The following is a 41,433-nucleotide window of genomic DNA, read 5'->3' as shown; positions in this document are numbered from 1 at the left end:
GTCTCTTCTTCCCCCTCGCTTCGCTCGGGAGGAAGAAGAAAGAAAAAGAAAAGAAGAAATGGAAAAGAAAGCGGAGGAGGAAAAAAGAAGATTGGAAAAAGAAGAGGAAGAAGAAAGAAAAAAACAGGAAGAAATAAAAAGAAAAGAAAGGGAAATTGAAGAAAAAAAGAAAGAAAAAGAAGGGTTATCAAAGGGAATAGAAGAAATAAAAGAAGAGAAAGAAAATTCTTTAAAAGCTCTTTTGGAAAAAAGAAAAAGAGCCGGAGAAGAAGAAAAAAAAGAAAGAGAAAAATTAAGACAAGTAAAAACAGAGGGGGTTAAAAAAAGGTTGGCCGAACTTCAAGAAAAAGAAGAAAAAGAAAGAAAAAGTTTTTTAGAAAAAGTGGCTGGTAAAGAAGGAGTTAGCCCCAAAACTCCGCTCGGCTCATCTGAATTTGAAAAGTTGGAAATTCCGCCACCCCAAATTGAAATTTTCCGTCCTTTGCCCCAAAAATCCTCGTTGGGAGAAAAAATCTGGATTAGATTAATAATTTTAATTTTAGTTATAACAATTTTGGTTGTTGTTTTTGCTTTTTCTTTTTGATATTTTTAAAATTTATTTTTAAAATTTACTGTTAATGCCTTCTAAAGTTTTTTCAGGAGCAATTTTGGGCTTGGAATCCCAGGTTGTGGAAATAGAAATCAATACCTCTTTTGGGATGAAGTATTTTGAAATTATTGGCTTGCCTGACAAAGCCATTCAAGAATCAAAAGAAAGGGTCGGAAGCGCCATTGAAAGCTCGGGTTTTCAATCACCCCATCACCAGCCCCTGAAGGTCTTGGTTTCTTTGGCTCCGGCCGATTTAAAAAAAGAGGGTTCTCTTTATGACTTGCCCATTGCCTTGGGTTGTCTTTTATCAACTAAAAAAATAAAATTTCAATCGGAAAATAAAATTTTTTTTGGCGAACTGGCTTTAGACGGTAGAATCAAACCAATAAAAGGAGCTTTGATTTTTGCTAATTTGGCCAAAGAAAAAGGATTTGAAGAAGTCCTTTTACCAAAAGAAAACGTCTTAGAGGCCGGCTTAATTAAAGAAATAAAAATAATCGGAGTAAATAATTTAAAAGAAACCATTGAGTATCTGGAAGGAAAAAGGCAAATTTCTTCTTCAAAAACGAATTATGAGGATTTTCTTTGCCAGCCAAATTATCCGCTTGATTTGGGTTATATCAAGGGTCAGGAATTAAGCAAAAGGGCTTTGGAAATTTCAGCGGCCGGCGGTCATCACCTCTTAATGTTTGGTCCCCCGGGTACCGGCAAAAGCTTATTAGCCAAAGCCATTCCTTCAATTTTACCACCCCTTTCTTTTGAAGAATCCCTGGAAGTAACTAAAATTTACAGCATTGTTGGATTTTTATCAAAAGAAAATCCTTTGATTAATTTCCGGCCATTTCGCTCTCCCCATCATACTTGTTCCGAAGTAGCTTTAATTGGCGGCGGCAATCCTCCCCGGCCAGGTGAAATTACTTTGGCTCATCGGGGGGTTTTATTTTTAGATGAATTTCCCGAATTTCACCGCGATGTTCTGGAAAGTTTAAGACAGCCGATTGAAGAAGGTAAAATTATTGTCTCCCGGTCAAAACATTTTCTGACCTTCCCCAGTCGTTTTATTTTGGTCGCAGCCACCAATCCTTGCCCCTGCGGTTATTTCAACGACCCGGAAAAAAAATGCAACTGCACCAATTCTCAAATCAGAATGTATCAAAGAAAGCTTTCCGGACCCTTAATGGATAGAATTGATATTTTTATTAGTCTTCCTGAATTAAGGTATGAAAAGCTGGTAAGCCCTGACCAAGAAAATTACAGTCAAGAAATCAGAGAAAGGGTGCAAGAATGCAGGAAAATTCAAAGAGAAAGGTTTTTAAAGGAAAAGACCAATTCGGAGATGGAAATTCCGGAAATAAAAAAATATTGCCAATTGGATTTGGCAAGTCAAAATCTTTTGAGAAAATATGTTGAGGCCAGGAAGTTGTCAGCCCGAGGCTATCACCGGGTTTTAAAAACAGCCAGAACTATTGCTGATTTGGACAAGGCTGAAAAAATTTTATCCGACCACTTAAATGAATCCTTAATCTATCGGCTAAAAGAAGGAGTTGATTTTAATTATTAGTTTTATTGGTAAAATTATTGCCTGACAAAAGGATTTCTGGCTTGCCTGACTTCAAAATGAAGATGGCAACCGGTTGAGGTTCCGGCTCCTGGAGCGCCTGGTTGTCCACCCATCAGGGCAATAATTTGGCCCTGGGAAACTCTATCGCCCGGATTGACAAAACTGGTTAAAAGATGACCATACATTGTTATTGTTCCATTGGGGTGTAAAATTGTCAGGTGGTTGCCTGCTCCGCCGAAAACGTCTCTTGAGACAGATTCGGTTAATTTAACCCTCAAAACTGTTCCAGCAGCCGCAGCAAAAATTTGATCTCCGCACCGACCGTCAAAATCAACCGCATTGTACCAGTGTAGACCCTGGCTAATCCGAGTAGAAACAGTCGGGTAAATAAAATAATTGGAGGGTAAAGGAACGGCCAAAGCCGACTGAGAAGCAAGTTTTGTTGAAGAATAAGGTTTTTTCCCGTCGGGAATAATTAAAATATCGCCGATAAAAATATCATCTTCTTTAATAAGATTATTAAAGGTAATAATCTGGCTAATTTTTCCTTGATATTTTTGAGCGATTTCAGAAATCGTATCGCCAGCCCTAACATAATGAATTACTCCGGAAACCGGCAGAATAACCAATTTTTGACCCGGTTGGATTTTTGAATTCTTATTTAAATTATTAGCCCAAAGCAGGGTCTCTAATGTTATATTAAATTTATCGGCAATCAACCAAAGGTTGTCTCCTGGTTCAACAAGATATTCAATAATTCCCCTTGACTCCTGAAAAGAAGAGTCCTGTCCGGCAAGAACCGCCAAAACCTGTGGAGTAATTATTAAGGGTGGAGAAATTCCTTTCAAGCTGTTTTTTTCAATTAAAATCGGGCTGGGAACTTCCAAAGAAGTTTTTCCGGAAAAATTTAAAAATAAAAATTCTACTTGATTGGAGTTTTGATTTTGTAAATTAAAAAAGGGGGGAAGAAAATTTTGAGCTGCGATTTTGAAATTTTTGTTTAAATAAAAAGAGCTAAAATTTAAAATTCCGAATAAAATAAGGGAAATCAGCCAAAAATAGCAAAAAGGGTCTTTTTTTAAACCCCTTAAAAACTTTTTCGCCCTCTTTAAAATTTCTTTCGGTCTTAAAAATATCTTTAAAAGCGAAATTATCATTCTCTTTCTCTTTTTTTAGTTTAATATCCTGGTCTTTAAATGTCAAGGAGTTTATCCACAGCTCAAAGACTGGATAAATTTAACCAAAAGTTTTAAAATTTAATAATGAATAAAAATATTAGCCTTATCTTTGTTTTAACTGTTCTGGCGCCCATTTCTTTATTTTTTCTATTTTTTCTCGGACATTCTTTTGCAGCTACCACACCGCCGCTTGAAAAGCCTGCCTGTCCTGAGCCGCCTCCTGCACCAAGTTGTAATGAATGTCCTTCCTATTCAGATATTGAATACCAATGCATAGGAGAATGTCCTGATGCAAAGATTCAAAAAAGAGAAAGAACATGCCAAAGGGGAAGAACGGGCACTGCGGAAAGAATAAAAGACGATAAAGGCTGCACCACAGGGTGGAGATGTGTAAATTGGATCTCTTGCGATTCTTGCCCTGCTTGGCCGCCTGAAGGTGGCTGGAATAACCACAAAACTTGCTCTGGCTGGCAAAAATGTATTGATGATGCATCTCTAAAAACTAAACCCTCTTGCCAATGCGCCGGCCAATGTCTGGAAACTCCAAAAAATCCAAGATATTACTATAATCCCAACTATCCTACCGATCCAGCTAATCCAGAGCCGAGCCAAGACCCAAATAACATCCTTCTCCCGGTAAAATTGGACTGGGATGATGTTGCTTACTGGAAAGCCTTACCTGATGGCCCCCAATCTTACCGAATAACAATCGGAAATACCCGACCGACTGATCCCCATTCCAATTATTCGCTGATGTCAGAATTTATTCCGCCTTCCTGTACTTTAAAATCAAACACCATCCACCCTTGGCAAGTCCAGGCTTGTTGTACCATAGACGGCCAAAACTGCGGACCGGCAAGCAGTTGGAGTTTTACAACCAGTTCTGCGCCTGAACCCATTCTTCCTTTTGATCCTGATTGGCAGGGCCTAGAAAAAATGGCTGAGAATGAAAAGTTAAATCTCATTCTTAGGTGGTGTCCGTTCTATTTTCAACTCCCAGAAAGAGGTTATCAGAGACCAATGAGTTATAGATTGTTTTTTCATAAAATATCTTATAGAATAGAGAGTGGAAAAATAAAAATAATAAAAGAAGAATGTCATCCTGAATTAAGACCGGTCCTGCCCGGACAAAATTGCCGGTCAAAAATACTAAGGACTTGGCCGGGCCGGCATCCTGAACCTAAATTTTCCAACAAGGACCATGATCATGTTTTTTCACCAAAGAAGATAGAAAAGGAAAACCGCCTTTTGTGGCTTGGGGTTGGCAAGTTAGCGCTTGTCGATATTGGGCTGGTACTGTTTGTTCTGAAAAAAGCCAGAAATGGCTGTTATCAATTGAAGATACTCTTTCAGAACCTGTTTTATTTTCACCGCCAAATGATCCGGCAGGGAAAACTCCAATTGGTCTTCCAGTTTTATTAAAATGGCACAAATTTTTAGGAACAAATTCTTGGAATTATCAAATATATGAAAGGAACCAAACAACTCCGGCCACCGGCACAACCCAAGTCTCTAATTTAAGATTTGATTATTCTGAACTTAAACTTGATACTTTTTATACTTGGAGGGTTCAGCCTTGTTGGGATTATGAGGGGAAAAAATGTGAGGCCTTTTGGTCGGAGGATTCTATTTTTAGAACCACTGGCCGGCCGCCAGAACTTATTTATCCTCTGACTAACGCAAATAATGTTCCTATTCCGGTCAATTTTAAGTGGGAAGATGTGCCTGGGGCCAAATCCTATATTTTTAAATATATTTATATTTCAAAAATTGAGGATCTTAATTTAAGTTTGAAAAAAATATTAGAAGAACCAGAGATTTACCTTGATCCTCCACATCCAGGTTTGGTTTTAGTAGAATTAAAAAAAATATTAGAAAAACCAGGAGTTTCCCTTGATTATCCAGACCTAATTTTAGAAAAAGACTACTTCTGGCGGGTAAAAACCTGCGCCAGAGCAAAAGGAGAACTTTGCGGCCCTTGGAGTCCTTTAAGAACTTTTAAAACTTTTAAGCTTCAGACTCCAATTAATCCTAAGCCAGGAAATAACACGACTGTTTTTACAGGCGACCGTCATTTTTTTTCCTGGGACAAGGTTGATGGCGCTGTTTCTTATCAATTTAAAATAAAATATATTTTCCTTTCTGAAGAAGAAAACAAGCCGGAATGTCGGCCAAAAGTTAACCAGGAAATTATTAAAATAATACCATTGAACTCTCAATTTTATCCCTTAGAATGTAAAGGAGAATACCAATGGCAAGTCAGGGCTTGTTTGGATAAAGATTGTCGGGAAACCGGCAAATGGAGCGATTGGTTTTTTAATCTGACTAGCAGAAAGGCGGCGCCGGGTTGGGGCGGTTTGGTCCCCTGCGGCCGAGATTATGACAATCCAGACACTGACTGGAATGAAACCGACTCCTGCCAATTAAAACATATTTTTATAATGGTAAAAAGTATTATTGATTTCTTTTTGTGGAGAGTGGCTCCCTTGATTTTAGTTGTCTTGGTAGTAATCAGCGCCCTGATTCTTTATTTTTCTCTCGGTAAAGCCGAAGCCCTAATTCAAATAAAATCTTTGTGGAAATCAGCCGGAATAGGTTATCTTGTTATTTTTACTGCCTGGTTTCTTGTTTCTTTTGTTTTGCTTTTATTCGGCTATCAGGTCGGACTTTTTGGCCCCTGGTGGCGGATTAATTTTTAAAATTATGGAGAACAAGAAAAACGATAAAAAATTACTTTTTTTAACCTTATTCTGCATTCTTGTTTTAAGTTTGGTTACTTATTGGCGTTTTAAAAATTTTCAAGAATCTTTGCCTGAAATCCAACTGCCTCAATTTAAACTGCCGAAGGTTGAAATAAAACCGCTTCTGCCGATAAATGAATTTTTAGAAGAAAATTATAAAGAATTTGTCAGTCAAGATAAAAAATTTAAAATGAAATATCCAGCCGGCTGGACAGAGGGAAGAAAAGAGTTATTATTAGGGTTGAATAGAGAAAGAATAAAAACAGATGAGAACGAAGGGGGTAAAATTTTATTTTTCAATCATAAAATGAGGGTGAAAGAACCTTTTCTTTCTTTTTTAATGGTTTGGGAATTCAAAGGAAAACAAAATTTGGAAAATTTTCTGGAAAAAATAAAAAAACAACACCAAGGAGAAAGGGAAGTAATGGAAATTGTTGGTTTGGAAAAAGGGGAAGATTTTATTTTTTTTGAAGCTGTTTACCTAAGAGAAGGTCATCCTTTTTTCTCTTCAAAAGAAAAAATAATTTGGGGGAAAGAAAAAACCTATTTAGTTTCGTTTTATGTTTCGGGAATTGAATGGGGAGAATCAATCAAAGAAGCCGAATTTATCTTTGACTCAATTGTTATTGCTCAATAATTTTTTTTGTTCTAAAATAAAAGAAGATGAAAAATTCTACTAAAAAAATTATTTTTGCCTTAATTGTTTTGGGATTTTTAACCGTCTCTTTTGAAGCCTGGGCTTTGCAACTGGACTGGCCAGACTCACCCCTTGGAACACCATTAGGCGATGATAGTCAACTTACTGACCTGGTTCAATATCTTTACGAATGGGGAATTTTTTTGGGCGGAATGGCAGTTTTTATCGCTCTCTTAATTGCCGGTTTTCAATATCTAACCTCTGTCGGCGATCCGACAAAAATGAAAGAGTCCTGGAACCGAATTCAATCAGCTTTCTTTGGTTTGGTTTTACTTCTAAGTTCCTTTTTAGTTTTACATACTATTAATCCAGAATTAACCGTTCTCAGGCCCCCTGTTTTTAAACCAGGATGGGAGGTTGAGGAGGGAGAAAAAAAACCAGGGCTTGACGAATTACTGGGTATTCCCTGTGATAAACTTGAGGTGGTTGTTGGCAAAACAGAGAAAGAGTTAAAAGACGGCACGGCACACTCCCTTTTCCCACTTGATTGTGTCAGCGTGGGTACGGGTTGGCTCCAGCACCCAATATTACATATACGATCCAAGGCATTTATTGGTGGAGAAAGGGCTCATGCCTGCGCTGGCTTATTAATGCTTTATTCAGGAGCTAATTGCAAAACAGAAATTACCTCTCTCCCGCCCAATACTTCTTATTTTAAATCCGGAACAGAGATAAATAGCATAATGCTTTTTGTGGAAAAAAAAGAAGACCCGACCGCTATTGGTTGCACCCTTAAAGCTAATCCTGCTACTATTTATCGTCCAAGAGAAGTAACTATCACCTGGACAACAAGGAATGCTGATAGTTTTTCCATTGAACCGGCGATTGATGCTGAACCATTAGAATTAAACGGTTCTAGAACCTTTCAAATAGCCAAAACCACTACTTATATACTGGTACCGCCCTTGATTCTGTTACCGGTAAAAAAGAAACATGTAGCATAAAGATAAGGGTATATAGATAGAAGATCCGGTCTTTTAAGAAATAAAAAATATTATGTCTATTAAGCCCAAATACTTATTTGTCTTAATCTTAATACTCTTGCTTTTGCCCGAGATAGGTTTTGCCTTTTGGGGTGGTTTTTTCGATTATTTCAAAAAAATATCTGGCCTGGTAGAAGAAAAGGCCGGCCCGATATCAGCCTTCTTAATTCAGATGATAATTATTTATCTTCTTGCCTTGATATCTCTTTCGTTTACCGCAAGTTTGCTTAATAGGGCAATATTGGGAAGCCAAGAGTTGCTGACTATTCAAGATAATCTTTTGATAGCCAGGGGTTGGGATTTTACAGCCGGCCTGGCTAACCTCTTTATTATTTTGATTCTTTTAGCCATTGCCTATGCTTTTATTTTTAAAATTGAAACTTATGGTTTAAAAAAGGCCTTACCTAGATTAATTATTGTCGCTCTCTTGCTGAATTTCAGTTTGCTTTTTGTGGCAATTTTGGTTGATATTTCCAATATTCTTTTCAATACCTTTTTACCAAGGGGCGGGGTTGGCGCAATAATAAATCCTTTACAAGATAGGATGTTAGCCGGCTTGGGGAGTATGACTGCCAATATTTCTGTTATGGTTGCTAGTTATCTCATACCTTTTGTTGGTCCTTTTACTCAATTTGCCCTTGTTGCTACTTGGCTTGCTGCTTTTCATACAACTCTTCTGGTTTGGGTTTTTCAGGTTGTTATTGCTTTTATTTTAAGCGGCGTTTTTTTAATTTTTGCGATTTTGTTTATTGTTAGGGCTTTTCTTGTTTGGATATTAGCAATACTTGCTCCCTTGGCTTTTATTTGTTTAATTTTACCAGCCACGCAAAAATACTGGACACTCTGGTTCAAAACTCTTCTTGAATGGCTTCTTTTGGGAGTAATACTTTTATTTCTTATGGTTTTGGGAATGGGGGTTGGCGAACAAATAGTGCCTAAAGAAACGCCCGGTGTGGTTGAAACAGTTGTCGGTTGGTTTATTCTTGACCAATATGTTCTTTATTATATATTTTTGGCTATTTATTTTGCAGTAACTGCTTTTATTGTTAAAAAATTTATGCCACAAGGCGCTCAGGCAATGATAGACCAGGGAAAGGCCCTAATCGCTCCTGGCGGGCCTCTAACAAAAATGGGTAGTTTAGCTTTAGGGGCCTTAAAAACACAAGCGGCTCAACAGGCTCAAAAAGGTGAAGAGGCAGAAGAAAGACAAGAAAAACAAGAAGAATCAGGGAAAACACTAACCTTTGGTCAAAAAGTCGGTATTGGGGCGGCAAGAGCAATGGGTTTTGCTTCCAGTTTAGGTTTTCGAGCTGCTGGAACTGATTATAAAGCCCACTTGGAAAAAGAAGAATTGAAAAAAAAGGAGGGGGTAGATGAAGAAATGAAAGGACTTAGTGGCGATGCTAAAGCTGATTCTCTTTTGAGTGAAAGAAGTGATAAAAAACGTCAATTTATAATAGAAAATATGATTGAAAACGAAGATGTGTCAGATATTCAAAAATTAATAGATTTGGGAAAAATAGATAAGGATAAGATGCTTGAGGTAGCTGAAAAAATGGGAAGGACTCGTTTAATAAACGCTGCTTTTCCAATACTTTCTTCTCAAAGATCTGGAGAAACATTAGATGATGCGGTTTCGAAAATTAAAAATCCTAATCTTAAATTTATTTCAAATACCGACATAAAAAATAACCTTTTTATAGAAACATCCTTAAAAACCTTTTCAGCTGAGCGAATGAACTCTTTAATTGCGGCCAAAGGAGAAATAGCAGTAAATAGTATTCGTGATTGTCTTAGCCAACAAGCTGATCCCAGAGATTACATTGAAAACGTACTAAAAAATCCAGGTTTAATCAATTATTTTGAAGAAGGACAGGGCCAAAGACTCTTTGGACACATAGTCCCCACTCCTACTACTCCACCTCCTATCACCACTCCACCTCCTACCACTACTCCACCTCCCGGCTGGAAGCCTGGACCTGGAGGAATGTGGGTCCCACCGCCATAAAATTATTAATTATGATAACTTATGCCAAAAGAATATAGTCAAGAAGAACTTTGGAAAATTTACAATCTGCTTCCCCAAGAATTACAAGAAGCGATTTTTTCAGCAGAAATCACGGAAAATATCAGAAATATCTGCCTTAGAAATGAAGTTAAAGAAGAAAAAATCAGCCAGGTTGCCAGAGGAATCGGCGATGTTTTTTTGGGGCTTTTGCCGCCGGCTGATTTTAAAGAGTTTTTAGAAAAAGAAATAAATCTAAAACCGGAAAAAGCAAAGGAGGTCTATCATGAAATCAACCGCTTTATTTTTTTCCCGGTAAAACACAGTTTGCAAGACCTCTATAAAGCCGAAATTATCCTTTCTTTAAAAAAAGAAAAAGAAAAACCGGCTAAAGAAGATGTTTATCGGGAGCCGGTTGTATAAAGTATGCAATTTACTGTTCCACAATTTATTGAAATGGAGCCCAAAATTGTCGGGCCTCTTACCTTGCGCCAGTTTTTCTTTCTGGCTTTTGCCGGCGGCATTTCCTTTTTTCTTTATTACGCTGTTCCCTTTTTTCTTTTTTTAATTCTTTGCCTATTTTTATTCAGCGCCGGTTTTGCTTTTGCTTTTTTGAAAATCAATAGCCAGCCCCTGCCCACGGTTTTAATCAATTTTTTTAAATTCTCGTATTCCGGAAAAAATTATTTTTGGCAGAAAAAAACCATGCCCCCAAAAATTATTAAAAAAGAAAGGGTCAAAGAAAAAGAAGAAGAAACTGTTCCCTTAAAAATTGTTGAAGGGGGTAAATTAAAAAAACTTTCCACTTTAATTGAAATAAAAACAAGATAAAAATGTGGCTTCCTTGACAACTCAACAATTTTTGGAAATCGGCCAGATTAGAGAAGGGATTATTATTTTAAAAAACAGAGCGTTAAGGGGGGTTTTAATGACCTCTTCTTTGAATTTTGCCTTGAAAGCAGAGAAGGAACAAAATGCCATAATTTATCAATTTCAGAATTTTTTGAATTCCCTTGATTTTTCCTGCCAGATTGTCGTTAACTCGAGGCGATTAAATATCACCGGCTATCTTGACAAATTAAAAAACTTGGAATTAAAACAGGAGGACGAATTATTAAAAATCCAAATAAAGGAATATCACAAATTTATTGAAAACTTGATTCAGTCCGGAACAATAATGTTTAAGACCTTTTTTATCGTCATCCCTTTCACTATTTTGGAAGCCCAGGGGATGCCGCTATCTAAATTATTAAAAGCTCCTGCCCTACCGGCTTTAACCAAAGAAGAGTTTTCGCGGTGTAAAAATCAACTTTGGCAGAGAATGGAATTTGTGGCTATGGGTTTAAGAAGATGCGGCTTGCAAGCCGTTCCTTTGACCACTGAAGAATTAATTGAATTTTTCTGGGCATTACATCACCCCAGAGAAGCTGAGTTTGGTTATTATCCGGAAATCCTACCGGAGTTAACCGTCTAATACAAGAACAATGAAATTGCCATTTTTTAAAAAAAAGGAAAAAGCCGAAGATGAAATTTTTAAAATAGAAGAAATCCGGGAGACCGATATTATTGCCCCCTCTTCAATCATTATTGACTCCACTCATATTAAATTAGGCGAAAGGTTTGCCAAGGCCTTTTTTATTTTTTCTTATCCTCGGTATTTGAGTTCCGGCTGGTTTTCCCCGATTATTAATTCGGACATTCCGATGGATATCTCTTTTTTCTTTCATCCAGTTGATACCGGAGCGACTTTAAGACAATTAAGAAAAAAAGTGACCGAAGTTCAAGCCGAAATTAATGAAAGAGAAGAAAAGGGTCTTATTAGCGAACCCTCTTTAGAAATCGCCTATAAAGACATTGAGACATTAAGAGAAAGACTGCAAACCGCTCAAGAAAGAATGTTTAAGTTTGGCCTTTATCTGACTGTTTATGGAGACAGCGAACAAGAACTGAGAAAAATTGAAACAACATTAAGGTCAATTTTAGAAGCCCGCTTGGTCTATATTAAACCGGCTCTTTACCAGCAAAAACAAGGATTTAACTCCTGCGCTCCTTATGGTTTGGATTTGCTTCAGGTTCACACTCCAATGAACACTGACCCCTTATCAAGCTTATTTCCATTTGTTTCTTTTGATTTGAGTTCAAGCGAGGGAATTTTATATGGAATTAACCGTCATAATAATTCTTTGATTTTATTTGAACGTTTTAGTTTGGAAAATGCCAATTTTGTCATTTTTGCCAAATCAGGTTCGGGTAAATCCTATTTTGTTAAATTGGAAATTCTCCGTTCTTTAATGCTCGGAACAGATATTATTATCATTGATCCGGAAAATGAATATCGGTTCTTGGCCGAAGCTGTTAACGGTTCTTTTATAAATATTTCTTTGGCTTCAGCCAATCACATCAATCCTTTTGATTTACCCATTCCCAGAGAAGATGAAAAAGCAGAGGATGTTTTAAGGTCAAATGTGATTAACTTGGTTGGCTTGTTAAGAGTGATGCTCAAGGGATTAAGTCCGGAAGAAGACGCTATTTTAGACAGGGCTTTAACCGAGACCTATGCTGCCAAAGACATTACTCCGGAAACCGACCCTCTTGTTTGGAAAGAAAATTTGCCTCTTTTTTCTGATTTGGAATCGGTTTTGGAGGGAATGGAGGGAACGGAAAGTTTGGTTGAAAGATTAAGAAAATTCACCAAGGGCACTTTTTCCCAATTCTTCAACCAACCAACAAATATCTCGGTTGACAAGTCCTTGGTCGTTTTTGGAATCAGGGATATGGAAGATGAATTAAGGCCAATGGCAATGTTTATTATTATGAGATATATCTGGAATTTGGTCAGGTCAAAATTAAAAAAAAGGATTTTGGTTATTGATGAGGCCTGGTGGATAATGCAATCAGAAGATGGAGCTTCTTTTTTATTCGGAATGTGCAAAAGAGGAAGAAAATACTGGCTGGGGGTAACGACCATTACCCAGGATGTTAATGATTTTATGAGGTCTAATTACGGTCAAGCGATTATTAGCAATTCTTCTTTGCAGCTTTTATTAAAACAATCGCCAGCCACGATTGATGTTGTTCAAAAAACATTTAATTTAACCGAGCAAGAAAAATATTTATTACTGGAAGCGGCTGTCGGGGAAGGAATATTTTTTGCCGGCCAAAAACATGCGGCTATTAAAGTGGTGGCCTCTTATACCGAAGACCAGATTGTAACTAGTTCGCCCGAACAACTGCTAAAAATAAAAAAAGCCAAGGGCTTAAACATTTAAATTTCCGGCTGGGGCAATAAGGGCCGGACAATTATTCTTCTTTCAGGCTCTTTGCCAATACTTTCGGTGGCAATATCTTTTCTTTCGGATAACTCCAAATGAATGATTCTTCTCTGGTAAGCTGACATTGGCGAGAGAATTTTTTCTTTTTGGGTCAAAGCAACTTCTTCGGCAATTGAGTTAGCCAATTCTTTCAGGTATTGAATTTTTTTCTTTTTGTAGTCATTAATATCCAAATCAAGATAAAAAAACGCTTCTATTTTTCTTTTTAAAATTGCTTTTAATAAGTGTTGAATTTCGGACAGGGTTTGACCCCCTTCCCCGATTAAAAGTTGGGGTTCTTCGGTTTTCAAATTAACAATAAAATTTGAATCCGTGAAAGATAAAAATACGACTTCTGTTTCAAAGGCAATTTTTTCAAAAAATTCTTTTATTGTTTTTTTAATTTCTTCAATATCTTTTGTTGTCATTTTTAATTAAACTTAGCCGGACGTAAAACAAAATACTGCTGAATAATGGAAAATATGGTGGTAGCCAACCAATAAATGGCAAGGGCGGCTGGTAGTCCCCAAAGAATAAAAACAGTAAAAATCGGCAAAAAATAACTCATTTGGCTTTGAATTTTTTCTGAAGTTGAAACCTGATGCCCCTTATTTTTTTTGATTCCCAGGGTTTTTGGATTTAATGCTTTAGTCTGAAAAAATTGAGCAATTCCAGCCAAGATGATTAAAATTATATTGGGTAAAAGAAAGAGGTTTTGTCCATTCAGTTGAGCGGTCGCTGACTTGGAAAGGTCAATTATTCCTAAAAAAAGGGGGTTTACCTGACCGGGATTGGGGACGAAATCATAAAGATGAACCATTGATTCTGCCTGAAAGCCGGCTAAAAAAATTTGAAAAAGAGCAATCAAAACCGGTAATTGAATTAAAACGGGCAAAACCCCGGAAAAAGGATTTATTTTTGCTTTTTTATATAATTCTATTGTCTCTTTTGCCTGTTTTTTTATATCGTTTTTATATTTTTGCTGAATTTCTTTTATTTTGGGCTGGAGTTCTTGAAGAAGTTTTTGGGACTGAATTGCCTTAACTCCCAAGGGGTAAAATAAAAGTCGGAAAAAAAATGTTAAAACTAAAATAGCTATTCCAAAGTCACGGCCGGGAAGATAGGTATAAAGTAAAATTAAAAAATTGAAAAGAGGTTGATATAAAACAATATAAAAAAAATCCATCATATGATTATTTTGGCTTTTCTAAAAATTTTGTTCGTTATTTCTTGCGTTTCTTGAAAATCTTTTTTTGCCAAGCCCGGTTGGGCGATTAATATTCCGTCTATTCCCTTTTTTATTTTATCCAATTTTATTCTGACTAATTCTCTTAACTTTCTTTTCATTTTGTTGCGAAAAACGGCTTTTTTGGAAAAATTTTTACTAACAATAAAACCAAAACGGCTGATGTTTAAATTGTTTTGGGCAATTTTCAGAAATAAAAAATCTTCTTTAAAGCCCTGTCCTTCTTTAAAAATCCGTTCAAAGTCCTTTTTCTTTTTTATCCGATTTTCCTTTGATAGCATATTAGTCAACTATTCAAATTGTCAGGCAGCCAGATTCCATCTTCCCTTTCTTCTTCTTTTAACTAAAACCCTTTTTCCATTTTTGGTTTTTTGTCTTTTTCTAAATCCATGAGTTCTTTTTCTTTTTTTCTTTTTGGGTTGATAAGTAATGCTCATATCTCCCAGCATACCAAAAATTAAAAAACTGGTCAATTTCACCCCGTTAGAAGTCTACCCTCACTGAATAGATATTTTAGAGGTAAAAACATAATATTGATATAATAGTTTGTTTGATGGGTTGCAAAAAATTTTTTATCAAAAAATTTTTTGCCAAAGACCTCTAACCGGGTTTCACACTTTTTCCACTGATTATTAACAAAATCCAAAAATTAAGATAAATTTTATTTTCTCTTTTTTTTATTGTATAATGATTTATTTGAAACTATCCAAAATTGAAGCAGATAAACCTTCTTCAATTGGATTAAAAATATGATGTCTAACGAAGAACTCTGGCAGGCGGTTATTGCCCAAATCCAACTTAATATTTCTTCGGCCAATTTTGCCACTTGGTTTAAAAACACAAACATTCTTTCTTTTAATGAGGGGGGTGTTATTGTTTCCGTTCCCAATTCTTTTACAAAAGAGTGGTTGGAAAATAAATACAATAAAATTATTTTTAAAACTTTGCGGGAGATAGACCCTAAAATCAAAGATATAAAATATACGATCACCAAGGGGGGGTTAAAAATTACTAAAAAAACTTCGGAGATTTTGGAACAAATTAATCAGCTTGAATTGCTCGAAACTGGTTTAAATAAAGAGACCAATCTTAATCCTCGCTATACTTTTGAAAATTTCATTGTCGGGCCTTTTAATGAATTGCCTTATGCGGCCGCGACCGCTCTTTGTCAAAACCCTGGTTCGGTCTACAACCCCTTATTTGTCTACGGAGGGGTTGGGTTGGGAAAAACTCACATTCTTCAAGCAATCGGCAATGAAATTATTAAAAATTTCCCCGATAAAAAAATAAAATACATTCCTTCGGAAAAATTCATTTCAGGAATAATTAATGCAATTAAAAACAGGGAAGCTGAAAATTTTAAATCAAAATTCAAAGCAATTGATGTTTTAATTGTTGATGATGTTCAGTTTTTAGCCGGTAAAGAAAAAACCCAGGAAGAATTTTTCCATATTTTTAATGCCCTTTATCAAAAAAATAATCAAATTGTTATTTCTTCCGACCGTTCGCCAAAAAACATCCCTGCTTTAACAGAAAGATTAAGGTCTCGTTTTGAGGGCGGAATGATAGTTGATATTGGAATCCCTGATTTGGAAACAAGGGTGGTTATCTTAAAAACAAAAGCTCAAGAAAAAAAGGTGGAATTTTCAGAAGAGATTTATCATTATATTGCCAGCCAAATTCAAAAAAATATTCGGGAACTAGAGGGATGTTTAAATCGGTTAATAATTCATCAAAAATTGAATAAAACGCCCCTTGATTTGGAATTAACAAAGGTTATTTTAAAAAATATAACCCTTTCTTCTTCCAAAACTGCCTCTCCAAAAAAAATAATTCAGACGGTGGCTGAATTTTATGATTTAAAAGAAAAAGATTTATTGGTTTCCACCCGAAGAAAAGAAATTGTTTTTCCCCGTCAAATTGCTATGTATTTGCTAAGAACAGAGAACAATTATTCTTATCCTTTTATTGGGAAAAAATTTAGCGGCAAAGACCATACCACGGTAATTTATTCTTTTGAAAAAATTTCCCGGGAGATTGAGAAAAATGAAAAACTGGAAGAAGAAATTAATTTAATAAAACAAAGGATTTATAGCCCTTAATATCTTGTTAATTAATACCGGCAAAAAAGTGAAAAAAATGTCAAAAAAACAAATTAAGAAATTATAAACAGGAAAATATATTGAAAATAACCAAACATTCAACCCCTTTTCCCCAATTAAAACAACTAAAAAACACAAAAAAAACAAATAATTAATAATAATAATAAATAAAAATATGATATTAGAAATATTACAAGAAAAACTAAAACAAGGGTTGTTTGTTGTTGAAAAAATTATTACTAAATCAACCACCTTACCAATTTTAAATTATGTTTTATTTAAAACAGAGGGTAATTTTTTAAATTTGTCAGCCACTGATTTAGAAATGGGAATTAGGTGGTGGGGTTTGTCAAAAATTGAAAAACAAGGAAAAATTGTCATTCCTTCCCGGGTTTTATCAAGTTTTATTGGCTTTCTGCCGAATAAAAAAATAACATTAAAAACTAAAGACTTAAATTTTTTTATTGAAACAGAAAAAAATAAAAGCCAAATTAAAGGAATGTCTTCAGAGGAGTTTCCTCTTTTTCCTAATCTAATCACCGAAGAAACAATGGTTTTTGACAGTTTTCTTTTTTGCCGAGGTCTAAATCAAATTATTGATATTCCGGCTGTTTCTTCCTCCCGGCCGGAAATTTCAGGAATTTTTTTTCAATTTAAAAAAGACCACTTAGTTTTAGCCGCCACCGATAGTTTTCGGTTAGGAGAAAAAAAACTTTTTTACTCCGATTTTTTAAAAGAAAAAAACATTCCTTTGGATAAAGAATATTTATTTATTCTTCCTCAAAAAACGGCTCGGGAAATAATAAATATTTTTGGCGAGAAGAAAAGAGATTTAAAAATTTATTTTTCACCCAACCAAGTAACGTTTGAGATTTTAATGGAAGAAACCCCTTTTCCTCAAATTCAGCTTTTTTCTCGCTTGATAGACGGAGAATACCCTAATTATCAGGAAATTATCCCCCAAAAATTTACCAACCAAATTATTTTGGATAAAAAAGAGTTTCTCAATCAAGTAAAAATCGCTTCCCTTTTTAGCGGGAAAATAAGCGAAATTAAATTTAAAATCAACTCCTCAAAAGAGGAAGTTCAGGTTTTCAGCCAATCGGCCGATTTAGGAGAATATCACGGTTCTTTAAAGGCCAAAATAAAAGGAGAAACATTGTCGGTTTCTTTTAACCACCGTTTTTTGATAAATGGTCTTTTAAATATTGAAGGAAACCAAATTATTTTTGAAATTAACGGCCAAGAGGGACCGGCTATTTTAAAATCGGACCAGGATCAAAGTTATTTTTACGTTATAATGCCGATAAAATCGAGATAAACTATAAACCCCGTTAGAAATTTGGTTAATTTTACAAAACTGCCATTTCTCAATACGATTATTGATTAGAATATCGTATTTTATGTCAGAGAAAAATAATTTTTATGAATAAAATTATTTTTCAGTCAGATTTCTAACGGGGTTTATTAAAGCTTTCAACTGGATATTTTTTTAAAATTTCCGTCATAAATGTTCTCCAAATAGGGCCGGCTAAAACAGTACCCGGCTCTCTTCTCATTGGACTATTATCGTTATTTCCCACCCAGACCCCGGTTACATTCCAGGGAGTATAGCCGATAATCCAACCATCGCGAAAATTATCAGTTGTCCCTGTTTTAACCGCTACTTGGTAATTTTCAAAATACATCAAAGAGCGCCGTCCGAAAACCGGAGATCTGGCTTCATCATCGGATAAAATATCGTTAATTAACCGACAAACTTCTCTTTCTAAAACTCTTTTTGGCGCTCTCTTTGATTCTTCAATAATGTTTCCCTTTTGGTCTTCAATTTTTAAAATAAAAACCGGCTTGACCTTCAATCCTTCGGTGGCAAAAACCCCATATGTTGAAACCATTTCCAATAATTTTGTCTCTCCCCCTCCTAAAACCAGAGGAAGCCCATAAAACAAAGGCGGTTTTGTTAAAGTTGTAATACCCATTTCTTTAGACAGTTCAATACTTTCTTTCAGTCCGGCAAAATCCCTCAAAACTTTTATTGAGGGAATATTTAAAGATTGAGCCAGGGCTTGTCTTAAAGTTACCTCGCCCCGGAAAAGCCCGTCAAAATTTCGGGGAATATAGGGGTTGGCCAGGGTGCCAAAATTGGTTTCTTCATCAATTACAACGTCTGTGTCTGTATAACCCTTTTTAAAAGCAGCAGCATAAACAAATGGCTTAAAAGCAGAGCCCGGTTGCCGTTCTCGGATTGCTACATTAGGATAGGGTTCAAATAAACAATTTTTCCCTGGCTGACAATTAAGAGGATAAGGACTGCCAAACCAATCAGCCGAACCAACCAATGCTAAAACTTGACCATTTTTTGGATTAATTGATACTAAGGCAGCATTATGAGCTAAAAACATTTTATTCCTTTCCACTCCCTTTTGAACCGCGGTTTCAGCTAACTGTTGAAGCTGCCAATCTAAAGTGGTGTAGATTTTTAATCCACCCTTTTTTAAGGTTTCCTCATCATATTTTTGAAACAAATAATTTTTTATTTTCATTACAAAATGCGGAGACCTAATTGGTTGGCCGATTCTTCTAAATGTAATTTCTTTGTTTTTAGCTTTTTCCCTTTCTTCTTTGGTTATCTTATTTTCTTGGACCATTCCATCTAAGATATTATTTTTTCTGGCCAACAACCTTTCTTTGTTCGGCCCGTGAGGCGAGAGATAGCTGGGAGCTTGGATTAAAGCAGCTAAAGTAGCCGCTTCTTCCAAAGAGATTTCTGAAACAGATTTGCCAAAATATTTTTGACTGGCTGCTTCCACTCCATAAGCATTGCCACCCATAGGAATTTGGTTTAAGTACCATTCTAAAATTTGCTCTTTAGAATAACGTCTGTCTATTTCTAAAGCCAAAACAATTTCCCTAATTTTTCTCCCCAATGTTCTTTCTCTGGTTAAAAAAGTATTACGAATGAGTTGCTGGGGGATGGTTGAGCCGCCAAAAACCAGTTGTCCGGCTCTTATGTTAAGTAAAATTGAGCGGGAGATTGCTTGAAAATCAATTCCAAAATGGTCGTAAAAATTTCGGTCTTCGGCTATAAGAACCGCTTTTTTTAAATAATCCGGCATTAGTTCTAAAGAGACATAGTCCCTGCTTTCTGGACCATAAATTTCATATAAAAGAATATTGCCGGTCCGGTCATAAATTCTACTTGATTGAATAATTCTTCTCTCGGCGAATTTTTCGGGCCGGGGCAAATCTTTAGCATAATAAACAAATAAAAAAGAAAAACCAAAAAACAAAAATAAAACAAAAAAAAGTCCAAGCTTCCAAAAAGCCCCCCCGCCTCTTTTTTTGCCAAATATTGAATAAATTTTCCGATAATGTTTCCTCTTAGCCATGGTTTACAATTTTTTAAATTTATTTTACACTAAAAAAACATGAAAGTAAACCCCGTTAGAAAAAGTAAAGGTTTAAGCCCAACCCTTCAAAGAAGGGGATTTTCTAACAGGGTAAATAGCCACTCCCAAAAAATCAAAGAGGTTTTAACCCGAGGAGTGGAAAAAATTTACCCCGATTTTCAATCATTGGAAAAAAGACTATTAAGTGGCGAAAAAATCAAATTATATTGCGGCTACGACCCTTCCTCCCCTGTTTTACATATCGGCCATATGGTTACCTTAAAAAAGTTAGCCCAATTCCAATCATTGGGACATGAGGTTATAATGTTAATCGGCGATTTTACCGGAATGATTGGCGATCCCACAAATAAAACAGCCGCTCGAAAAAAAATGAACAGGCAAGAAGTTTTGGCCAATTCTAAAAACTACAAAAAACAGGCAAGCAAATTTTTAAAATTTACCGGGATTAACCCGGCTAAAATACTATACAACAGTCAATGGTTAAACAAGCTAACATTTAAAGATTTGATTGGACTGGCTTCTAATTTTACGGTTCAGCAAATGATAATTAGGGATATGTTCCGAGAAAGAATGAGAAAGAAAAAACCGATATTTTTACACGAATTTTTATATCCCTTGGCCCAGGCCTATGATGGGTTGGCCATGAACGTTGACTTGGAAATTGGTGGCAAAGACCAGACATTTAATATGCTTTGTGGACGTTCCCTGATGAAATCTTTAAAAAATAAAGAAAAATTCGTTTTAGCGACAAAATTATTAACCGATCCTTTTGGTAAAAAAATGGGGAAAACCGAAGGGAATACGATTAATTTAGACGAGAACCCGAAAGAAATGTTTGGCAAAATTATGGCCTGGCCCGACAACTTAATTATTCCCGGCTTTGAACTTTGCACTAATCTAAAAACAGAGGAGATTAAGAAAGTTTCAGAACATCTTAAAAAAGAAAAAATCAACCCTCGGGACGTTAAAGCCAGATTAGCGCGGGAAATTGTCGGGGTTTGTTGTTCTTTTAAAGCAGCCGAAAAAGCAGAAGAAGAATTTGACAGGGTTTTTAAAGAAAAAAAATTACCCCTTAAAGTCCCGGAAACAAAAATTCAAGAAAAAAACCTGTCAATTCTTGATTTATTGGTTAAAACAAAATTGACCAATTCCAAATCAGAAGCCAAAAGAATAATATTGCAAAAAGGACTGAAAATTGACGGTCAAATTGAAAATAACTGGCAAAAAATTATTCAGATAAAAAAGGGAATGATAATTAAGATTGGAAAGAGAAAATTTGCTAAAATTTCAAAATTTTAGTAGGGATAAATTAAAAACCCTGATGACAGGGTTTTTAATTTTAGTTATTTTTACTTTTCTTCTTATTTCTCTTCCTCTTCTTCTTCCTCTTCCTCTTCTCCGGCAGTTTCTTTCTCTTTATCTGTTTCTTCTTCGTCGTCAACCTGATTAATAAAAGATTTTAAGATTTCATCTTGATAAATCATATTTTTAAATAAAACTTCAATTCTTAATAATAATATTTTTAAATAAAATTTTTAAATCAATCGTCGACCTTTTCTTTTCCCGTAAAAACAAAGATGTGTTTTTGAGGGTTCTGTGGATTTATTATAGGGAGACAAAAAGTTCTGTCAAGCCCTGCCCGGTAGTAAAATTTGACAACCCCGCCCTTTCTAAATCTTTCAAAATAATTCTGTTTCCTGAATTATTTTTAGATTGTAATTAAAAATTAAAATTTGGAAACCTTAGAAAGGGCGGGGACTAAGGGTATTATATTTTGCCAAGAAATCTTGTCAAGGGGCAAGCTCCTAAACTATTTCTGTCTTAAATTTTTTCTTTTTTTTTGACCAAACCCAGATTTCCACCGGTAACTTGACCTTTTCATTTTTAAAAAAATTTAAAATCTTTTTCCTCTGTCTAGCCACATTTGGCAAGGTGGTTAACTGAATATATCTCATTTTTTTCTTTCTCAGAGCCAATAAATCGATAATCCCGAAGATATCGTTTTGTTTATAGCGAACTTTAGCCGGATACCAGATTATCCAACCCTTGCCCGTTAATTCCCGAACCGCTTTTTTTCTTATTTCTATCTCTTTTGCCATATTATAATTTTAGATTACTATAAATTTCTTGAACTGCTTCGTTTTCGTCAAGGGCCTCAAAAAGTTTTTGGCAGGACCCTTTTGCTTTTTCATCAACCTCAATTTCTTGTTTTGGCACCCACTCCAAAGAACCCGGTTCTTTTATTTTTCTCTCAAACATCCATTTAACCGCCCCTTCGCCAACAAGTTTTCCGTTATTCTGATTTAAAATTTGTTTGATTTCTGCTAAGGTTCGATTTTTGTTATCGGTAATTCCTTCAATAATAATGGCAATTCCTCCCGGTCCATAGGCCTCAAATAAAACCTTTTCAAGGTTAGATTCTTCTCCACCGCCGGCTGCTTGTTTGATAGCTCGTTCAATATTCTCTTTTGGGAGGTTGAGCTTTTTGGCTTCTTCAATTACAACCCTTAATTTAGAATTGGTCTCCGGATTTGTTCCTCCCTCTTTTGCGGCAACCGAAATCAATCTGGCTATTTTCGAGAACATTTGTCCTCGTTTTTTGTCCGAGATGGACTTATCTCTTTTTATACTTTTAAAGTGTGAATGGCCTGACATACATTTTATTTTATTCTATTTTTTTCCGAAAATCAAGAAACAAAAAAGTCCACTGCCCCGTTAGAAATTTTTGATTCAAAACTATCTTAGTTACAAACTACAAAAGGCGAGTGAATATGCACGGGTGAAACCCGTGTATTTTACTTATCCACAATACTGCTATTTTTTACAATCTATTTTTTATTTTATTATTAGTTTCAATTTCCTTTTGAGGATTAAAATTATTATTCCAGAAAAAATGGCGAGAACGAAGGCAATTAGAAAAATAGAAAGAGATTTTGGGATTTGCCTGCCTAAATGTCCTTGTTTGAGGGGTTGGGCGACTGCTGCCAAACCCTTATCAAGGGGTTCAGTTTTTTCAATTTTCGGTGGTTCTAATTCCGGATCAACCCAGGCCAGCCCTTGTTTTTTAATATCTTCAAGTCGTTTTGGGCTAATACCTTTTATTCTGGTGAGGTCGTCCAAAGAGTAAAAAGGCCTCAAAGAAATTAACTCCTCTGCTCTTACTTTTCCTATATGAACAATTTTGACCAGATCTTTCAAAAGGGCGGTATTAATATCTATTTTAAAGGGGTCGGCCTCTTTAACTTCAGAAGATTGAGGGGGTGTTTTGGCTTCCATTGTTAGGGGCGCGGCCTGCTCTAAAGCCCTTGACAATTCCTTAGCCGGCTCTTGGGGTTTTGGCTCGGGTTTTAGTTCTGGACCGGGTTCTTCTTTAATAATGGCTTCAGTTTTCAATAAAGATGTTTCAAGAGAGGGATATAAATAAAAATCTTGACTATTGTTATTTGTGTTTTGATAATTTCCGTTGAACCTTTTCCTTTTTAACTGCTGGTTGGCAGTTGGATTTTCCGGAAAAGGCGCTCCTTTGACAAAAGGATTTTGGCTTTCTCCCCAGGCCAAGGCGTCAATAATTTTATTTTCCGGATTTAACAGGGCAATACTATTATTTCTGGCTAAAGTTTGGGTGCTCCAGACATCGGCTTTGACACTAAGACGGAAATCGTCTTTAGAATTAGCCCAAAGAAAACATCCTTTGGCTAAAATTTTACTTCCGCTTGGAAAGACTCGGACTGAAGATTCGCTTCCCGTGGAAACTCTTTTCCTTAATCTATAACCAGAAATATCAAGGTTATTACCACCGAGATTATAAATTTTAATAAAATCATTATTGGCCTTTTCTCCCCTAATTTGGACTTCCACGATTATCAGATGATTTATTTCTTGACCATAAACAAAAACAGGGAAAAAACCCGATAAAAATAAAAATATAATAAAAAAGAGACCAGTCATTGACATATTTTAATGTTTTCTTATTCTCCGGTTGCCCTTTCTATTTCTTCAATAGTTGTAATTCCTTCCAAAACCTTGATTAATCCATCTTGTTTCATTAAAACCATTCCCTTTTTGATTGCCAGCGCTTTTAAATCGGAAATTGAGGGGGAAGTTAAAATAAATTTTTCTATTTCTTCATCAACCAAAAAGGCCTCGTAAATTCCAATTCTTCCCCGATAGCCGGTAAAATTACAATCACTACATCCCTTAACCAGAGGAATTTTTAATTTTGAGTCTAATTTTGGAATTTGAACCAAAGAAGAAATTCCGTTTAATTCTTTTTTAATTTTTTCCAAAAATAAAGAAGAAATTGTTTGAAATTCAAGACACTTTTGACATATTTTCCTGACCAATCTTTGGGCTATAGCCATATTAATTGCCGGAGCAATATTAACAGGTTTTTCGCCCAAGGACTGAAGCCGGGTAATAACCCCGGAGGCATCGTTGGTATGAAGAGTAGTTAGAACCAGATGACCGGTCAGAGCGGATTGAAGAGCGATTTGAGCAGTTTCCAAGTCCCTGATTTCACCGACCAAAATAACATCAGGGTCCTGACGAACAATAGCCCTTAAACCATTGGCAAAATTATAACCCCGGCTTGGATTAACTTGAGTTTGAGAAATCCCTTCCAAGCGATATTCAATTGGGTCTTCAATAGTAATGACTTTAATTTCCGGCTGATGAATTCTTTTTAAAAGGGAGTAAAGGGTGGTTGTTTTTCCCGAACCGGTCGGACCGGTAACAATAATCATTCCATTCGGTTGTTTTGTTTCTTTTTTAAAAATCTCCAATAAATCTTTTCTTAATCCTAATCCTTCAATTTCAATTAAGCTTTTGGGATTCAAAACCCTCATTACTATTGCTTCTCCGTATTCAGCCGGCAGGGTAGAAACCCTAATTTCAACTATTTCTTCTTTAAAATTGTTAGCGGTCGGAAACAAAATAGTGAAACTTCCATCCTGGGGTTGTTTGGCGATATTCAATTTTATTTTTGAGAGAAGTTTTATTCTGGAAAGAAGCCCATTATATATTTTATAATCAAAAAAAACGATATCCTGTAAAATTCCGTCTATTCTGGCTCGGATTTTGACCTCTTTTTCTTGGGGCTCTATATGAATATCCGAGGCGCCCAAAATTGTTGCTCCGGTTAAAATAATTTCCAGCAAATCAGTTATCGGTTTTTCCAAAAATGCTTTAATTTCTTTTTTGAAATCGGAAACATTTTTTATTTTTGACTGAATTTCTTGTTGTCTTTTTGTTGAAATTTTTACTTGGCCGGTTATTTTTTGGGAAATTTCATCCATAATTTTTTATAAGGGCGAGGAAATGGAGCGACCGGTCTCAACATTTAGCCCCTGGTTTAAAGTTAGCCCTATTTTTCTCTCCATTATTATTATGATACCATAAAGAGAGCAATTTATCAACGGAATAAATTCAATGGTTTTCTTACTTTTTAATAGGTTTTTATGGAGATTCAATTTTTAACAGTTAATCCGTTCCAGACAAAAAAATTAGGCAAAATTTTAGCCGAAGAGATTTTAAAAACAAAACCAAAAAAAACAGCCCTTCTTATTGGATTGGAAGGAAGTTTAGGAGGAGGAAAAACCACTTTCCTTCAAGGTTTTGCCAGGGGCTTGAGGATAAAAGAAAAAATATTAAGTCCAACTTTCATTATTATGCGAAAATTCGAAATTCGCCCAGCCCTTCTTAAAGGGCTGTGGCAAAATTCGGAATTCAAAAATTTTTATCATATAGATTGTTATAGAATTGAAAAACCAAAAGAAATTTTAGATTTAGGTTTTAAAGAAATCATTTCTAATCCTCAAAACATTGTTACTATTGAATGGGCCGAAAAAATAAAAAAGGTCTTACCAAGAAACACAATTTGGATTAATTTCGAGTTCATTGATAAAAACACCCGAAAACTTATAATTAAAAAATAAAAAGAAAAAGGAGCTAAGCTCCTTAAGGAGCTTAGCTCCTTTGGAAGGTTAATTTATGAGAAAAACCCAACTTGTTAATGGTGAGTGGTATCATATTTATAACCGAGGTAGCGATGAAAGAGAAATTTTTCTGGACGAAGAGGATTATTTAAAGTTTTTAAGAGGCCTTAAAGATTTTAATAATAGGTCATTTTACGAAGAGCGAGCTAGAATAGTTAATACCTATGGTTTAAAGGAGCTTAGCTCCTTTTTAGAGAAGGTAGAAAAGGTTGTTCATATTGCCTTTTATTCTTTAGTTCCCAACCATCACCATTTTATTTTAAGGCAATTAACTACCAACGGAATTCCATTATTAATGCACAAACTAGGAACAAGCTATACTAATTATTTTAATAAAAAATATGGCCGCTCAGGCTCTTTATTTCAAGGCCCCTACAAAACCATTCATATAGATAACAATGATTATCTCTTATGGCTTTCGGGTTATGTTAATGGAAACATTGAAATCCATAAACTAGGCGAAGCCGAAACTTATCCTTGGTCGAGTTTTGGAGGCATTTTAAAATCGGAAAGGAGCGAGATTTTGAGCGGAACAGAAATTGTCCTTTCACAGTTTAAAGATATAGATGATTATAAAAAATTTGTTAAAATCGTAATCGAAGAAAGTAGAAAACGTAAAGACCTAGAAAAATATTTATTAGAGAAACTAGAAAAAGGAGCTAAGCTCCTTTAAATTATGAATTAAAATGGAGAAGAAAAGATTAATTATTATTGATTCTAATTCCATTATCCATCGGGCATATCATGCCCTGCCCCCATTGACTACCAAAAAAGGAGAATTAGTAAACGCTGTCTACGGGTTTTTACTGGTTTTTTTAAAAGCCATAAAAGATTTCCAGCCGGATTTTATTGCGGCTGCTTTTGATTTTCCAGCCCCGACTTTCAGGCATAAAAAATACAAAGAATACAAAGCCAAAAGACCGCCAACCCCGGAAAAACTTTATCAACAAATTCCCAAAGTCAAAGAGGTTTTAGAAGCGTTAAATGCCTCAGTTTTTGAAAAACAGGGTTTTGAAGCAGATGACATTATTGGCACCATTGCTTTTTTATCCCCAATTGAGACGATTGTTTTAAGCGGCGACACAGATATCCTTCAATTGGTTGATTCTAAAACTAAGGTCTATCTTCTAAAAAAAGGAGTCAAAGATATTGTCTTGTGCGACGAAAACCTGGTTAAGGAAAGATTTCAAGGATTAAACCCCGGCCAAATTTTAGATTTAAAAGCATTAAAAGGAGACGCTTCGGACAACATTCCAGGAGTAACCGGAGTTGGCGAAAAAACAGCCATTTCCCTTGTTTTAAAGTTTAAAAGTTTAGAGAATTTATACGAAGAACTCAAAGAAAACTCGGAAAAAGCAAAAACCCTTAAACCAAAACTGAAAGAAATTCTCTTAAAATACAAAGAACAGGCCTTTTTAAGCAAAGAGTTGGCTGAAATAAAAAAGGACTTGGTTATTGATTTTAATTTAGAAAAATGTTATTGGAAAGAATACGACAAAGAAAAAGCAATCGGTATCCTTAAGAAGTTTGGATTTTACAGTTTATTGAAAAGACTGCCGAATTAAATTTTTTAAAAAATTATGGGTAAAAATAAAAAAATCCTTAAAAAAAGCAAAATTAACGATCTTGGTGAAAAAAAACGAAAAGAGGAGAAAAAGGGGGAATACATTAAATTATTAGTTCACCAATTAAGAACACCGGCCTCGGCAATTAAATGGGCGGTTCAGATGTGTCTTGATGATGACTCTGGTTCTTTATCCGAAGAACAAAAAGATTTTCTTGAAAAAATTTTTTACTCTAATGAAAGGATGATTCTTTTAATCAACAATCTTTTTAAGGTCGCCAAAATTGAAGAGGGAAAAATTCTTGACGATTTGATTCTTACCGACATTGTCTCAATTTTTAATTTTGTCATAAAATCATTTAAGGAAGAAATTGAGAAAAAGAATCTAAAGGTCGTTTTTATTAAACCGAAAAAATTTTTACCCCCCCTTTTAATTGATCCGGAAAAAATAAAATTAGCCATCAGTCATCTTTTAGACAACGCCATTAGGTATAATCAGCCTGGCGGTCAAATAATAATTTCAATAAAAAAGCCATTCAAAAAAGAAGTTGAGTTTTCAATAAAAGATACCGGGATAGGGATTGACAAAAACCAACAAAAAAATGTTTTTAGTAAACTTTTTCGGGGAGCAAATGCCATGAGAATGGAAACCGTGGGAGGCGGCCTCGGTCTTTTTATCGTCAAAAACATCATCAAAGCCCATGGAGGGGAAATTTGGTTTAAATCAAAAGAAAACAAGGGCTCAATTTTTTACTTTACTTTACCCTTTAAATAATTTAAAATTTAGATAATTGGGAACTCTTGGTAATTTTCCTTAATTTCACCAACAAAAGTGACATTAAACCAAATTCAAAGAATTCTCAAACAATATGGAAAAAACAATATTAATTATCGAAGACGATAAATTTCTTAGAGAATTAATTGGCAGAAAATTAATTAAAGAGGAATATAAAGTTATTGAATCTATTGATGGCGAAGAGGGGATAAAAATAGCTAAAGAAAAAAAACCGGATTTAATTTTGCTTGATTTAATTTTACCCGGCATAGGTGGATTTGAAGTTTTAGTTCAAATAAAAAATAATCCCAATTTATCTAAAATACCGGTTATTATTTTATCTAATCTTGGCCAACAAGAAGACGTAGAAAAAGGACTAAAATTAGGAGCAATTGACTATTTAATAAAAGCCAACCTTACCCCCGGGGAAATTATTGAAAAAATAAAGAATGCCTTCATAAAAAATGCCTGAACTCCCGGAAGTGGAAACGATAAGGATACAGTTACATAAAAAAATTATTGGCAAAAAAATAGGCGGCCGGAAAATCGTTGGTCTGCGGAGAAGGGCAAAAATTTTAATAATTGATTTTGACGACGGTTCAAGTTTAATTTTTCACTTAAAACTAACCGGGCAACTAATTTTTAACGGAAAACCTTCGCCATATACCCGCAAGGTTTTTAATTTTGACGATGGTTCGCGATTAATTTTTAATGACGTGCGTAAATTTGGTTGGTGGAAAGAAGTAAAAGAAACAAAAAAAATGGAAGAGGAATTTGGACCCGAGCCGTTAGAAATTAATTTCAAAAATTTCAAAAAACTCTTAAAGAAACGACCGAATTCAAAAATTAAGCCCTTGTTAATGGACCAAAAATTTATTGCCGGAATCGGCAACATTTATTCGGACGAGATTTTGTTTGCCGCAAAAGTAGCGCCGTTACGTTTAACCAAAAGACTAACCGAAAAAGAAACTGGGGACATCTTTAAAAATATTAAGAAAATCCTTAAAGCGGCAATTCAACACCAGGGCTCATCGGTTGAATATTATCTTGATGCTTGTGGTAGACCGGGCAATTATGTTAAATATCATAAAGTTTATCACCGAGAGAAATGTTCTTTGTGCGGCTCAAAAATTAAGAAAATAAAAATCAGCGGTCGTTCAGCTCATTTTTGTCCCGGCTGTCAGAGAATAGAATAACTACTATGTTAATTTTTCTTTACGGTCAAGATACATATCGGAGTAGGCAGAAATTAAACGAGATTATCGGCCAGTATAAAAAAATCCATAAAAGCGGATTAAATTTAAAATACTACGATTTTAAAAAAGACAGTTTTGAAGATTTTCAAGACCAAATTCAACAAATATCAATATTTAAAGAAAAAAAATTGGCAATTTTAAAAAATGTTTTTTCCAACCAAGAGGTCAAGGAAGAGTTTTTAAAAAATTTCAAACATTTCCTTAAATTAAAATCTGCCATTTTGTTTTATGAAGAAAATGAAGTTTCAGGAAAAGATAATTTTTTTAATTTTTTGAAGGTTAAAGCTAAAATTCAAAACTTTCAACCGCTTAGAGGAGAAAAATTGAAAAATTGGGTTAGGCAAGAGTTCTTTAAATTAAAAACGGAAATTAATCCAGAAGCCCTGAACAAGCTCATTGAATTTGTCGGCAATGACCTTTGGTGTTTTTCCAATGAAATAAAAAAATTGGTTAGTTTTAAAAACGGAAAAAAAATTGAGATAAAAGATGTTGAACTTTTGGTAAAACCCAAAATTGAAGCCGATATTTTTAAAACAGTTGACGCCCTTGGCTTAAAAAATAAAAAAATTGCCCTAGGATTGATTCATAAACATTTAGAAAAAGGAGATTCACCCCTATATCTTCTTTCTATGATTAATTTTCAATTTCGGAATTTATTAATCATTAAAGACCTTAGCCAAAAGAATCTGTCTTCCTTTGCCATTTCCAGAATAACCGACATCCACCCTTATATTGTTAAAAAAACCTATTTTCAAGCTCAAAAATTTACACCTGAAGAATTAAAAAAAATTTACCAGAAAATTTTTCAGGTAGAATTGGCAATAAAAACCGGTAGGGTTGAGCCAGAGACCGGTTTAGACATATTAATCTCTGAAATATAGTTTCTCTGTTAAGGGCCGTCGGCTCTTATTAGAGAATTAGAGAAATTAAATCTGTTGTTGCTTTCCTGCTTCTAATGATTTATTGATCAGTTTGGCGATTCTTGATTTCTTTCTATTGGCGGTCTTTTTTTTAATTAATCCAACCTTAGCCGCCTTGTCCAAGTTTTTGTAGACCTGGGGCAGAAGTTTTTTCGCTTCTTCAACCTCTTTTTTTAAAACCAAAACCCTTGTCTTTTTTAAAAGATGTTTGACTCCCTTTTTACGGGCTAAGTTTCTAACCCTTCTTTTTAGTCCTTGTCGTAGGGCTTTTTTTGCCGATTTGCTAATAGGCATATAGTTAGTTTTTACCATTTTTAGTATTTTTTATCAAGTGGAGAAATAATTTTTTCAGACCATTAATTTTTCTTTTTTGCTCAAGGTCGAAGAAAGATTACTTTCTTCTTTCCCCTTCGCTGGCGCTCGGGAGGTCAAAGAAAGATTGCTTTCTGAGAGATGGTCGCAGAAACAAGTTTCTTCTCCCGTCTCGCCTTCGGCTCGACGAACGAAGTTCAGCGAACCCCCCCCTTCACTGCGGTTCGGGTATTTGATAAAATTAAAACATTATGGCTTCCCATCTTTTAATTTTTCTGATTTTGATAATTCTTTTCTTTTTTCTCCTTTTGTCTTTTTGTTTTTTATTAATGGCTCTCTTTGCTTTGTTTGGAGCGTCCTTTATTCCAACCCCATTAAAAGAAATTAAAAGAATGCTTGAAGTTTTACAATTAAAACCAGGAGAAATTTTTTATGATTTAGGGTCGGGCGATGGAAGAATTGTAATCGAAGCGGCTAAAAATTACAAAGTCAAAGCAATAGGAATTGAAATTAATCCCATATTGGTTTTTTTGTCCAGATTAAAAATAAAAAAACTTGGCCTTGAGAAAAATATTCAAATTCATTGGGGTAATTTTTTTCAAAAAGATATTTCGCAAGCCGATGCGATTTCAACTTACCTTTTTCAATCTACCAATAATCTTTTGGAGAAAAAATTTCTTTTGGAATTAAAGCCAAAAACCCGAATCGTATCTTCTGTATTCCATTTTAAAAATCTTCCTTACTTGAAATCTCATCCAGAAAATTCAAGGATAAAATTGTATCAAATTCCTTAATTTTAAAATTATGAAAAAAATTCTTAAAAAATTAATCCCCCCTTTTTTGATTAACCGATATCATTTTCTTTTATCTTTTTTGGGAGCGATTATTTTTGGTTTTCCTTCCAAAAGAATAAAAGTTATTGGCGTGGCCGGCACCGATGGCAAATCAACTACCGTTTTTTTGATTAGTAAAATTTTAGAGGAAGCGGGTTATAAAGTAGCCCTTACTTCTTCCATTTTCTTTAAAATCGGCAAAAAACAATGGCTCAATACCCTGAAAATGACCATGCCCGGACGTTTTGTTTTACAAAAATTTTTAAGGCAGGCCGTAGATAATGAATGTGCCTATGCCATATTGGAAGTAACCGACGAGGGGATAAAACAACACCGCCATAAATTTATTGATTTTAAGATAGCGGTTTTGACCAATATTACTTCCGAACACATTGAAGTTCACGGTTCTTTTGAAAAAATGCGCCAAGCCAACGAAAAACTTTTTCAGATAACAAAAAAAACACATATTCTTAATTTAGACGATGAAAATATTGAACATTTTTTAAAGTTTCCGGCTGATAAAAAATACGGCTATAATCTCAAACCCCAAATCTCTGATTTTAAAACCGCAGCTCAAAATTTAGAATCGGTTGGGGCTGAAAACTGCCAAGTGTTATCAGGAGGATTAAGGTTTTATGTTAACCAAAGGGAGTTCAATTTAAAACTTTTAGGAGAATTTAATATTTATAATTCTTTGGCGGCAATTTGTCTCGGATTATCTCAGGACATTGATTTGGAGACCTCTAAAAAGGCCTTGGAAAAAGTTGAAGGAATTCCCGGAAGAATGGAAGAAGTAATTTTCAAGCCCTTTAGGGTTTTTGTTGATTATGCCGTTACGCCAAATGCTCTTAAACAGGTCTATGAAACAATTAATTTAAAAATTAAAAACCAGGAGTCAAAATTAGTATGTGTTTTTGGCGCTTGCGGCGGAGGAAGAGATAAATGGAAGAGACCGATTTTGGGGGAAATTGCCGCCGAATATTGCGATGAAATAATTTTGACCAATGAAGATCCTTATGATGAAGACCCAAATCGGATTTTATCAATGATAAAATCTGGGATTTCCAAATCCCAATTTCCAACCTCTAATTTTTATGAAATTCTTGATAGGCGAGAGGCAATTAAAAAATCTTTGGAATTAGCAAAGACGGGGGATATTGTTATTATAACCGGCAAGGGTTGTGAACCCTTGATGTGCTTAGCCGGGGGCAAAAAGATTCCCTGGGACGACAGGCAAATCGTTAAGGAGGAATTTGAAAAGAACGGAGAAGAAGATTTATCTTCTTCGACTTCCCGAGCGTTAACGAAGGGGAGAGAAGAAGATTTATCTTCTTCGAACTCCCGAGCCGCAGCGAAGGGGCGAGAAGAAGATTTATCTTCTTCGAACTTTAAAGTAAAATAAAAAGATGGCAGGTAAAAAAGATTTTATAAAAATAAATGATTATTTGTGGGAAATTCCAAAGGGCTTTCGGCCGGATATGAATGTCCCGGCACTTGTGGCTTTGACATCAATTGCGGAATGAAATTATTAAAATCGGAATATTCTGAAGCAGAAATCAGACCCCATTTGGATAAATTAGCCACGGAAATTCAAAAAGAAATTCCTTCCGGCCTGGGCCAAGGGAGGCGGGCTAAATTAAACCCGGAAGATGTTAATAAGATTTTGAAAGGCGGCGTCGAATATCTGACAGAAAAGGGCTACGGAGAAAAAGAAGACGTTGAAAACTGCGAAGCTAATGGCAAATTGGATTGGGCTGATACCGAGACGGTTTCTAATTATGCGAAAAATCGAGGACGGGATCAGGTAGGGACTTTGGGGTCGGGCAACCATTTCATAGAAATTCAAAAAGTGGCGGAAATTTTTGACGAAAAAACAGCGGAAATTTTCGGTTTGTTTGAAAATCAAATTGTTATAATGATTCATTGTGGTTCACGCGGATTGGGCCATCAGGTCTGCACCGATTATCTAAGAGAATTTATTCCCTTAATGGAAAGAAAATATAAAATCAGGGTTCCGGATAGAGAATTTGCCTGCGTTCCCTTTAATTCAGTGGAAGGCCGGAGATATTTTTCGGCCATGGCTTCGGCAGCCAACTACGCTTGGGCAAACCGGCAAATGATCGCTCATTTTATCAGAAAAACCTGGAAAATAATTTTGGGAGAAAAATCCCGGTCTTTGACGGCTTTATATGATGTTGCCCATAATATTATCAAAAAAGAAAAATATGTAATTGAAGGAAAAGAAACTGAAGTGGCGGTTCATAGAAAGGGCGCAACCAGGGCTTTTCCTCCCGACCATCCTGAAATTCCGGAAAAATATCGTTCGGTTGGCCAGCCAGTTTTAATTCCGGGTTCTATGGGCACGGCTTCTTATATATTAAAAGGATTAAAAGAGGGAAAAGATGCTTTTTTTTCCACTTCTCACGGAGCAGGAAGGTCTATGTCCAGACATGCGGCAATTAAATCAATTTCCGGGCAAGAAGTGATAAAAACATTGGAATCAAAAGGAATTATTGTAAAATGCCGGTCATTAAGGGGAATCGCCGAAGAATCGCCGATGGCTTATAAAGACGTGGATGAAGTAGTTGATGTGGTTCACAATGCTGGTCTGTCTAAAAAAGTGGCAAAACTTGTGCCTTTGGCGGTAATAAAAGGAGAATAATAAAAATGCAAAATTCAAATACCGAGCTTACATTATGAAAAAGAAACTTCCGAAAAACCTAAGGAAATATATTCGCCGAGAGAAAGCCCGGATTCGACGGGAAGTTTTGGATTTGGAAGAACAAAAAAAATTAATTCAAGAGTTATATCAAAAAATCCCTTACCCCAGAAACAAAACTTCGGTGCCGGGTTTGAAAAATTAAAAACAAAATAAAAATATGACAATTAAAGAAATTTACAACTTGGCTATTCAAAAAGGAATTGAAGCCGATTTTCGGGGCAAGGAAGAAATTGAAAGAATGCTGAAAAGATTAAAAGAAAAATACGAGAAAATGCCGGAAGAAGAGAAGGTTGAGTTTGATTTGGAAAAATTAGAAAACCCCTTTTCCGATACCCGAATCCTTTTTGCCGACCCTCAAAAAGAAATTAAAAGGGTTTTAGTAGGAATTGATATTGATGGTGAAGAATTGATTTTAGCCGACAAACTTAATAATATTGATTTGGTTATTTCTCATCATCCCAGAGGAAAAGCCTTGGCCGGTTTGGACGATGTCATGCAATTGCAAATAGATATTTTGGTTCAATACGGTGTTTCGGTCAATATTGCGGAAAAACTTTTAAGAAAAAGAATAGAAGAAGTGGCTAGAGAAATTGCTCCGGCAAATATCAACCGGGCAATAGATATGGCTAAACATTTAAATGTTCCTTTAATTTGTATTCATACTCCTTGCGATAATTTGGCGGCTAAATTTGTAAAAGAAAAATTAAAAAAAGACAACCCCCTTTTTTTAGAGGAAATAATAAATTCATTAAAAGAAATACCGGAATATAAAGAAGCGATTAAATTAGGGGCTGGTCCTAAAATTTTTGTCGGTCATAAAGAAAATCGGGCCGGTAAAATTGTCATTACCGAAATGACCGGCGGAACCGAAGGAGCTCCCGAAATCTATGAGAAATTAGCTCAAGCCGGAGCCGGGACAATAATTGGTATGCATATTTCCGAAAAACACCGGGAAGAAGCCGAAAAAGCCAATATCAATGTCGTTATTGCCGGCCATATTTCTTCCGACTCAATTGGCGTAAATTTATTTTTAGATGAATTGGAAAAAAGAGGAATAGAAATCATTCCTTGTTCCGGCTTGATTAGAATTTCAAGGGTTAAAAAATAAGTTTTATGCCCCCATAACTTAACGGATAAAGCGCAGCCCTCCGGAGGCTGAAATCTCCGTTCGATTCGGAGTGGGGGCATATACTTGACAAAGGGTTTTAAATTTTTAATAGTAAAAACATGGGGGTGCGGGTTATAATACCCTAAAGGACAGATCATTAGCGAAGGAGGTTTGTCGGGCCCACTGGCTTTGTCCATTCCAGACTAGAGACACAAACCAATGTCGTTAAGATCACCCCCCTACTAAAAACCGCTGTCAAGCGGTTTTTAGTTGCGATATAATAAAACTAAGGTTTTGATTTTTTAATTTCATTGATGTAATATATAATAAAATAAAGTTCGATGAATTAAAATTCATCTCACCTTTCAATGTTCGATGAATTAAAATTCATCTCTCATCTCGTAAATAATTAATTATTTACTTCGATGTATTATGAAGCAGGAAAAACTTGAAATCGTTGTTTCTGGCGCCGCTCGAACTAATCATTGCTGTAAAGACATTGTCAGATTGTCAAAAGAAGTTGGCAGGGAAATTGCTCGGCAAAAATGTAATTTGGTTACCGGAGTCACCACAGGCGTCTCTTATTTTTCTGCCTTGGGCTGCAATGAGGTCGGAGGATTTAATATCGGTTTCTCTCCTGCTGTCTCGGAAAAAGCCCACCTGGCAACTTACAAACTTCCTTTAAAGCCATTTGATATAATAATTTATACCGGAGCTGATTACACCGGCAGAAACATAATTATGACAAAATCGGCTGACGGCGTGATTATTATTTGCGGCAGAATGGGAACCTTGCATGAATTTGTTACTGCTTTTGAGCTTCAAAAACCAATCGCTGTTTTAGAAGGAACGGGTGGAATGGCAGACAAGATAAGAGAAATTGCCACCGGTCCTCATCGAGGAGTAAAAAAAATTATTTATGAGAAAGAACCAAAAAAATTGGTCAGAAAATTAATTGAATTAATCAAAGAAAACAAAAAGCCCATTCGTAAAGGTCGTCCCCAATAGTAGCCCCGCCCTCTAAACTTTATGTTTTTTTAGATGAGAGAAAAATTTATTATCCCATCAAAAATTATTTTTACCAGATTGCATAAGGCATAGAGGGCGGGGCGCTACAGGGTAAAAAATAATTATTAATTGTTAATAATTTAAAAATTTTATGCCAGAAGATATCAAAGAAGGAAAAATAATCGGAAGGGTTAGCCATTATTTCTCAAAAATCGGAGTGGCTATAATTGAATTATCTGATGTTCTTAAAGTGGGTGAAACCATTCGTATTGTTGGCGGAGAAACCGATTTTAACCAACAAGTTGAATCAATGGAAATTGAACATCAAAAAGTTCAAACAGCCAAAGCCGGCGACCCAATCGGCTTAAAAACAGAGCAAAAAGTAAGAGAGGATTACAAGGTTTATAAAATATAATCCGAATGCTCGCCGGTTTATGGGTCAGAGCGGCTATTGGAATTGCCGCCGGAGCCAAACTTTATTTTCTGGCCATCTTTACTACTTTTTTAGCCCCCTTTATTTTAACTGGATTTGGGTTATTAGAAGAGAAAATTCTTAAGAAATAAATATTCGTAATTCGCAGGAAGTCGATGAAGTTTGCCCCCTTGGAAAATCTTGATAAGTGGGCAAGGGTTAAGGGAATTAAGGTTTTGGGGAGTGCCGACTTTACTCATCCTGAATGGTTTAAAAATTTGAAAGAAAAGTTAGAGCCGGCTGAATCCGGCCTGTTTAAGCTAAAAAAAGAGGATAGCGGAACTCGTTTTATTTTAACTGCCGAGGTTAGTTGCATTTATTCTAAAAAAAATCGGGTTAGAAAAATCCATATTATAATTTTCGCTCCTTCTTTTGAAATAGTTGAAAAAATTAATACTCATTTAGGATGGATTGGCAATTTAAAAGCTGACGGCCGACCAATTTTAGGATTAGACGCTAAAGAATTAGCTAAAATTGTTTTAAATATTTCAGCAGATTGCTTAATTGTCCCGGCCCACGCTTGGACTCCTTATTTTAGTATATTCGGTTCGCGTTCCGGTTTTAATTCAATTGAGGAATGTTTTGAAGAGTATTCAAAATATATCTATACGATTGAAACCGGTTTGAGCAGTTCGCCTGAGATGAATTGGCGGTTATCAACCCTGGATAAAATTACTTTAATCAGTAATTCAGATTCGCACAGCCCGGCCAAATTAGGCCGAGAGGCAAATGTTTTTGAGGGCTCTGAATTAAGTTATAACTCAATTACCAATGCTATAAAAAGCACGGGTGAAACCCGTGCAAATTTGAAATTAGTCTATACTATTGAGTTTTATCCGGAAGAAGGGAAATATCATTATGATGGCCATAGATTGTGTGGAGTTTCTCTCTCGCCTCAGGAGTCAAAAAAATCAGGAAATATCTGCCCGAACTGCGGTAGACCATTAACAATCGGGGTTTTAAATAGGGTTGAGGAATTAGCCGACAGGCCCGAGGGTTTTAAACCGGAGAATGCCATTCCTTTTAAAAGTTTGATTCCTTTAGGAGAAATAATCGCTGATGCTTTAGGGGTAATGACTAGCACAAAACGAGTTGAAAAAGAATATAAAAATCTGATTGACAAATTCGGTTCTGAGTTTAATATTTTACTTGATGCCTCTCGTTCCGAATTAGAAAAGGCAGATTTACCTGAAATTGCCGAAGGAATAATCAGGGTCAGAGAAGGAAAAGCAAATATTGAACCAGGCTATGACGGAGTTTACGGGAAAATTAGAATTTTTTCAAAAAAAGAAGAAAAAAAACAACTTCGACAAAAAACACTATTTTAAATTATGATTGAGGAATATAATTTTGGTTCCATCACCATTGATGGCAAAACTTATAACCACGATGTTGAGGTTCGCTGGACAGGCGAGGTTTTGAAATGGTGGAGAAAAGAAAGTCACATTATTGATTTTTGGGACATAAAAAGAGCCCTTGAACAAAATCCGGAAATAATTATTATCGGCACTGGCAAAGACGGGGTTGCCAAGGTTTCAGAAGAAGTCAAAAAAAGGGTTTTATCAAAAAAAATTGAATTAATAATTAATGAAACCGGCCAAGCAACAGAAATTTTTAATAATTTAAAAAATCAGGCCAAAAAAGTTATTGGTTTTTTTCACCTGACATGCTAAAAAATAATATAATAACATCAGCCAAATAGGCCGTTTATTTTTAATTTGTTTTTTTATTTTTAGAAAGAAAAATAAAAACAGGGTTAAGTATACGGCTTTAGAGGCAAAAAGGTCGCTTTTATTTATTATTCTTTTACGAATTAGAAATCAATACCAATAAAAGAATAAATTATTTTATTCGTAAGCCGAAGCTTTAGCTGAGGCGGGAGAAGAGCGATAGCTCTTTGAATAAGATTCGTAATTCGTAGATTTATAGATTTATATGGCTTTCAAAAAATTTGATCGCCCTCAGAGAGATTTTTCTCCCCGTGAAATGTTCAAAGGAGATTGGGCCTGTGCCGATTGCGGAGCAAAAATAACCGAATTGCCCTTTCAGCCCGATTCCGACAGACCAATTTATTGTCGGGAATGTCACCAAAAGAAAAGAGATCAATTCAGACGCTAAAAATCTTCTGAAAAAAAACCGGCCAAGAGGCCGGTTTTTTCTATGAAAACAAAAGAAGTTGTAAGAAAAACAAAAAGAGTTATCATTAATAAAACATCTTATATGCAAAAAAGTAAAAACAAAAATATTCAAGAAACAGCCGGAGGAAGAATGATTGGCAATGTTCCCCTGGCCTTTCCGGATGAAAGAATTTCGGAGATAAGAAAGAGAATTTTTGAAAAAGCCGGGGAATTCGAAACCTTAAACTATATTTATGTTATTAATGAAGAGAATAAATTGAAGGGCGTACTTTCTATCAAAGAAATTTTTCAAAAAGAAGAAGGAAAAGCAGGGGACTTAATGACTAAAGAAATTATTAAAGTTTATCCCCAGACCGATCAGGAAAAAATAGCTATTTTAGCCATAAAACATAATTTAAAAGCCATTCCGGTGGTAGATAAAGAAGGAAAGTTTTTGGGAGTAGTTTCTTCAAATACTATTTTAAATATTTTACATTCGGAGCATATTGAGGACCTTTTACTTTTTTCCGGTCTTCATAAAAACATTTTATTTAAAGATGTTTCAATGAATTTTTCAGCCGGGATTTTAGCCAAAGAAAGGATACCTTGGTTGTTTTTCGGTCTCTTTGGCGGAATTTTTGCCGCCCAACTTGTTAGTTTTTTTGAAACTCCCCTAAAGGGTCATTTTATTTTAGCTGCTTTTATTCCCTTAATGGTTTATATGGCCGATGCCGTCGGGGCTCAAAGCCAAACACTTTTCATCAGACGACTAATCATTGATTACGAGCTTAATATTAAAAAATATCTTTTTCGGGAAATTAAAGTTAGTTTTTTAATCGCTCTGGTTTTGGGAATTATTCTTTCCCTTATTTCTTTAATTTGGTTTTCAGCTCCCGTTTTAATCGGCTTTATTTTGGGAATTTCCTTATTTTTAACCATCATTTTTGCCAGCTTGATTGCCATTTTAATTCCCTGTTTATTAAATTTTTTAAAAAAAGACCCGGCAGTTGGCGCCGGACCCGTTGCCACCATCATCCGTGATGTTTCAAGTTTGCTGATTTACTTTTTAATTGCTTCTTTATTGTTTAAATTATTTTAGGCGTCCAAGAGATTAAATTATCATCTATCTTAAATTCCCCTTCTAAGAATTTCTCAATTACCCAAGCATTGGTTTTGCAGTGCTCGGTGATTTCAGAAACAATAACTTGACTTTTACCAGAAGCAAGAGCAAGGTAGGGTAAAATTTGATCAGTTAAATGTTTATCAAGACAAGCATTGGATTTTTGCTCTTTTAATAATTCCCAAGCCGCTTCTTTACCAACATTTTCAGCTCTTTTTCCCAATTTACCCAAATTATCAACTCCGATGACCGTATTTTCAAATTCTCCGATTAAACAAACTTGGCTGCCCGGCGACTGAGTTTGATAATATTCAACCCTTTCTTCGGTTGGTAATTTTAACTTTCCCAAAACTTCTCTTATCCCAACAACTTGACGTTCAGCCACTTTTTTAGCTTTTAAAACATTTGAAGCCCCAGAAATTACTAAAATCTTTTTAAGAGAACCTCTTTCAGTTAAATTAAGATTTTTTAATCTGGATGGAAAAACTTTAACTTCAACCTTTGCCCCGCCCTCGGGATAGTAGCCCCGCTTTAAAATATTAACTTCAATTTTCCCTCCCATTTCCTCTAAAATTTTTAAAAATACATATTGAAAATAATCAATCGTTGGCGAAAAAAAAGTATCGGTGGCTCCGCCATCAAAAGAAATTGTTATTGGTTTTGGGGCGAATAGGGCCGGGGCAATTAAGGTTTGTAAAACCAAAATAATACTTCCGGCTGTTTCAATTTTAATGTGGAGATTTTTGGATTCTATTTTTCCGGGATAAAACCGGATTTCCTTTGAACCTATTTCCGCATTTTCAATCCTGCCATTGCAAAGTTCGGTAATTGCCTCTAATCCTTTTAAATGCTGTATTCCTAAACCACCACCCTTCGGCCTGTTCTGTCTTATATTAAAAACACGTATTGATTTGCCGGTTATTGTCGCCAAAGCCGTCGCTACTCTTAATATGGATCCTCCCCCTTCATGTTTTGAACCGTCAATTTCAATAATTTGTTCTGACATAGGGAAAAAATTTCATTGCTTATATTCTTATATTAAGTATAATATGTTATCAAACGCTTTAAAATGCCAGCCCTTGACAGAGCTTCTTTACGGCCTATAATCAAAAAAGAGAAACAAATTTATCATCTTAATAGAGATGTTAGTTAAAAAAACAAAAGAAAATAATTCCCATAAAGTTCGGTTAACTTTAAAGTGGCCCTGTACCCCCATTGTTTTAATTTTTGGAAAAATGACTTATTTTTTTGGGGGGGATTAGTTGAATAAATATAATAAATATAAAAATAATTTTTCTCTAACCCCCCCCTTAACCAAAAGGGGGTTTGTAACTTTGTAGTGAAATTTCGACTCCCGGCGGGAAAATAAGAGGACTTACTTCTGTCGAAATTCTACTATGGGGTAAAAAA

42 protein-coding genes, 1 tRNA gene and 1 pseudogene are annotated in these 41,433 nt (G+C 35.3%); 32 read left to right on the top strand and 12 right to left on the bottom strand.

What is annotated here, in order from left to right; genetic code table 11:
- Both KY055_00635 and KY055_00630 read left to right on the top strand, forming a co-directional pair.
- Window positions 1-583 (top strand): hypothetical protein (locus KY055_00635; GenBank protein MBZ1345143.1); only part of this gene is annotated, 583 nt, incomplete at its 5' end.
- Window positions 584-617: 34 nt separating this feature from the next.
- The gene (locus KY055_00630; protein MBZ1345142.1) at window positions 618-2,150 is read left to right on the top strand and encodes a YifB family Mg chelatase-like AAA ATPase; all 1,533 of its coding nucleotides are present in this window, start codon (window positions 618-620) and stop codon (window positions 2,148-2,150) included.
- Window positions 2,151-2,164: 14 nt separating this feature from the next.
- Here the strand turns inward: KY055_00630 and KY055_00625 are convergent, their stop codons facing one another.
- A complete protein-coding gene (locus KY055_00625; protein MBZ1345141.1) occupies window positions 2,165-3,307 on the bottom strand; it encodes a M23 family metallopeptidase in 1,143 nt (380 codons plus the stop codon).
- A gap of 1,271 nt (window positions 3,308-4,578) precedes the next feature.
- On the opposite strand from KY055_00625, the gene KY055_00620 reads away from it, so the two are divergent.
- From KY055_00620 to KY055_00585, 8 genes are read left to right on the top strand one after another with little or no spacing between them, the layout of a single operon-like run.
- A complete protein-coding gene (locus tag KY055_00620; protein MBZ1345140.1) occupies window positions 4,579-6,027 on the top strand; it encodes a pilin in 1,449 nt (482 codons plus the stop codon).
- Window positions 6,028-6,031: 4 nt separating this feature from the next.
- The gene (locus KY055_00615) at window positions 6,032-6,706 is read left to right on the top strand and encodes a hypothetical protein (GenBank protein MBZ1345139.1); all 675 of its coding nucleotides are present in this window, start codon (window positions 6,032-6,034) and stop codon (window positions 6,704-6,706) included.
- Between the two features lie 26 nt (window positions 6,707-6,732).
- On the top strand, window positions 6,733-7,710 hold the full coding sequence (locus KY055_00610; GenBank protein MBZ1345138.1) for a hypothetical protein: 978 nt from the start codon (window positions 6,733-6,735) through the stop codon (window positions 7,708-7,710).
- A 52-nt stretch (window positions 7,711-7,762) separates the two neighbouring features.
- Window positions 7,763-9,757 (top strand): hypothetical protein, encoded by a 1,995-nt coding sequence (locus tag KY055_00605; protein ID MBZ1345137.1) that lies wholly within the window; start codon window positions 7,763-7,765, stop codon window positions 9,755-9,757.
- A gap of 21 nt (window positions 9,758-9,778) precedes the next feature.
- The gene (locus tag KY055_00600; GenBank protein ID MBZ1345136.1) at window positions 9,779-10,177 is read left to right on the top strand and encodes a hypothetical protein; all 399 of its coding nucleotides are present in this window, start codon (window positions 9,779-9,781) and stop codon (window positions 10,175-10,177) included.
- Between the two features lie 3 nt (window positions 10,178-10,180).
- Window positions 10,181-10,585 carry a PrgI family protein gene (locus KY055_00595; GenBank protein MBZ1345135.1) on the top strand — a complete coding sequence of 135 codons (405 nt, stop codon included), beginning with the start codon at window positions 10,181-10,183 and terminating at the stop codon, window positions 10,583-10,585.
- Window positions 10,586-10,589: 4 nt separating this feature from the next.
- Window positions 10,590-11,228, top strand: coding sequence for a hypothetical protein (locus KY055_00590; protein MBZ1345134.1), 639 nt, complete (start codon window positions 10,590-10,592; stop codon window positions 11,226-11,228).
- 10 nt (window positions 11,229-11,238) lie between these two features.
- Window positions 11,239-13,023, top strand: a complete 1,785-nt coding sequence (locus tag KY055_00585) for an ATP-binding protein (GenBank protein MBZ1345133.1) — start codon at window positions 11,239-11,241, stop codon at window positions 13,021-13,023.
- Here KY055_00585 and KY055_00580 read toward each other — a convergent pair.
- Genes KY055_00580 through rpmH form a run of 4 tightly spaced genes read right to left on the bottom strand, consistent with a single transcriptional unit; the run spans window position 13,020 to window position 14,748 of the window.
- Window positions 13,020-13,493: a KH domain-containing protein gene (locus KY055_00580; GenBank protein MBZ1345132.1), complete on the bottom strand. Its 474-nt coding sequence runs from the start codon at window positions 13,491-13,493 to the stop codon at window positions 13,020-13,022. The two genes, KY055_00585 and KY055_00580, sit on opposite strands and share 4 nt — an antisense overlap.
- 2 nt (window positions 13,494-13,495) lie before the next feature.
- Entirely contained in the window at window positions 13,496-14,254 is a 759-nt protein-coding gene (locus tag KY055_00575; GenBank protein MBZ1345131.1) for a YidC/Oxa1 family membrane protein insertase, read from the bottom strand.
- On the bottom strand, window positions 14,251-14,592 hold the full coding sequence (gene rnpA / locus KY055_00570; GenBank protein ID MBZ1345130.1) for a ribonuclease P protein component: 342 nt from the start codon (window positions 14,590-14,592) through the stop codon (window positions 14,251-14,253). Before rnpA ends, KY055_00575 begins: the two co-directional genes overlap by 4 nt.
- Window positions 14,593-14,613: 21 nt before the next feature.
- Window positions 14,614-14,748, bottom strand: a complete 135-nt coding sequence (gene rpmH / locus KY055_00565; GenBank protein MBZ1345129.1) for a 50S ribosomal protein L34 — start codon at window positions 14,746-14,748, stop codon at window positions 14,614-14,616.
- A gap of 312 nt (window positions 14,749-15,060) precedes the next feature.
- Here rpmH and dnaA point away from each other — a divergent pair, with 312 nt between their 5' ends.
- Together dnaA and dnaN are read left to right on the top strand one after the other, a co-directional pair.
- Entirely contained in the window at window positions 15,061-16,413 is a 1,353-nt protein-coding gene (dnaA, locus tag KY055_00560; protein MBZ1345128.1) for a chromosomal replication initiator protein DnaA, read from the top strand.
- Window positions 16,414-16,588: 175 nt separating this feature from the next.
- Entirely contained in the window at window positions 16,589-17,734 is a 1,146-nt protein-coding gene (dnaN, locus tag KY055_00555; GenBank protein ID MBZ1345127.1) for a DNA polymerase III subunit beta, read from the top strand.
- A gap of 133 nt (window positions 17,735-17,867) precedes the next feature.
- On the opposite strand, the gene KY055_00550 is transcribed toward dnaN, so the two are convergent.
- Complete coding sequence (locus KY055_00550; protein MBZ1345126.1) at window positions 17,868-19,802, bottom strand: PBP1A family penicillin-binding protein; 1,935 nt, start codon at window positions 19,800-19,802, stop codon at window positions 17,868-17,870.
- A 39-nt stretch (window positions 19,803-19,841) separates the two neighbouring features.
- Between KY055_00550 and tyrS the strand changes: the two genes are divergently transcribed.
- A complete protein-coding gene (gene tyrS, locus KY055_00545) occupies window positions 19,842-21,122 on the top strand; it encodes a tyrosine--tRNA ligase (protein MBZ1345125.1) in 1,281 nt (426 codons plus the stop codon).
- Between the two features lie 506 nt (window positions 21,123-21,628).
- On the opposite strand, the gene KY055_00540 is transcribed toward tyrS, so the two are convergent.
- The 4 genes from KY055_00540 to KY055_00525 all read right to left on the bottom strand — a co-directional run bounded on the left by KY055_00540 (window position 21,629) and on the right by KY055_00525 (window position 25,117).
- Window positions 21,629-21,922 (bottom strand): hypothetical protein, encoded by a 294-nt coding sequence (locus KY055_00540; protein ID MBZ1345124.1) that lies wholly within the window; start codon window positions 21,920-21,922, stop codon window positions 21,629-21,631.
- A gap of 1 nt (window position 21,923) precedes the next feature.
- Window positions 21,924-22,478 carry a YebC/PmpR family DNA-binding transcriptional regulator gene (locus tag KY055_00535; GenBank protein MBZ1345123.1) on the bottom strand — a complete coding sequence of 185 codons (555 nt, stop codon included), beginning with the start codon at window positions 22,476-22,478 and terminating at the stop codon, window positions 21,924-21,926.
- 180 nt (window positions 22,479-22,658) lie between these two features.
- Window positions 22,659-23,777 carry a lamin tail domain-containing protein gene (locus KY055_00530; protein ID MBZ1345122.1) on the bottom strand — a complete coding sequence of 373 codons (1,119 nt, stop codon included), beginning with the start codon at window positions 23,775-23,777 and terminating at the stop codon, window positions 22,659-22,661.
- A 14-nt stretch (window positions 23,778-23,791) separates the two neighbouring features.
- The gene (locus tag KY055_00525) at window positions 23,792-25,117 is read right to left on the bottom strand and encodes a GspE/PulE family protein (protein MBZ1345121.1); all 1,326 of its coding nucleotides are present in this window, start codon (window positions 25,115-25,117) and stop codon (window positions 23,792-23,794) included.
- A 162-nt stretch (window positions 25,118-25,279) separates the two neighbouring features.
- On the opposite strand from KY055_00525, the gene tsaE reads away from it, so the two are divergent.
- The 7 genes from tsaE (at window position 25,280) to holA (ending at window position 30,292) form a co-directional block, all read left to right on the top strand.
- Window positions 25,280-25,756, top strand: coding sequence for a tRNA (adenosine(37)-N6)-threonylcarbamoyltransferase complex ATPase subunit type 1 TsaE (gene tsaE, locus KY055_00520; protein MBZ1345120.1), 477 nt, complete (start codon window positions 25,280-25,282; stop codon window positions 25,754-25,756).
- Between the two features lie 55 nt (window positions 25,757-25,811).
- On the top strand, window positions 25,812-26,489 hold the full coding sequence (locus KY055_00515) for a transposase (protein MBZ1345119.1): 678 nt from the start codon (window positions 25,812-25,814) through the stop codon (window positions 26,487-26,489).
- A 13-nt stretch (window positions 26,490-26,502) separates the two neighbouring features.
- Complete coding sequence (locus KY055_00510) at window positions 26,503-27,381, top strand: hypothetical protein (protein MBZ1345118.1); 879 nt, start codon at window positions 26,503-26,505, stop codon at window positions 27,379-27,381.
- Between the two features lie 15 nt (window positions 27,382-27,396).
- The gene (locus KY055_00505) at window positions 27,397-28,155 is read left to right on the top strand and encodes a HAMP domain-containing histidine kinase (GenBank protein MBZ1345117.1); all 759 of its coding nucleotides are present in this window, start codon (window positions 27,397-27,399) and stop codon (window positions 28,153-28,155) included.
- 94 nt (window positions 28,156-28,249) lie between these two features.
- Window positions 28,250-28,627 carry a response regulator gene (locus KY055_00500; protein ID MBZ1345116.1) on the top strand — a complete coding sequence of 126 codons (378 nt, stop codon included), beginning with the start codon at window positions 28,250-28,252 and terminating at the stop codon, window positions 28,625-28,627.
- The gene (gene mutM / locus KY055_00495; GenBank protein ID MBZ1345115.1) at window positions 28,620-29,351 is read left to right on the top strand and encodes a DNA-formamidopyrimidine glycosylase; all 732 of its coding nucleotides are present in this window, start codon (window positions 28,620-28,622) and stop codon (window positions 29,349-29,351) included. The genes KY055_00500 and mutM overlap by 8 nt, the downstream gene beginning before the upstream one ends.
- Window positions 29,352-29,356: 5 nt before the next feature.
- A complete protein-coding gene (gene holA / locus KY055_00490) occupies window positions 29,357-30,292 on the top strand; it encodes a DNA polymerase III subunit delta (protein ID MBZ1345114.1) in 936 nt (311 codons plus the stop codon).
- A gap of 45 nt (window positions 30,293-30,337) precedes the next feature.
- On the opposite strand, the gene rpsT is transcribed toward holA, so the two are convergent.
- Complete coding sequence (gene rpsT / locus KY055_00485; GenBank protein MBZ1345113.1) at window positions 30,338-30,625, bottom strand: 30S ribosomal protein S20; 288 nt, start codon at window positions 30,623-30,625, stop codon at window positions 30,338-30,340.
- Window positions 30,626-30,894: 269 nt separating this feature from the next.
- Here rpsT and KY055_00480 point away from each other — a divergent pair, with 269 nt between their 5' ends.
- From KY055_00480 to KY055_00425, 12 genes and pseudogenes are all read left to right on the top strand, one after another.
- Window positions 30,895-31,437, top strand: a complete 543-nt coding sequence (locus KY055_00480; protein MBZ1345112.1) for a class I SAM-dependent methyltransferase — start codon at window positions 30,895-30,897, stop codon at window positions 31,435-31,437.
- 10 nt (window positions 31,438-31,447) lie between these two features.
- Window positions 31,448-32,878, top strand: a complete 1,431-nt coding sequence (locus KY055_00475) for a UDP-N-acetylmuramoyl-L-alanyl-D-glutamate--2,6-diaminopimelate ligase (protein MBZ1345111.1) — start codon at window positions 31,448-31,450, stop codon at window positions 32,876-32,878.
- Between the two features lie 4 nt (window positions 32,879-32,882).
- Window positions 32,883-34,138, top strand: a pseudogene (locus KY055_00470) (RtcB family protein).
- Between the two features lie 34 nt (window positions 34,139-34,172).
- Window positions 34,173-34,340: a hypothetical protein gene (locus tag KY055_00465; GenBank protein MBZ1345110.1), complete on the top strand. Its 168-nt coding sequence runs from the start codon at window positions 34,173-34,175 to the stop codon at window positions 34,338-34,340.
- A 15-nt stretch (window positions 34,341-34,355) separates the two neighbouring features.
- On the top strand, window positions 34,356-35,306 hold the full coding sequence (locus KY055_00460; protein MBZ1345109.1) for an NGG1p interacting factor NIF3: 951 nt from the start codon (window positions 34,356-34,358) through the stop codon (window positions 35,304-35,306).
- 7 nt (window positions 35,307-35,313) lie between these two features.
- Window positions 35,314-35,385 (top strand) — tRNA-Arg (locus KY055_00455).
- 353 nt (window positions 35,386-35,738) lie between these two features.
- Window positions 35,739-36,314 (top strand): hypothetical protein, encoded by a 576-nt coding sequence (locus tag KY055_00450; protein ID MBZ1345108.1) that lies wholly within the window; start codon window positions 35,739-35,741, stop codon window positions 36,312-36,314.
- A gap of 151 nt (window positions 36,315-36,465) precedes the next feature.
- Entirely contained in the window at window positions 36,466-36,729 is a 264-nt protein-coding gene (locus KY055_00445) for a hypothetical protein (GenBank protein ID MBZ1345107.1), read from the top strand.
- Between the two features lie 173 nt (window positions 36,730-36,902).
- Window positions 36,903-38,114, top strand: coding sequence for an endonuclease Q family protein (locus KY055_00440; GenBank protein ID MBZ1345106.1), 1,212 nt, complete (start codon window positions 36,903-36,905; stop codon window positions 38,112-38,114).
- A 3-nt stretch (window positions 38,115-38,117) separates the two neighbouring features.
- On the top strand, window positions 38,118-38,459 hold the full coding sequence (locus tag KY055_00435) for a hypothetical protein (protein ID MBZ1345105.1): 342 nt from the start codon (window positions 38,118-38,120) through the stop codon (window positions 38,457-38,459).
- Between the two features lie 262 nt (window positions 38,460-38,721).
- Window positions 38,722-38,904, top strand: coding sequence for a hypothetical protein (locus KY055_00430; GenBank protein MBZ1345104.1), 183 nt, complete (start codon window positions 38,722-38,724; stop codon window positions 38,902-38,904).
- A gap of 42 nt (window positions 38,905-38,946) precedes the next feature.
- Entirely contained in the window at window positions 38,947-40,002 is a 1,056-nt protein-coding gene (locus tag KY055_00425; protein MBZ1345103.1) for a magnesium transporter, read from the top strand.
- On the opposite strand, the gene KY055_00420 is transcribed toward KY055_00425, so the two are convergent.
- A complete protein-coding gene (locus KY055_00420; GenBank protein ID MBZ1345102.1) occupies window positions 39,989-41,029 on the bottom strand; it encodes an RNA 3'-terminal phosphate cyclase in 1,041 nt (346 codons plus the stop codon). The two genes, KY055_00425 and KY055_00420, sit on opposite strands and share 14 nt — an antisense overlap.
- Window positions 41,030-41,433 lie beyond the last annotated feature (404 nt).

It is taken from the genome of Candidatus Nealsonbacteria bacterium (assembly GCA_019923625.1).
In the GTDB taxonomy this organism is placed as follows: Bacteria; Patescibacteriota; Minisyncoccia; order Minisyncoccales; family RBG-13-42-11; genus JAHXGN01.
Note: the sequence above shows the minus strand (reverse complement) of the source record. Positions and strands in the feature narration are given on the sequence as shown.

What these genes read in the sequence shown, in the direction of transcription:
- dnaN (MBZ1345127.1), top strand. Translation starts at nt 16,589, where the DNA reads ATGATATTAGAAATATTACAAGAAAAACTAAAACAAGGGTTGTTTGTT.
- KY055_00580 (MBZ1345132.1), bottom strand. Translation starts at nt 13,493, where the DNA reads ATGACAACAAAAGATATTGAAGAAATTAAAAAAACAATAAAAGAATTT.
- KY055_00615 (MBZ1345139.1), top strand. Translation starts at nt 6,032, where the DNA reads ATGGAGAACAAGAAAAACGATAAAAAATTACTTTTTTTAACCTTATTC.
- KY055_00630 (MBZ1345142.1), top strand. Translation starts at nt 618, where the DNA reads ATGCCTTCTAAAGTTTTTTCAGGAGCAATTTTGGGCTTGGAATCCCAG.
- KY055_00575 (MBZ1345131.1), bottom strand. Translation starts at nt 14,254, where the DNA reads ATGATGGATTTTTTTTATATTGTTTTATATCAACCTCTTTTCAATTTT.
- KY055_00460 (MBZ1345109.1), top strand. Translation starts at nt 34,356, where the DNA reads ATGACAATTAAAGAAATTTACAACTTGGCTATTCAAAAAGGAATTGAA.
- KY055_00515 (MBZ1345119.1), top strand. Translation starts at nt 25,812, where the DNA reads ATGAGAAAAACCCAACTTGTTAATGGTGAGTGGTATCATATTTATAAC.
- KY055_00525 (MBZ1345121.1), bottom strand. Translation starts at nt 25,117, where the DNA reads ATGGATGAAATTTCCCAAAAAATAACCGGCCAAGTAAAAATTTCAACA.
- KY055_00530 (MBZ1345122.1), bottom strand. Translation starts at nt 23,777, where the DNA reads ATGTCAATGACTGGTCTCTTTTTTATTATATTTTTATTTTTATCGGGT.
- KY055_00475 (MBZ1345111.1), top strand. Translation starts at nt 31,448, where the DNA reads ATGAAAAAAATTCTTAAAAAATTAATCCCCCCTTTTTTGATTAACCGA.
- tsaE (MBZ1345120.1), top strand. Translation starts at nt 25,280, where the DNA reads ATGGAGATTCAATTTTTAACAGTTAATCCGTTCCAGACAAAAAAATTA.
- KY055_00535 (MBZ1345123.1), bottom strand. Translation starts at nt 22,478, where the DNA reads ATGTCAGGCCATTCACACTTTAAAAGTATAAAAAGAGATAAGTCCATC.
- KY055_00585 (MBZ1345133.1), top strand. Translation starts at nt 11,239, where the DNA reads ATGAAATTGCCATTTTTTAAAAAAAAGGAAAAAGCCGAAGATGAAATT.
- KY055_00440 (MBZ1345106.1), top strand. Translation starts at nt 36,903, where the DNA reads ATGAAGTTTGCCCCCTTGGAAAATCTTGATAAGTGGGCAAGGGTTAAG.
- KY055_00600 (MBZ1345136.1), top strand. Translation starts at nt 9,779, where the DNA reads ATGCCAAAAGAATATAGTCAAGAAGAACTTTGGAAAATTTACAATCTG.
- KY055_00550 (MBZ1345126.1), bottom strand. Translation starts at nt 19,802, where the DNA reads ATGGCTAAGAGGAAACATTATCGGAAAATTTATTCAATATTTGGCAAA.
- holA (MBZ1345114.1), top strand. Translation starts at nt 29,357, where the DNA reads ATGTTAATTTTTCTTTACGGTCAAGATACATATCGGAGTAGGCAGAAA.
- KY055_00425 (MBZ1345103.1), top strand. Translation starts at nt 38,947, where the DNA reads ATGAAAACAAAAGAAGTTGTAAGAAAAACAAAAAGAGTTATCATTAAT.
- KY055_00540 (MBZ1345124.1), bottom strand. Translation starts at nt 21,922, where the DNA reads ATGGCAAAAGAGATAGAAATAAGAAAAAAAGCGGTTCGGGAATTAACG.
- KY055_00510 (MBZ1345118.1), top strand. Translation starts at nt 26,503, where the DNA reads ATGGAGAAGAAAAGATTAATTATTATTGATTCTAATTCCATTATCCAT.
- rpmH (MBZ1345129.1), bottom strand. Translation starts at nt 14,748, where the DNA reads ATGAGCATTACTTATCAACCCAAAAAGAAAAAAAGAAAAAGAACTCAT.
- KY055_00430 (MBZ1345104.1), top strand. Translation starts at nt 38,722, where the DNA reads ATGGCTTTCAAAAAATTTGATCGCCCTCAGAGAGATTTTTCTCCCCGT.
- KY055_00595 (MBZ1345135.1), top strand. Translation starts at nt 10,181, where the DNA reads ATGCAATTTACTGTTCCACAATTTATTGAAATGGAGCCCAAAATTGTC.
- rnpA (MBZ1345130.1), bottom strand. Translation starts at nt 14,592, where the DNA reads ATGCTATCAAAGGAAAATCGGATAAAAAAGAAAAAGGACTTTGAACGG.
- KY055_00465 (MBZ1345110.1), top strand. Translation starts at nt 34,173, where the DNA reads ATGAAAAAGAAACTTCCGAAAAACCTAAGGAAATATATTCGCCGAGAG.
- KY055_00625 (MBZ1345141.1), bottom strand. Translation starts at nt 3,307, where the DNA reads ATGATAATTTCGCTTTTAAAGATATTTTTAAGACCGAAAGAAATTTTA.
- KY055_00500 (MBZ1345116.1), top strand. Translation starts at nt 28,250, where the DNA reads ATGGAAAAAACAATATTAATTATCGAAGACGATAAATTTCTTAGAGAA.
- KY055_00480 (MBZ1345112.1), top strand. Translation starts at nt 30,895, where the DNA reads ATGGCTTCCCATCTTTTAATTTTTCTGATTTTGATAATTCTTTTCTTT.
- tyrS (MBZ1345125.1), top strand. Translation starts at nt 19,842, where the DNA reads ATGAAAGTAAACCCCGTTAGAAAAAGTAAAGGTTTAAGCCCAACCCTT.
- KY055_00450 (MBZ1345108.1), top strand. Translation starts at nt 35,739, where the DNA reads ATGAAGCAGGAAAAACTTGAAATCGTTGTTTCTGGCGCCGCTCGAACT.
- KY055_00610 (MBZ1345138.1), top strand. Translation starts at nt 6,733, where the DNA reads ATGAAAAATTCTACTAAAAAAATTATTTTTGCCTTAATTGTTTTGGGA.
- dnaA (MBZ1345128.1), top strand. Translation starts at nt 15,061, where the DNA reads ATGATGTCTAACGAAGAACTCTGGCAGGCGGTTATTGCCCAAATCCAA.
- KY055_00445 (MBZ1345107.1), top strand. Translation starts at nt 36,466, where the DNA reads ATGCCAGAAGATATCAAAGAAGGAAAAATAATCGGAAGGGTTAGCCAT.
- rpsT (MBZ1345113.1), bottom strand. Translation starts at nt 30,625, where the DNA reads ATGCCTATTAGCAAATCGGCAAAAAAAGCCCTACGACAAGGACTAAAA.
- KY055_00435 (MBZ1345105.1), top strand. Translation starts at nt 38,118, where the DNA reads ATGATTGAGGAATATAATTTTGGTTCCATCACCATTGATGGCAAAACT.
- KY055_00420 (MBZ1345102.1), bottom strand. Translation starts at nt 41,029, where the DNA reads ATGTCAGAACAAATTATTGAAATTGACGGTTCAAAACATGAAGGGGGA.
- mutM (MBZ1345115.1), top strand. Translation starts at nt 28,620, where the DNA reads ATGCCTGAACTCCCGGAAGTGGAAACGATAAGGATACAGTTACATAAA.
- KY055_00605 (MBZ1345137.1), top strand. Translation starts at nt 7,763, where the DNA reads ATGTCTATTAAGCCCAAATACTTATTTGTCTTAATCTTAATACTCTTG.
- KY055_00505 (MBZ1345117.1), top strand. Translation starts at nt 27,397, where the DNA reads ATGGGTAAAAATAAAAAAATCCTTAAAAAAAGCAAAATTAACGATCTT.